This is a genomic window from Pontibacter chinhatensis (assembly GCF_900113285.1).
GTDB lineage: Bacteria > Bacteroidota > Bacteroidia > Cytophagales > Hymenobacteraceae > Pontibacter > Pontibacter chinhatensis.
This window is the reverse complement of the sequence record NZ_FOOT01000002.1, coordinates 57,672-115,342: the sequence shown is the minus strand read 5'-3', so window position 1 is coordinate 115,342 and position 57,671 is coordinate 57,672. Positions and strand designations below refer to the sequence as shown.

At 50.0% G+C, this 57,671-nt stretch carries 50 protein-coding genes and 1 tRNA gene (1 of these 51 only partly in view); 18 read left to right on the top strand and 33 right to left on the bottom strand.

Translation table 11 applies throughout. The features are described from left to right. Together BM040_RS05835 and pfkA are read right to left on the bottom strand one after the other, a co-directional pair. On the bottom strand, positions 1-5,056 hold the 5' portion of the coding sequence (locus BM040_RS05835) for a translocation/assembly module TamB domain-containing protein (RefSeq protein ID WP_262502448.1). Its footprint begins 11 nt before the window's first position; the window shows 5,056 of its 5,067 coding nt (coding positions 1-5,056); it begins with the start codon at positions 5,054-5,056; its stop codon lies beyond the left edge, outside the window. 231 nt (positions 5,057-5,287) lie between these two features. Next, positions 5,288-6,259, bottom strand: a complete 972-nt coding sequence (gene pfkA, locus BM040_RS05830; protein ID WP_092099577.1) for a 6-phosphofructokinase — start codon at positions 6,257-6,259, stop codon at positions 5,288-5,290. A 343-nt stretch (positions 6,260-6,602) separates the two neighbouring features. Between pfkA and BM040_RS05825 the strand changes: the two genes are divergently transcribed. Then, entirely contained in the window at positions 6,603-6,992 is a 390-nt protein-coding gene (locus tag BM040_RS05825) for a TerB family tellurite resistance protein (RefSeq protein WP_245756115.1), read from the top strand. Positions 6,993-7,090: 98 nt separating this feature from the next. Beyond that, entirely contained in the window at positions 7,091-7,402 is a 312-nt protein-coding gene (locus BM040_RS05820) for a hypothetical protein (RefSeq protein WP_139217773.1), read from the top strand. A 668-nt stretch (positions 7,403-8,070) separates the two neighbouring features. Here the strand turns inward: BM040_RS05820 and BM040_RS05815 are convergent. After that, positions 8,071-9,828 (bottom strand): SLC13 family permease, encoded by a 1,758-nt coding sequence (locus BM040_RS05815; RefSeq protein ID WP_092099574.1) that lies wholly within the window; start codon positions 9,826-9,828, stop codon positions 8,071-8,073. 225 nt (positions 9,829-10,053) lie between these two features. Next, the gene (locus tag BM040_RS05810) at positions 10,054-11,247 is read right to left on the bottom strand and encodes an aspartate aminotransferase family protein (protein WP_175490990.1); all 1,194 of its coding nucleotides are present in this window, start codon (positions 11,245-11,247) and stop codon (positions 10,054-10,056) included. Between the two features lie 264 nt (positions 11,248-11,511). Between BM040_RS05810 and BM040_RS05805 the strand changes: the two genes are divergently transcribed. Both BM040_RS05805 and BM040_RS05800 read left to right on the top strand, forming a co-directional pair. After that, entirely contained in the window at positions 11,512-13,041 is a 1,530-nt protein-coding gene (locus tag BM040_RS05805; protein ID WP_092099573.1) for a PAS domain-containing sensor histidine kinase, read from the top strand. 299 nt (positions 13,042-13,340) lie between these two features. Beyond that, positions 13,341-13,529 (top strand): hypothetical protein, encoded by a 189-nt coding sequence (locus tag BM040_RS05800; protein ID WP_092099572.1) that lies wholly within the window; start codon positions 13,341-13,343, stop codon positions 13,527-13,529. Positions 13,530-13,590: 61 nt separating this feature from the next. On the opposite strand, the gene BM040_RS05795 is transcribed toward BM040_RS05800, so the two are convergent. Next, the gene (locus BM040_RS05795) at positions 13,591-14,685 is read right to left on the bottom strand and encodes an MBL fold metallo-hydrolase (RefSeq protein ID WP_092100277.1); all 1,095 of its coding nucleotides are present in this window, start codon (positions 14,683-14,685) and stop codon (positions 13,591-13,593) included. 242 nt (positions 14,686-14,927) lie between these two features. Here BM040_RS05795 and BM040_RS05790 point away from each other — a divergent pair, with 242 nt between their 5' ends. The 3 genes from BM040_RS05790 to pepE all read left to right on the top strand — a co-directional run bounded on the left by BM040_RS05790 (position 14,928) and on the right by pepE (position 16,524). Then, positions 14,928-15,158, top strand: a complete 231-nt coding sequence (locus BM040_RS05790) for a hypothetical protein (protein WP_245756114.1) — start codon at positions 14,928-14,930, stop codon at positions 15,156-15,158. Positions 15,159-15,259: 101 nt separating this feature from the next. Next, positions 15,260-15,523, top strand: coding sequence for a hypothetical protein (locus BM040_RS05785; protein ID WP_092099570.1), 264 nt, complete (start codon positions 15,260-15,262; stop codon positions 15,521-15,523). Positions 15,524-15,804: 281 nt separating this feature from the next. Further along, positions 15,805-16,524 (top strand): dipeptidase PepE, encoded by a 720-nt coding sequence (pepE, locus tag BM040_RS05780; RefSeq protein ID WP_092099569.1) that lies wholly within the window; start codon positions 15,805-15,807, stop codon positions 16,522-16,524. 114 nt (positions 16,525-16,638) lie between these two features. On the opposite strand, the gene BM040_RS05775 is transcribed toward pepE, so the two are convergent. The 9 genes from BM040_RS05775 to BM040_RS05735 all read right to left on the bottom strand — a co-directional run bounded on the left by BM040_RS05775 (position 16,639) and on the right by BM040_RS05735 (position 24,817). Further along, positions 16,639-17,091 carry a hypothetical protein gene (locus BM040_RS05775; protein WP_245756113.1) on the bottom strand — a complete coding sequence of 151 codons (453 nt, stop codon included), beginning with the start codon at positions 17,089-17,091 and terminating at the stop codon, positions 16,639-16,641. Between the two features lie 7 nt (positions 17,092-17,098). Then, positions 17,099-17,533: a hypothetical protein gene (locus tag BM040_RS05770; RefSeq protein ID WP_245756112.1), complete on the bottom strand. Its 435-nt coding sequence runs from the start codon at positions 17,531-17,533 to the stop codon at positions 17,099-17,101. 40 nt (positions 17,534-17,573) lie between these two features. Next, positions 17,574-18,113 carry an RNA polymerase sigma factor gene (locus BM040_RS05765; protein WP_092100270.1) on the bottom strand — a complete coding sequence of 180 codons (540 nt, stop codon included), beginning with the start codon at positions 18,111-18,113 and terminating at the stop codon, positions 17,574-17,576. Positions 18,114-18,246: 133 nt separating this feature from the next. Continuing rightward, positions 18,247-19,200: a transketolase family protein gene (locus BM040_RS05760; RefSeq protein WP_092099568.1), complete on the bottom strand. Its 954-nt coding sequence runs from the start codon at positions 19,198-19,200 to the stop codon at positions 18,247-18,249. A gap of 60 nt (positions 19,201-19,260) precedes the next feature. After that, positions 19,261-20,652, bottom strand: coding sequence for a vWA domain-containing protein (locus BM040_RS05755; RefSeq protein WP_092099567.1), 1,392 nt, complete (start codon positions 20,650-20,652; stop codon positions 19,261-19,263). Positions 20,653-20,700: 48 nt separating this feature from the next. Next, positions 20,701-21,558, bottom strand: a complete 858-nt coding sequence (locus BM040_RS05750) for a transketolase (RefSeq protein ID WP_092099566.1) — start codon at positions 21,556-21,558, stop codon at positions 20,701-20,703. A 196-nt stretch (positions 21,559-21,754) separates the two neighbouring features. Next, positions 21,755-22,204, bottom strand: coding sequence for a thioredoxin-dependent thiol peroxidase (gene bcp, locus BM040_RS05745; protein WP_092099565.1), 450 nt, complete (start codon positions 22,202-22,204; stop codon positions 21,755-21,757). Positions 22,205-22,302: 98 nt separating this feature from the next. Beyond that, the gene (locus BM040_RS05740; RefSeq protein WP_245756111.1) at positions 22,303-24,219 is read right to left on the bottom strand and encodes a M23 family metallopeptidase; all 1,917 of its coding nucleotides are present in this window, start codon (positions 24,217-24,219) and stop codon (positions 22,303-22,305) included. Further along, positions 24,206-24,817 carry a fumarylacetoacetate hydrolase family protein gene (locus tag BM040_RS05735; RefSeq protein WP_092100266.1) on the bottom strand — a complete coding sequence of 204 codons (612 nt, stop codon included), beginning with the start codon at positions 24,815-24,817 and terminating at the stop codon, positions 24,206-24,208. Before BM040_RS05735 ends, BM040_RS05740 begins: the two co-directional genes overlap by 14 nt. Before the next feature lie 357 nt (positions 24,818-25,174). Between BM040_RS05735 and BM040_RS05730 the strand changes: the two genes are divergently transcribed. Together BM040_RS05730 and BM040_RS05725 are read left to right on the top strand one after the other, a co-directional pair. Next, a complete protein-coding gene (locus BM040_RS05730; RefSeq protein WP_092099564.1) occupies positions 25,175-25,969 on the top strand; it encodes a M48 family metallopeptidase in 795 nt (264 codons plus the stop codon). Between the two features lie 13 nt (positions 25,970-25,982). After that, the gene (locus BM040_RS05725) at positions 25,983-26,603 is read left to right on the top strand and encodes a hypothetical protein (protein ID WP_092099563.1); all 621 of its coding nucleotides are present in this window, start codon (positions 25,983-25,985) and stop codon (positions 26,601-26,603) included. A 70-nt stretch (positions 26,604-26,673) separates the two neighbouring features. Here BM040_RS05725 and BM040_RS05720 read toward each other — a convergent pair whose 3' ends face one another. After that, positions 26,674-27,480 carry a 3'-5' exonuclease gene (locus BM040_RS05720; protein ID WP_092099562.1) on the bottom strand — a complete coding sequence of 269 codons (807 nt, stop codon included), beginning with the start codon at positions 27,478-27,480 and terminating at the stop codon, positions 26,674-26,676. Positions 27,481-27,485: 5 nt separating this feature from the next. Further along, positions 27,486-28,871, bottom strand: a complete 1,386-nt coding sequence (locus tag BM040_RS05715) for a UDP-N-acetylmuramate--L-alanine ligase (RefSeq protein ID WP_092099561.1) — start codon at positions 28,869-28,871, stop codon at positions 27,486-27,488. 209 nt (positions 28,872-29,080) lie between these two features. On the opposite strand from BM040_RS05715, the gene dnaB reads away from it, so the two are divergent. The 5 genes from dnaB (at position 29,081) to BM040_RS05685 (ending at position 37,476) form a co-directional block, all read left to right on the top strand. After that, a complete protein-coding gene (gene dnaB / locus BM040_RS05710; protein ID WP_092099560.1) occupies positions 29,081-30,649 on the top strand; it encodes a replicative DNA helicase in 1,569 nt (522 codons plus the stop codon). An 861-nt stretch (positions 30,650-31,510) separates the two neighbouring features. Further along, a complete protein-coding gene (locus BM040_RS05700; protein ID WP_092099558.1) occupies positions 31,511-34,213 on the top strand; it encodes a D-alanine--D-alanine ligase family protein in 2,703 nt (900 codons plus the stop codon). A 120-nt stretch (positions 34,214-34,333) separates the two neighbouring features. After that, positions 34,334-35,077, top strand: a complete 744-nt coding sequence (locus BM040_RS05695; protein WP_245756110.1) for a PASTA domain-containing protein — start codon at positions 34,334-34,336, stop codon at positions 35,075-35,077. A gap of 263 nt (positions 35,078-35,340) precedes the next feature. Next, the gene (locus BM040_RS05690; protein WP_092099556.1) at positions 35,341-37,167 is read left to right on the top strand and encodes a T9SS type A sorting domain-containing protein; all 1,827 of its coding nucleotides are present in this window, start codon (positions 35,341-35,343) and stop codon (positions 37,165-37,167) included. A 3-nt stretch (positions 37,168-37,170) separates the two neighbouring features. Next, entirely contained in the window at positions 37,171-37,476 is a 306-nt protein-coding gene (locus BM040_RS05685; protein WP_092099555.1) for a rhodanese-like domain-containing protein, read from the top strand. Between the two features lie 155 nt (positions 37,477-37,631). On the opposite strand, the gene BM040_RS05680 is transcribed toward BM040_RS05685, so the two are convergent. Both BM040_RS05680 and BM040_RS05675 read right to left on the bottom strand, forming a co-directional pair. Continuing rightward, complete coding sequence (locus tag BM040_RS05680; RefSeq protein WP_092099554.1) at positions 37,632-38,918, bottom strand: site-2 protease family protein; 1,287 nt, start codon at positions 38,916-38,918, stop codon at positions 37,632-37,634. Then, positions 38,905-39,537, bottom strand: a complete 633-nt coding sequence (locus tag BM040_RS05675) for an HAD family hydrolase (RefSeq protein ID WP_092099553.1) — start codon at positions 39,535-39,537, stop codon at positions 38,905-38,907. The genes BM040_RS05680 and BM040_RS05675 overlap by 14 nt, the downstream gene beginning before the upstream one ends. A 92-nt stretch (positions 39,538-39,629) precedes the next feature. Between BM040_RS05675 and BM040_RS05670 the strand changes: the two genes are divergently transcribed. The 3 genes from BM040_RS05670 (at position 39,630) to BM040_RS05660 (ending at position 44,242) form a co-directional block, all read left to right on the top strand. Next, positions 39,630-39,703 (top strand) — tRNA-Ile (locus BM040_RS05670). 1,133 nt (positions 39,704-40,836) lie between these two features. Then, positions 40,837-42,327, top strand: a complete 1,491-nt coding sequence (locus BM040_RS05665; protein ID WP_217646711.1) for a DUF262 domain-containing protein — start codon at positions 40,837-40,839, stop codon at positions 42,325-42,327. Then, complete coding sequence (locus BM040_RS05660) at positions 42,317-44,242, top strand: DUF262 domain-containing protein (RefSeq protein ID WP_092099552.1); 1,926 nt, start codon at positions 42,317-42,319, stop codon at positions 44,240-44,242. The genes BM040_RS05665 and BM040_RS05660 overlap by 11 nt, the downstream gene beginning before the upstream one ends. Here BM040_RS05660 and BM040_RS22150 read toward each other — a convergent pair. Next, positions 44,229-44,483, bottom strand: coding sequence for a transposase (locus BM040_RS22150; protein WP_394333077.1), 255 nt, complete (start codon positions 44,481-44,483; stop codon positions 44,229-44,231). The two genes, BM040_RS05660 and BM040_RS22150, sit on opposite strands and share 14 nt — an antisense overlap. 320 nt (positions 44,484-44,803) lie before the next feature. Between BM040_RS22150 and BM040_RS05650 the strand changes: the two genes are divergently transcribed. Next, positions 44,804-45,427, top strand: a complete 624-nt coding sequence (locus BM040_RS05650; RefSeq protein WP_092099550.1) for a hypothetical protein — start codon at positions 44,804-44,806, stop codon at positions 45,425-45,427. A 103-nt stretch (positions 45,428-45,530) separates the two neighbouring features. Here BM040_RS05650 and BM040_RS05645 read toward each other — a convergent pair whose 3' ends face one another. The 14 genes from BM040_RS05645 to BM040_RS05585 form a co-directional block, all read right to left on the bottom strand. Then, the gene (locus tag BM040_RS05645; RefSeq protein WP_092099549.1) at positions 45,531-46,388 is read right to left on the bottom strand and encodes an agmatine deiminase family protein; all 858 of its coding nucleotides are present in this window, start codon (positions 46,386-46,388) and stop codon (positions 45,531-45,533) included. A 4-nt stretch (positions 46,389-46,392) separates the two neighbouring features. Further along, positions 46,393-47,052 carry a hypothetical protein gene (locus tag BM040_RS05640; RefSeq protein ID WP_092099548.1) on the bottom strand — a complete coding sequence of 220 codons (660 nt, stop codon included), beginning with the start codon at positions 47,050-47,052 and terminating at the stop codon, positions 46,393-46,395. Next, entirely contained in the window at positions 47,049-47,747 is a 699-nt protein-coding gene (locus tag BM040_RS05635) for a hypothetical protein (RefSeq protein ID WP_092099547.1), read from the bottom strand. Before BM040_RS05635 ends, BM040_RS05640 begins: the two co-directional genes overlap by 4 nt. A gap of 13 nt (positions 47,748-47,760) precedes the next feature. Continuing rightward, positions 47,761-48,075, bottom strand: coding sequence for a hypothetical protein (locus BM040_RS05630; RefSeq protein WP_092099546.1), 315 nt, complete (start codon positions 48,073-48,075; stop codon positions 47,761-47,763). 59 nt (positions 48,076-48,134) lie between these two features. Next, on the bottom strand, positions 48,135-48,500 hold the full coding sequence (locus BM040_RS05625; RefSeq protein ID WP_092099545.1) for a hypothetical protein: 366 nt from the start codon (positions 48,498-48,500) through the stop codon (positions 48,135-48,137). A gap of 54 nt (positions 48,501-48,554) precedes the next feature. After that, the gene (locus BM040_RS05620; protein WP_092099544.1) at positions 48,555-49,196 is read right to left on the bottom strand and encodes a vWA domain-containing protein; all 642 of its coding nucleotides are present in this window, start codon (positions 49,194-49,196) and stop codon (positions 48,555-48,557) included. A 77-nt stretch (positions 49,197-49,273) separates the two neighbouring features. After that, positions 49,274-50,542, bottom strand: coding sequence for a DUF2130 domain-containing protein (locus tag BM040_RS05615; RefSeq protein WP_092099543.1), 1,269 nt, complete (start codon positions 50,540-50,542; stop codon positions 49,274-49,276). Between the two features lie 883 nt (positions 50,543-51,425). Then, positions 51,426-51,830 carry a hypothetical protein gene (locus tag BM040_RS21570; RefSeq protein ID WP_139217772.1) on the bottom strand — a complete coding sequence of 135 codons (405 nt, stop codon included), beginning with the start codon at positions 51,828-51,830 and terminating at the stop codon, positions 51,426-51,428. Positions 51,831-51,894: 64 nt separating this feature from the next. Continuing rightward, entirely contained in the window at positions 51,895-52,500 is a 606-nt protein-coding gene (locus tag BM040_RS05610; RefSeq protein WP_092099542.1) for a 3'-5' exonuclease, read from the bottom strand. A 9-nt stretch (positions 52,501-52,509) separates the two neighbouring features. Next, positions 52,510-53,013, bottom strand: coding sequence for a hypothetical protein (locus BM040_RS05605; protein ID WP_092099541.1), 504 nt, complete (start codon positions 53,011-53,013; stop codon positions 52,510-52,512). Between the two features lies 1 nt (position 53,014). After that, complete coding sequence (locus tag BM040_RS05600; RefSeq protein ID WP_092099540.1) at positions 53,015-54,745, bottom strand: UbiA prenyltransferase family protein; 1,731 nt, start codon at positions 54,743-54,745, stop codon at positions 53,015-53,017. Further along, complete coding sequence (locus tag BM040_RS05595) at positions 54,738-55,712, bottom strand: DUF4407 domain-containing protein (RefSeq protein ID WP_092099539.1); 975 nt, start codon at positions 55,710-55,712, stop codon at positions 54,738-54,740. Before BM040_RS05595 ends, BM040_RS05600 begins: the two co-directional genes overlap by 8 nt. 12 nt (positions 55,713-55,724) lie before the next feature. Beyond that, the gene (locus BM040_RS05590) at positions 55,725-57,002 is read right to left on the bottom strand and encodes a DUF4407 domain-containing protein (protein WP_092099538.1); all 1,278 of its coding nucleotides are present in this window, start codon (positions 57,000-57,002) and stop codon (positions 55,725-55,727) included. Between the two features lie 5 nt (positions 57,003-57,007). Further along, the gene (locus BM040_RS05585) at positions 57,008-57,613 is read right to left on the bottom strand and encodes a hypothetical protein (RefSeq protein ID WP_092099537.1); all 606 of its coding nucleotides are present in this window, start codon (positions 57,611-57,613) and stop codon (positions 57,008-57,010) included. Between the last annotated feature and the right edge of the window lie 58 nt (positions 57,614-57,671).

The window sequence follows — 57,671 nt, the reverse complement described above, 5'->3', positions numbered from 1 at the left end:
CTTCTTCTTTAAGTTCTTTTTCTACCTCGGGTTTCTCCTCGCGTATTTTCTGCACCGCTTCCTGCCTGCGCTCCTCATCCCGTCTGCGGCGGCTCTCCAGGTCGCGGAAGAGGTCGGAGAAGTTGTTGTACTCGCGCACAAAGATGAGGGCCATTCCTGTCGCCCGCACGTCGCCACCCTCAATCACGCCTTCGTACTGGTTACGTTGAAAGCCCCGCACCCGCAGCCTGCCATCCTCGGTCAGGGAGTATTCTACGGAGATGTCGCCGCCAAAGCCACTCATGGTCTGGTTGGTCTGGCTGCCTCCTTCCAGGCCGATATCGGTGCCTACGCGCACGGTCAGCCTGTCGTTGAGGAACTGCTGGCGCATGGCCACGTTCAGGTCGGTGCGGCCCTCTGCCGAGCCGGAAGAGTAGTCCTGGTAAGAGTCTACGCCCAGCTCCAGCCCCAAACCTCCGGCGTAGCGGTTGGTGAGCTGGTTGAGTTGGTCGGTCATCACCTGGCCCAAGCTATTGCGTGCCGTGGACTCCAGGCCACCCCCGGAACTGGTAAATGGATCCGGGGCCATGAAGCGGTTGAGCACCAGCAGCGAGAATACCTGCTTATTCATCTCCGACTCATCCTGGCGCAGGTTCGCCAGGCTGTTGGTTACAGTACCCGGCACGCTGCCGCGCTCCTCCTCCGGCAGCTGAATGTCAAATTCAATCTCTGGTCGCAGCAGCTCGCCCCGCACATACACGAACACCTGGAACGGCACCTGGTTGCGCAGGGCGGGGTCATCAGAATTGGCTATCTGCGTTGCCACCAACTCCTGGGGAGCGGCCTCCACGTTGTAAATCGCTGTGATGTCCATGATGGCCTGCAGCGGATCGCCGGTCCAGTTAATGTAGCTGCCCTGGGCAATGTCCAGTTCACGGGAGGCCAGGTCGTAAAAGTCCATGCTATACTTGCCCTCCGTCACGGTAAAGCGGCCCGACATATTTATCTCGCCGGTTGGCCGCATGCCAATGAACAATGGATCTGCCGCGCCCCGCACTGTGAGGTTATCGCCTGTGGTGGGGTCTATGATGATGGTTAGGTTAGAGGCGTCCGTAATAGTGATTTGAGCCTCCACATCGGCCCCTACAAAACCAGTTACGCTAACCGTGTCTTCCTGCTGCTCCCGGATGATGCGCGTCATCTCCGGGTTCAGATTCACGAACTCCACAATGCCCTCCCGTTCCGCAGCACCCACCTCATCGGCAGGAATCACAGTGGTAAAATCGGAGCCATCCAGCACACGGGCATTTACCTTAATAACAGGTTCCATGGCATTGCCTCTGATGGTGGCATCGGCGCCAACAAACACGGTGCCGTAGAAAAGGCTGTTATCCTGCGCTGTGGAATTAAGCGCCAGGAAACGCGGTGTCTTCACGTCCAGCGCCAGGTCAAAGTCGGTGTAGGTTTGCGTCAGGATGTTCCCGTTAACCACCATGTCGTTGCCCAGAGAGTCGGTGATGGTGAAGTTGGGGAAGCGGATGCCCTGCTGGTTAAACTCCAGCCGCTCGTTCTCCAGCGTAAACAGGGAGCCCAGCATCACGAGGTTAAACTGTGCCCGGTTAAAGTTTAGCTGACCCTGTATATCCGGTTGGGCTACGGTGCCGGTGATGCGCAGGTAGCCGGTGGCATTGCCGTCGAGTTGGTTCACCATCCCGGCCATGAAACCTTCGAGTGCGTGCATGTTCAGCCGGTCTATACTGGCAGTCATGTTCAGCAGGGTAGCCTCGGTCTGGGGTTCCATATAACCCTCCACACGCACCTGGTTGTCGTTGCCGGTCAGGCTGGCGGTGATGTTGTAGCGGTTGTTGTCGCCGCTGCTCGCATTCAGAGCCAGGTTACCCACCGGTATGCCTTCATAGGCAAAGTCGGTAACCGTAAGGTCGGAGGTGAAGGCTAGGTTATCGCCCATGATGTTGCGCACGGTAGCCGTACCATTGATGATACCGGCCATCAGGCTGTCTTCCGGTGCCTGGAAAGTACGCATGATGTAGGCGATGTCCAGGTTCTCGAAGCGCGCTTCCAGTGGTGCCTGTGGCGCTACCGGGCCGGTGCTGTTTAAAAGTATAGCCTGGTTGTCATGCTGCAGCCGGATGTTGCTGGCGTAGAGCAGGTCGGTATCGAACTGCAGGTAGTTGTCCTGCGCCACATCCCACTTGTCTCCGTTTATCACCAGCTGGTCGGGGTTAAAGGCGAAGCGGTAGCCGCGGCCCAGGCTGTTCAGAATCCCGCCTATTACAAAGCGTTCGTTCTTTTCCTGCAGGCTGTCCCCGGCAATGGCCACGCGCACGGCCAGTTCGTTGTCGCGGGCGGCCCCGTCCAGGCTGATGTTATCCATGGTGAGCGAAGGGGAGAGCAGGCGCTTCAGGTCCAGGTCGTATGCCAGCTGATCGCGGTCGCCGCGCACCGAGAGGTTCAGGTTCTGCAAGGTATAATCCGTGTAAACAATTCTGCTGATGCGGCCGTCCAGCTCCAGTTGTTGGTTATCGCCGTTATAGGTGGCTACAAAGGGAGTAGCAGGCTGCAGTTGCTCCAGCCCCGGCACAAAGGAGGTGATAAGACCCGTTTGCTTCAGGTTGATAGTAGCGGTAAAGTCGCCCAGGTTCAGGTTGGCAGGGTAAGGCGGGTCGGGCTGCAGGTCGAAGTAGTTGGAGAAATGCTTGAGCATGGCCGTTGGCAGAGTAGCCAGCGTGTTCTCAAAGTGCATCTCAGCATCCACTATCTCAGACTGCAGCGTGATGTCGGCTGCTTCGCCGGTTTGCGCCAAGGTCATGGCCAGGGTATCTAACGGGAAGGTGCTGCCGTTGTGGTCTATGCGCAGTGCCTGCCCCTCCAACTTGCCGCTCAGGGTGCTGGCGTCGGCTCCTGTAAAACTGCCCTGCAGTTGTCCCCGCACTGCCAGAGGCTCGGGGTATAGGTTTAGTGCCTGCAGGTTGGCCTGGGCCAGGTCGAGGTTAAACGTATAAGCCGGTTTTTGAGCGTCGCGCAAATTAAATTTGCCGTCCAGGTCAAAGGCCAGGTTCTCATCATTGGCGGTAGCCTGTACGGTGTAGAGGTTGCGGTCTATGTTGGCGACCACGTCCACATCCTTATAGCTGTAGTTGCTGTAATCGAATACCCTGATATCGGCTTTTACATCGGCGCGCATCGTTTCCGGCGTCAGGCCGGTGCCACGCGCCTGGGCATCCAGGGCAATGTTTCCCAAACCCAGGCTGTCAGTCATGAGCTGGTTTAGGGCAAAGCCGCCGCTGCGCACGGTAGCCGTGAAAGTCTCGTTTGCGCCCATGTCCACTCTGGCCACGACATTGCCAAAAGAGGTGCGCAGGTCGGCGTTGGCATCGAAGTTGGTGAGGCTGCCTTTATAGTTGCCGGTCATACTTAGCTGCGGCGGCACCCGGAAATTGGCAGGTATCGTGCCGGCAGGAACCAGCGCCAGCACATCGGTGCGGGTGGTGGCAAAGCGGTCGATGTCCAGGTCCAGGTATAGGTTTTCCGGGTCCATGGCATTGCGGACCGTTCCTTTCACATCCACGCGGGTGTTGTTCAGGCCAGCCAGCTGCAGCGTCTGGACGCGCAGGTTCTCCAGGGTGCCTGTGGCCCGGGCGGTCAGGCGTACGTTATCCTTAGCTATACTTCTAAACGAAGGGTTTTGGGCCATATCCGGCATAAAGTACAGTACATCCTGCATGCCGATGTAGCTGTTCCGGATGTCGATGTCCAGTCCGATCTTCTCCGGCGTCTCGGCCATTGCCTCCAGCGAGGGGTACGACATGGCGAGTTGGTTTTGCAGGTGGCTGTGGCCGGTTTTCAGGTCGAGGTTGGTGAGGCTGGTATGGGTGGTATCGAAAACGATGTTCGCCGTGAAGTTCTCCAGCCTGAAGCCGCTCTGCTCCTGCAGGGTGAACTGGTTCAGCGTAGCCTCAGTGCGGCTGAGGCTGTAGCTGATGTCCTGGGCGTCGAGCAGCACGTTTGCAAAGCGAAGGTGGTCGTAGTCCATGCCTTGAGGCTGCTTGGGAGCGTTAAAATTGTCGAAGGCCACATTCAGGCCCGACACGTCCAGATCGCCCAGGGTTACGACCCAGTTCACCGGCTCGCCCTGCAGGTGCTCCACCTTCTTGTCCAGCTCCTTCACGGTCCGCTCCGGGTTCACGGCCAGCGAGTCGGCAGGTTTATACTTTTCCTGCACGTACTTCACATCGGTGTTGTGCAAGTCAAAGCTTTTCAGGTTTACCTTGGCGTTTTTCAGGTCTATCTCATCCGACACCACTTCCGACTCGCCCAGTTTCAGCTCAATGCGCTGCTCTGCCGGGCGGCTCCAGTAACTCAGGCGCAGGTTCTCCAACTCCACGCGGTTCAGTCCAAAATCCATCTCCAGTGGTTCGTAGGCCGAGGTATCGGGCGGTGGCAATTTGGTTTGCTCGTAGGCTACCCAGGTATTGGCCAGGCGTACCTCGTCCACCAGGTAGCGCTGCTCCTCCAGGTTCAGCTCATCCATAGTGGTGGTCAGCTCGCCCACGCGCGTGCGGATGTAGTTGCCCCCGGCATCATCCCGGAACGATACATACACATTATCCAGGTTGATGGTGCCGAGCGTAATCTGCATGGCCGAGGCAGTGGTGTCGGCAGGCTGGGCTGCGGCAGTGTCCGTGGCAAAGGCCTCGGTGATGAAATCAAAGTTGGTGGTGCTGTCCTCACGGATGTGCAGCTTGAGGGTAGCGTTGTCGAGGTCTAGTTTGCTGATGTTCACCTCCCCGCTGATGAGCGAAAGTATGGCCATGTCTACGCCAAGGCGTTCGGCGTACCAGAGCGTGTCCTGCTGCTGATCCTCCAGGTACATGTCTTTCAGCACCAAAGCGTTCCGCCAGTCGGTGGTCAAGCCGCCTATCCTGACCTCAGTGCCCAGGGTTTTCTGCAGGTAGTTTTCACCTTGCTTGGCAAGAAAGTTCTGCACGCCCTGAAACTGCAGGGCGATGATAATAAGTATGAGTAGCCCTACGATAATGGCTAGCGGCCAAAGGATTACCTTCAGGGCGATTTTGGCGATATGTTTGGCAGATGCGATATTTTTCCGTGGTTTCTGAGTTCGTGTATGCTTTTACGGAAAAGTATGCGCAGGGATAGGTTTTTTACTGTTTGGCTTTACATAGTGTATGCCGGCAGCGGGCAGGGCAGGGGCAGGAAACAAAAAAGCCCCGGATAAGGCGTTTGCGCTTCATCCGGGGCGATAAGGTATACTCTATACTTTGGGTGTTTACACAGAAAGTATGTTCACCATCTTCAGGTAGTTCGGGTTGATGAGCTTGTCCTTGGTAATGGTGTCGATGAACGGCGTGTAAACGATTTCGCCATTGATGATACCGGCCATCTCGCACTTGCGGCCTTCCAGCAGTCCCTCCACGCAGGCTATGCCCAGTTGGCTGGCCAGCATTCGGTCGGCGGCAGTGGGGGCGCCACCGCGCTGCACGTGGCCAAGTATGGTTACGCGGGCATCCATGTGCGGCAGCTCCTGCTGCACTTTGGCCGCCACTTCGGTGGCATTTCCGGCGTCGTCGCCTTCTGCCACAATCACGATAAAGGAAGTTTTGGAGCGGTTCCAGCCAGTGCGCAGCGTGTCTACCACCTCGTCTATTGTTGTCTCCGTTTCCGGGATCATCACGATCTCGGCACCGCCGCCCACGGCGCAAGGCATGGCAATGTAGCCCGAGTCGCGGCCCATCACCTCGATAAAGAACACGCGGTCGTGGCTGTCTGCCGTGTCGCGTATTTTGTCGATGGCGTCCAGGGCGGTGTTTACGGCCGTGTCGTAGCCGATGGTATAGTCAGTTCCGTACAGGTCGTTGTCGATGGTGCCGGGGGCGCCGACGGTAGGGATGCCGAACTCCTCGAAAAAGATGTTAGCCCCGGTAAAGGTGCCGTCTCCTCCGATGCACACCAGCCCCTCGATGCCAAACTTCTGCAGCTGGTCGTAGGCCATCTTTCTGCCTTCTGGTGTTACGAACTCTTTACTGCGCGCGGAGCGAAGTATGGTTCCGCCTTTCTGTATGATATTGCTCACAGAGTGAGAGTCCATTTTGTAGATCTCACCTTTTATCATGCCTTTGAAGCCACGGTGAATGCCATATACTTCCACTCCATGATAGACGGCGGCTCTCACGATTGCTCTGATACATGCGTTCATGCCCGGCGCGTCCCCGCCCGAAGTAAATACTCCAATTCTCTTCATGGTAGATTAGTGTCTGTTAAATGTGGTAATGATACTCAAATTTCGCAAATCGCAAGTTAATTAAAGTTTAAATTATGCGGAACGGAAGAGTTGTTCGTTTGTAAAAAAAAGGCCTGCACAAAAACTGCCGATATAGCACGACTTTTAGATAGTAAAAAACGTATGTTATATCGGCATAGTATACGCTTGCCCTATGGCGGGGTCCGTTTATGGGAGGAAAGAGCGTACTAATTGAATAATTTGTTGCAGGGCCGTGCCAGCATAAACCGGAGTACAAGTAAACTAATTTAACCTACAGAGGCAACGTATGTTTGGTTTTTTTGAAAGTGAGGAAACAAAAAGGATGAAAAGCCATATTGCCAACCTTGGGGCTTTGGCTAAGGTGGATGGCCACCTGGATCCTGCGGAGATGAAGTTTATCATCAATATTGGACAGCGGCATGGCATTAAGCCCGAGCAGGTGCGCCACCTGATCACCGAGGCTGGTACGAAAAAGGCGCAGCTCCCCTCCAACGACTCCGAGCGCTTCGACCAGATTTATGACCTGGTGGAGATGATGCTGGCCGACGGCATTGTGGATGAGAGCGAAATGGACTTCTGCATCAGCATGGCCGTAAAACTGGGCTTCAAGAAATCTATCGTGGGGGTACTAGTGGGCAAAATAACAATGGGCGTAAAGGATGGCCTTAGCCGCGATAATATCAAGCATGAGGCGCAGGCGTTCTTAAGTTAGCGATAAAGTCCTATTTATACTTTATACTTTAAGCGATAGGGAGCGGGGTTTGGTGCGTATACACGTAGTAAGTAACTACCCAAACGGCGCTGTGCTGCATGAGGCAAAACCCTAATTCCTTTCTGTTTCTGATATTATCGCTATACGGCAGCCTGCTGATGGCGGTGGCTGCCCTTTACCTCTCCGATGAGTACCAGCCGCTGGTTTTTCTACTGCGTTTCAGTACCTTCTGGTTTTGCAGCTTTCTGCTGGCCATGCTGGTATTTCTATACTATACCCGGCGGCAGATTTATACTTTATCCAAGGCCGAGCGCAGCCGCGTGATGCGTTTAAGCACGTACCTGGTAAGTGGGGGAGTGGTAATGGCAATTGCGCTGGCTTCTACGCTTTTTTGGATGGGGGCTGTTTAGCGGAAGTAGCTTACTTTTATACTTGCTAGGCTATTTTTTTGCTGTCGCTGGCACGAGCTTGTAGCTTGTGCCTTTTTATACTTTATACTTGCTAGCTTATACTTCCATAGTTACCGCTGCCTTTAACTTGAACCAGGCTATTCTTACTGGCTACCGTTCATCCTCCAGGCTTACATACCTATCGTTTCATCTACACTTTCTGCCCTCCCAGGCCGGGGGGCCTCGCCTTCGGGCATCGCGCGGTGTTCCCTCCTTGCCTCGCTTCGCTCAGCATGCCCTTAGCGGGCACCGGATCTCACAAGGCGCTCAACCCAAAGGCTGGGAACAGAATCGACAGCCACTGCCTTTGCTAAGGAACAAGTATAAACTGTCTCCTTGAGGACAAGTGAGAACGGGAGTTCGAAGCTTGCGAGCAAAGCTCAACAGGGGTGTAATCGCCTGCTGAACAATTCCTCTCCTCGGAGGGGCTAGGGGTGGGTTTATACTCTGTAGGGACAAGTTGCGACCTGTACCAGTGAGAACAGCAACTATAAAACTAATACTTCAGCAGCAGTAGCAACAGAGCTCCCCTCCTTGGCTAAGGAGGGGCAGGGGTGGTTGGACCAGGCACTGCTGAAAGCAATTTATTTTTGGACAGTGTACTTTAGCACTTATCCCCCAGCTCCTATCTACAAAGGCCAGAAAAGCGGCACCATGACTACTATCACGACAATAAGCAGCAGCGTGAGTGGCGAACCTACTCTGATAAAATCCCAGAAGCGGTACTTACCGGGACCGTACACCAGGATGCAGGAAGGCTCGAAAGGCGTGATGAGCGAGACAGAGGCAGCCAGCATAATAGCGATGGCGAACGCCCGAGGGTCCGAGCCCATGGTTTCTGCCGCGCGCAGGGCAACCGGCACTATCACCAGGGCCGCCGCTGCATTAGACATAGGTTGAGTAAGTATAACGGTGAGTATCACAAAGCCGGTGAGCACAGCTATAGTGCCCAGGGAGCCCAGTGAGTTAACAATGCCATTTGCCAGGAAATCTGCTGCACCCGAATTTTCCATCGCCGTACCAAAAGCCGTCATACCCCCAATCAGGATGAGCAGTTTGAAGTCGATGGCGGCGTAGGCTTTTTCGGAGCTGATGCAGCGGAGCAGAATGGCGCATAGGGCAGCCAGCAAAAAGGCGACCGATAACGGAAGAACGTTGGTGGTGCCCAGGATGATGGCCAGCAGGAAACAGGAAATAGCGATAATGCCCTTACGCTTCTTAAAGAGCAGTGGCTCAAATTCGTCGAGCAGGGCCAGGTTATTGTTGTTGCGCAGCTGCTCGAACCGCTCAGGCGAGCCCTGTACCAGCAGCATGTCGCCGAGCTGCAGCTGTATGCTGCCAATCTTAGTGCGGAGGGTTTCACCGTGCCGGGAAATGGCCAGCACCACCAGTCCGTAGCGCTGCAGAAAATTAACTTCTTTTACTGTATACCCGATCAGGTTAGACTGCCGCACCACCAGCATTTCTGCCAGCCGTATGTTGTCTGTTTGCAGGTCCTTCTCCGATATCACATCGGCCATAATATCGATACCCTTTGTTTCCTTTACCTTAATCAGATTGTCCAGGTCGCCCTCTACCAGCAGCATGTCGTTCTCCTGGATGCGGGTACGGAAGTCAGGCAGGAAATTGTCCTTGCCCCGGATAACGTTGAGGATGCGGAACTGGAGCGTGGAAAGTTCAGAGGCAAACACAAGCTGCCCCACCAGCGGGGAGTCGGCTCGCACCACAATCTCGGTGAGGTATTTTTGCAGTTTATACTCTTCAGTAAGCTGCTGGTCTTCGTGGTTTGGGAGCATGCGCTGCCCGATGGTCATCATATAAAGCAACCCGACGGCAAAGATGATAAGCCCGATGCCGGTGATTTCGAAGATGCTGATAGGGGGAAGCCCGGCATGAGCGATGTAGCCGCTCACGGCAACGTTGGTAGAGGTGCCAATCAGGGTGCAGGTACCGCCAAGTATGGCCGCAAAGGCCAGCGGCATCAGAAGTTTGGAGGAGCTCGTGTTAATTTGCCGGGAGAGGCCGACGAGCGGGGTAACGAACATGGCCGTCACCGTGGTATTGTTCATGAAGGCAGATACAGTTCCGGTGATGGCCATCACCGCGAATAGCATCAGGTTGGTGCTGCGGTGGGCCAGCTTTACCAGCCGCACAACGGCAAAGTCAAATATACCGGTCTCCTGCAGGGCGGCACTAAGTATAAATATGGAGGCGATGATGATGATAAAGTCGCTGCTGAAGCCTTCAAAAGCTTCCTCGGGGGTAATGATACGGGTGCTGGCCAGGATAACGAGCATGGTCAGTGTTACAAGCTCGATGGAGAGTTTCTCCGTGGCAAACAGCACCATTGCAATCACCAGCAGTGTCAGCACAAGGGCTATTTCCATATCGTTTTTGCTTAGGCTACCTTCAGGGGCAAAGTATAGCCACGGTTTTTACGTGCAATCATAGTTGCGGTTACCGCATCGCGTTTGGCGTTGTGCGCTTACCCGGCAAGGGTGGTGCAGAACCTGAAGCAAGCTGCAGCAAGCAGGCCATAGTTACCGGTCTGCTTGCTACAGCGTGAGCTAATATAGAAATAAGGCGAATACCTGGCTTTCTTTTGCCTGTTTTTAATTGTTCAGCACCTCACCAATAGACCGTAAAATTAGGGAGCACGCCTCGCGTATTTCATCTTCTGAAATAACCAGGGGCGGGGCAATGCGCATTGAGTTGTCGCAGAACAAAAACCAGTCGGTGAGCACGCCATTCTGTATGGCCTGGTCAATCACGGCCTTCAGTACCTCGAAGCTCTCAAACTCGGCAGCCATCATCAGGCCGCAGCCGCGCACCTCTTTTATACTTGGGTGTACCAGCAACTCCCTGAACAAGGTGGCTTTTGCAGCCACGCCGTCCAGCAGCTTTTCCTCCTGAATTGTCTGCAGGGTAGCCAGAGAAGCCGCGCAGCTCACCGGGTGACCGCCAAAGGTAGAGCAGTGGCCCAGTATGGGATTGGTTTTAAAAGCGGCCATAATCTCCTGCGGCGCTATAAAAGCCCCAATGGGCATGCCGCCACCCATGCCTTTTGCGCACAGCAGGATGTCCGGCTCTATGCCGAATTGCTCAAAGGCCCAGAACGTGCCGGTGCGTCCGAAGCCACACTGTATCTCATCCAGTATAAGCAGGGCGCCCACCTCGGTGCAGCGCTGTCGCAGGTGCTGCAGGTAATTGTTTTGGGGTACCCGAACGCCAGCCTCGCCTTGCACTGTTTCGACAATAACAGCGGCTGTCCGGGTGGTTATACTTTGCAGGTCGGGCAGGTGGTTGTACTGTATGTGGCGCACATCGGGCAGCAGCGGCCGGAAGGCGTTCTTAAAGCTCTCGCTGCCGTTTACCGACAGCGCCCCCTGGGTGGAGCCGTGGTAGGCGTTGCGGCAGGAGATTAGCTCGGTGCGACCCGTGTAGCGCTTGGCCAGCTTCAGGGCACCCTCCACAGCCTCGGCACCCGAGTTGAGGAAGTACACATTGTTCAGGCGTTTTGGCAGCGTACTGGTAAGGGCCTGCGCCAGTTTTGCCTGCGGCGCCTGCACAAACTCCCCGTAAACCATCAGGTGCATGTACTTGTCCAGCTGCTCGTGTATGGCTTTCAGCACGCGCGGGTGACGGTGCCCTACATTGCTTACCCCGATACCCGATATCAGGTCCAGGAAGCGCTCGCCCTGTGTGCCGTACATGTATACTCCCTCTGCCTTCTCCACCTCAATCATCAGCGGGAAATCCGATGTTTGCGCTACATTCTGCAGAAATAATTGTCTCATTGAAATCATGTTGCAAATTTACGGAAATAAGCGCAGAAGCAAGAACCTGTTGCTCTGAGGAAAATCAGGGGGTATTGGGCGGGAACAAAAGCCGGTTTCCTGAAACTAAATTTGCACTGAAAAGTGTAGTATTAACGCCGTATTTGCATCAACGGTGGTAAAAGCAGTTTTTATAAAAATTTTATCCAACATTCTTTCCTATCTTTAGTATTAGTAGGATTGTCATATAGCTATTACAATATAAAGTCTATCGGTAACAGAGGACTTATCTAGATGAGTATCGAAAACCATATTTTAAAAGGTACTTCCGAACTTCTTTCTGAAACCCAGGATCTTTACAGGCTGCTTGTGCAGGGAGTGCGCGACTATGCTATCTTTTTGCTGAGCCCGACCGGGTATGTACAAACCTGGAACGCAGGGGCAGAGGCCATAAAGGGATACAAGGCAGAGGAGATTATCGGGAAGCATTTTTCTCAGTTTTACCCGGAGGAGGCCAAAGCCATCAAGCATCCTGAGATGGAGCTGGAGCATGCTACACAGCATGGCAGCTTTGAGGAAGAGGGGTGGCGCGTGAAGAAGGACGGTAGCTTATTCTGGGCAAATGTGTTGATTACGGCTATCCGGAGCGCTAAAACCGGCGAGCTGCTTGGCTTCTCGAAGGTAACGCGCGACCTGACGGATAAGAAACGGCTGGAAGACAGACTCACGCAAACCTTGGAGGAACTCCGGCGGAGCGAGGAGCGGGCCAGGCTACTGACGGAGGGTATAAGTGACTACGCTATCTTCATGCTCAACCCGCAGGGTATTGTCATCTCCTGGAACCAGGGCGCCGAAAATATAAAAGGGTATAAAGCCGAGGAGATCATCGGCAAGCACTTCTCTGCTTTTTACCCCGAGGAGGCGAATCAGAGAAACTACACGGAGTATGAGCTTAGCCGGGCGCTGCAGGATGGGCGGTTTGAAGATGAGGGCCTGCGGGTGCGCAAGGACGGCAGCACCTTCTGGGCCAATGTACTGATCACGCCGGTATACAACTCGGAAAAGCAACTTATCGGTTTCTCGAAGATCACCCGGGACCTGTCGGAGAAGAAGAAAAACGAGGACCTGATGCGCAAAAACAAGGAGTTGCACCGGATCAACACCGACTTGGATAACTTCGTGTACACGGCCTCCCACGACCTGAAAGCCCCGATATCTAACCTGGAAGGCCTCTTCTCGCTGCTAAAGTATGACCTTGGCTCTGACCTGGATAAGCACCAGGAGGTACTGAGCCGCATCGAGAACTCTATGGCTAGGTTAAACAGCATTATACTTGACCTGACCGATCTAACGCGGATACAGCATGAGGAAAACAAGGTGGAGCAGGTAAACCTGACCGAAATGCTGGATGAAGTGGAAGGAAGCCTGGAGAACCTGATTTACTCCTGCAACGCGGTGGTTGATAGGGATTTATCCGGTTTCGACCAGCTCAACTACTCACGAAAGAACCTCAGAAGTATACTTTTCAACCTGGTATCCAATGCTATCAAGTACTCCTCTCCGGAGCGAAGGCCAATTGTCAAAATAAAAACAGAGATGCAGGGGGGGAGGTATGTACTGCAGGTGTCCGACAACGGCCTTGGTATAGATGAGAAGTATAAGCAGAAGATCTTCTCGATGTTCAGGAGGCTGCACACGCATGTGGAGGGCACCGGAATGGGGCTATACCTGGTAAAGCGCATCCTCGATAACTCCGGAGACCGCATCGAGCTTGACAGCGAGCCAGATAAAGGCTCTACCTTTAGGTTATACTTCCAACAGTAGTGACAACACCTGCCCATGTATAAACTTTATACTTGGGCAGGTTGTAAACCTTATGCCTATGCTTGGATGCGCTGCATAGATTGGTAAAGTCTCCAGCTGCATCTCTAAAACTCCCTATCAAAGTATAGGCTTCTTCTAGCTACGGTTAAGCCATTTTTATACTTACCCCGTGTGCCACCACACTGTCTTAAACTAATGCTAGCGGGCTGCCTTTTACCATTTTTAGTGATACACTCGTAAAAAGGTATGAGCCGGAGAATACGGTATCAGTTTGTATAACTTAACCGAAAGGAGATATTATGCCAAGAGGAGATAAATCAGCCTATACTGACAAGCAGAAGCGTAAGGCCGAGCATATAGAAGAGGGCTACCAGAAGAAAGGCGTGAGCCAGGAAGAGGCTGAAAAGCGCGCCTGGGCCACTGTGAACAAGCAGGACGGCGGAGGCAAAAAAAGCGGGTCGGGCAGAAAGAACCACCCGAGTAGCTAAGCCAAAGTATAAAGTATAAAAAAAGAGAGGGCCAGGATGATACTTCCTGGCCCTCTCTCTTTTACGGGTAATTGTTAGTGTGATCTGTTGGATTAGTGTAATCAGGGTCTATCGCGGCCGGTGTGTCGCGCAGCACGCGGTTGTGGGAGTAGGGCCGCTGCCCCGCACTATGCCTTGACCTTTTGTTGTAACTATAGCCCTTCTTGTGGTTGCGCTTGCTCATGGCAGCCCAGGCTACGCCTGCCAATGCCACGGCTCCGGCCACGGCCAGCACAGTTGGTACCGGGTTGCTGACAGGCGGCGGCACCGACACCACGCCATACTCATCCACTACAGCAGGCTCATGCACGTAGCGGCCATGCTTAGGTACAGCCACCAGCCAGAAATCCTGCACCAGGCGCTTGAGCTGCTGGCGCAGTTCCTCGCCGGTCATAGGCAAGCCATGACCGGTAGCGGCTATTTCCGGATCCAGGTCGCAGAGGGCCTCCACGGAATGGTGCGCTGAGCCCCAGTCCGGGGTAAAGTAAGCCGGCGGGCCATGTACCTCACGTTTCTGCGTAATCACGGCCAGGCCCGACTCTCCATGGCGGGTTACAAAAGCATCTCCGGCAAGCAAGAGGCGATCCTCCTCCCGGAAAAGCGACACATGCCCTGGTGTGTGTCCCGGTGTGTAAATCCAGTGCCATCCCTCCAGCCCCGGCACACTGCCATCTTTGGGCAGAAGCTCCAGGTGGCTTTTAATATCTATCGGCTTTTTAGGGTAAGCAAACGAGAGGTAGGCCACCGCGCCGCCACCCACGCTTGGGTCTGGTGGCGGGTAGCTGCTCTGGCCGGTCAGGTACGGAAACTCCATAGGATGAGCATATACCGGAACAGCCCATAGCTCGGCAAGCTCCTTTACAGCCCCAACATGGTCGAAGTGGCCATGGGTGAGCACAATGGCACTGGGCCTGCTGTCAGGGCCAAAAATCTGGGCGGCGGCTTCCTTAATTTTGTTGGCGCTGCCCGGTATGCCCGCATCCACCAGCACCCACGAGCCATCGGGGTTCGCCACAAAGTATAAGTTAACTATTACAGTCTTGAGGCCCCAAACACGTGGGGCAACAGGGAAGGTGTGTCTTTTAGGAGTAGCGTGTTGCGCTGATGTTGCTGCCATAAGTTTGTTTCTTTTTTTGAGAATGAACCTGAACCTGTACTTACGAAACATCTGTCCCGAAAGCTGCCAAAATTGGTGCATTACCTATTTTTGTGAGTCTGGGTCATGGGGGCACGTTTTTTGTACCCGTAAATTGGGCGCCTGTTAAATTTGCTTTGCTATTTGCGGGTTTGCAGGAATTATTTAATTTAAGGAAAAGTTTACTTACTGATATGGTTAATTTATTCGTACCCCCAAGCTATATGGCCGTATACGCAAAGTGCGTGGATGCGTCGTTGCCAGCCTTTGAGCCGGAGGAGTGGATTGAGGAAGGGAAGGTTTACCCGGTGAAGCACTTCACGGAGCCCCTTAACACGGGCGACGGATTTGCAGTAACGATCATGGACGAGGATGGGGTAGAAATTCATCCTTCGACATCGCACTGGAGTTTTGCTTCCTCTCGCTTTGAGCTCTTTACTCTTCACCTGAACTAGACCAAAATCCTGAAACTTACGTTTAACTATAAAGGCTGCCTCGCGCAGCCTTTTTTTTAACTTAATTTAGTTGGATAGTGTAGCAGAGGAGACTTTTACCCATGAGTGCCGAAGAATTTAACGAGTTGCCGCCGCACCTGCAGGCAACCCTGGCCCTTGACCATGGCCACTACATACATCACCGTATTAAAGGCTGGTGCAAAATAGACCTCTACTGGCTTTATGATTTTTATGTGGAGCTCTGGTTTCTCTACGACATGAAGAGCATTGGCTTGGTGCGTGCCCTCACCAGCAACCGTCAGCTGGAGCCTTACCTGGAAACCATCAAGCTAAAGCTCAAGACCCAGAAGAAAGACAGGGACTGAAAGGGCTGCAGGTGATGCATTTCAGGATACTTTTTCCGAGAACCTACCCTCATACTTTATGAGGGAGTGCATGCGCCTGAGCTTTTGCCCCAGGTTTATACTTTACAATTGGCCAAAGTGCCATACTTCCAATCTCTTTAGTGGCCACCCTCCGCCACTGTTGGCACGCATGGGCCAGACTGGCAGGTATTTATACTTTAAAGCCGACCGCATAACCTCGCGTTTCCTCCGTTACACCTTTTCCTCCCTTCACCAAAGCTGCAAAATCCCTATCTTTGGGTATGAGCAGAAACCTACTTTTAATAAGCACCTCTACCACGTATGGCACCGGTTACCTGGAGCATGCGCAGGAGGAGATAAAAGCCCTGCTACAGGGTAAGAGCAGCATTTTATTTATACCTTATGCCCGCCCGGGCGGCATCTCGCACCAGGACTATACGGCCAAGGCGCGTGAGGCTTTCGAGAAATGGGGCATCAGCCTGAGCGGCGTGCATGAGTACGATGACCCAGTGAAAGCGGTAAAAGAGGCCGAGGCCGTGTTTATCGGCGGGGGCAACACGTTTGTGCTGCTGCGCCAGCTGTACCAGAACAAGCTGGTAGACGCACTTCAGGAGCGTGCTGCGAAGGGGATGCCGTACATCGGTACCAGCGCCGGAACTAACGTGGCAGGCAGAACCATCGGTACCACCAACGATATGCCCATCGTGCATGTGAAGACCTTTGATGCACTGCAGCTCGTGCCGTTCAACATCAACCCGCACTTCCTGGATCCGGACCCCAACTCCACGCACATGGGCGAAACCCGGGACACCCGCATTGCCGAGTTTCACCACCACAACCGCCAGCCAGTGGTGGGCCTGCGTGAGGGAAGCATGCTGCGCGTGCAGGGGGATAAAATGCAGTTGCTCGGGCCACACTCAGCGCGTGTGTTTTTGCAAAGCGAGAAGCCGATGGAGTTTAAGCCAACGGACGATCTGAACTTCCTGCTGGACGTGTACTAAAAGTATAAAGCCCGGAAGCAAAGTTGCTCCAGGCTTTATACGTTCATTTGAAATGGAAAAAGGCGCACCTTGCGGTAGCGCCCTCTTCGTTCTCAACTTTAGCCAAATTTATACTTAGTTGCTCGCGCGCTTCTCGTCTAGGCGTTTGAGCAGCATTTTCGTAAAGTCCCGCTCGCCACGGTATAACTTTATGAGTTGCTTGTTGGAAATGATTTTGAGGTACTTGTTGGCGTACTCTCTCTCCAGTTCCAGTTCTTTCTCCTTGGTCAGGAACATGTTATCGATACGGGCCTTGGCCTCCTGCTCGCTCAGCGCGTCCACATCCTGGCGGTAACCGCTGCGGTAGCCCTTTATCAGCGTACGGCGCTTCTGCTCATACTCGTTATAGAGCGGCCAGAACTTTTGGGCTTGCTCGGATGTCAGTCCCATCTTGTCGGTAAGGAAAGCCGTCTTGGCAGCATCAACGTTTTCTGTGCGATCCTGGGTGCGGCTGTCCTGCGCATTGGCGGCAGTGCCGCTCAGCATCAGCAGGCAGCTGAAGAAAAAGAATAAGGTATAACGCTTCATGGGTGAATTAGTAATCAAGGGTATTCAGGTGATAGTACTCCAGCTCCTCCTCGGCAGTCTGGGCACTTATGTTTAATACCTCTGCCGGCAGCTCCTGCTCCCGCAGGGTGTTCAGCTCGGCAAAGTCCGTTGTCTCCAGCGTAGCGTAGGTGCTCAGGTAATTCATAATCTCGGTGTCCGGAACGGCGGCCAGGTTTACAAGCACCTTATCCTGCTCGGTAAAGGCGCTGTAGTAATACACACCCACAAACACCAGCAGTAACAGCAGCAACGGGGCCATGGCCAGGCGCAGCGGTTGCCAAAGGTTGGGCAGCCAGCCTGCTTGTTCCCGGGCGGAGGTGCGCTCCATCACCTGCATGGGCAGCCGGTCAAAATAGCCTTCCGGTACCTGGTAGGGGTTGCGCTTAGGAATGTCGCTGAGCTTAAAATCTTTCTTCATCATATTCAACTCTAAACGTTAGATGGGGTACACTGCCAATAGTTTAATCCTGCTTCAGAAATTCTTCAATCTTTTTTACCGCGATGTGGTACGAGGCCTTTAAGGCGCCCACCGAAGTACCCAGTATCTCCGACATTTCCTCGTACTTCAGCTCATCAAAGTACTTCATGTTAAATACCAGGCGCTGTTTCTCGGGCAGGCGCAGAATAGCCTTCTGCAGTTTTTTCTGCACCTCGTCGCCGGCCAGCTCTGGGCTGGACTCTACTTTCTCCATCAGTTCAGCGGTAACGTCGTTGAGGGGCAGAAAGAATTTCCTTTTTTTACTCGACAGGAAAGAAAGGCACTCGTTGGTGGCAATACGGTAGATCCAGGTATAAAGCTGTGCATCCTGGCGGAAGTTGTCCAGGTTCTTCCATACTTTCACAAACACTTCCTGTGTTAAGTCATCGGCATCGTCGTGGTCAATTACCATCTTGCGGATGTGCCAGTACACTTTTTCCTGGTACTTGCGCACAAGCTGGTTAAAGGCCATGTTACGGCTCTCGGGCCGGGCGAATTTCTCGAGTAACTCTTTGTCTTCCAAAGGAACGTCTAGGTAATCAGGGGTAGCGGGCTCAGGGAAATACTCAGCCTGAGGAAAGAGCAAGTATACAAAAAAGAGCGGGAGATACCGCCGTACCTCCCGCTCTAATTATGCACTTTTGTGTAGGAACTGTTTACTTTCTGCTGATAGCGCGCTCGGCGGCGGCCACGATGTTCTCTTCCGTCAAACCATACTTTTCCATCAGCTCCTCCGGGGTACCAGACTCGCCAAAAGTATCGTTTACGGCTACGTACTCCTGCGGGGCAGGGTGCGCCGTTGCCAGCACCTGGGCAATGCTGTCGCCGAGGCCGCCGAGGCGGTTGTGCTCCTCTGCCGTTACCACGCAGCGGGTCTTGGCCACGGAGGCCAGTACCGCCTCCACGTCGAGCGGCTTGATAGTATGGATGTTGATGATCTCAGCAGAAATGCCTTTCTCGGCCAGGGTTTTGCCTGCAAGGATAGCCTTCCAAACCAGGTGGCCGGTGGCGAAGATGCTCACGTCGGTGCCCTCGTTGAGCATCACGGCCTTGCCAATTTCAAACTTCTGGTCGGCAGGGGTGAAGATAGGCACCACAGGGCGGCCAAAGCGCAGGTATACCGGTCCGTCGTGCTCGGCAATGGCCATGGTAGCGGCCTTGGTTTGGTTGTAATCACAAGGGTTAATCACGGTCATGCCAGGCAGCATTTTCATCATCCCGATGTCTTCCAGGATCTGGTGCGTGGCACCGTCCTCGCCCAGCGTCAGGCCGGCGTGGGAGGCGCATATTTTTACGTTCTTGCCCGAGTAGGCCACAGACTGGCGGATCTGGTCGTATACGCGGCCGGTGGCAAAGTTGGCAAACGTGGCAGCGAAAGGAATTTTACCGCCGATGGTCATACCTGCGGCCAGGCCGATCATGTTCGCCTCGGCGATGCCTACCTGGAAAAAGCGCTCCGGAAACTCTTTCTGGAAGGCGTTCATCTTCAGCGAGCCAGTCAGGTCAGCGCACAGGCCCACCACGTTCGGGTTCTGGCGGCCCAATTCCAACAGGCCATCGCCGAAGCCGGAACGCGTGTCTTTTTTCTCTGTATAAGTATACTCTTTCATTTGTGTGTTTTTTCTTATAGCTGATCAGGAGGCGGCTTTATACTTCCAGCCAGCCCCGCTTTATCGGTTAAAAATTCTTACTGTCGTCGTTGCCCCGGACCGGATGGTAAAGTCCTGCACAAAGGTAAACTTGCTCGACTGGGCCGATTTCATCCGGTACACCAGTTTATACTTGCCCGGCTGCAGGGGCAGGGTTACTTTGCTGTTGTCCTCCGGCAGGTTGCACACCCAGCGCTGGGCCCCGCTCTCGTGCAACTCGTACACGCTGCCATAGCCCTGCACCTGCGAGGGGATGGCCAGCTGCCCCGGCGGCGGGATGGTGATCGTGTTCGTCTCTCCCTGCTTCACCTCCACGTTGCGGAGCATGATGCGCGGCACGGTCAGGATCTCCAAATCATACTTGCCGGTCAGGTACCTGTGGCGCTCGCCGAAGCTTTGCACATGCAGCGTTTTGTCTGTTCCGGCCTGCCGCACAATGGTATTGAGCAACCTGTAGGGCGATGGACCATCCTGGCGCAAGTATAACTCACCCTGCGGCGCTTTTACCCGGATAACGTTGTTCTTGCCCGGCTGCATCTTCAGGTTCGACTCTACCACAGGCGGCGTGGTGTACACCACCAGGTGATAGGGCAGGAGGGCATCCACATCCAGCACGTCCGTTTTGCCATTGGCGTCCAGGTAGTGCACGTAGTCATACTCTGCTTCGCCGGTCATGGCGTTCACAAAAGTCATGTTCACGCCGGTCTCACGGGGGCGGTTCTGTTCGTCGAGCAGCTCCACACTCACCGTGGTCTGGCTCAGCGTCTGCGTCACGATTTCACTCAGCACCCGCTCAAAGGTCTTGATGTCGGCAGCGTTAAAGTACTGCCCGATGCAGTCGAGCTGTTGCTCCTGCTGCGGCTCGATGCCGATGCCGATCACGAAGGGGCGCAGGAAAATGCGTTTTTTCTGCAGTGCCTCCGAGGTAGCGCAAGGGTCGCCGCCGCAGGACTCCAATCCGTCCGTGATCAGGATGACCACGTTGCGTGAGCGGTCCTCCGGAAAATCGCCCGCCGCCTGCTGCAGCGAGTAAGTAATAGGGGTGTTGCCCCGCGGTACGATCGCGTCCAGCTTCTTTTTAATAGCTGTGGCGTTATCCTCCCCGAAAGGCACCTCCAGTTTCGTGTCCTTGCAGTCGTTGCGCTCACGGCCGAACTGGTGACCGTAGGCCCGCAGCGCCACCTCTACGTTATCGTACTGGTCGAGCGAGTCGACCAGATGGCTGAGCAGGTTTTTGGCTACCGTCATGCGGTCGCTGTTTTCCCACTTGGCCATCATACTGCCCGAGGCATCGAGCAAAAAGAGGATGCGCGTTTTCGGCTGCGGCTTTTTCTCCTGGGCAAAAGCGCCTCCCGTTGCTGAAAGCATCAGCAAGAACAGGAGAGTGGCGATACTTTTGCTCCAGCGTAGCATGCGCGTATGACCAGTTGAGGGGCGGCGAACCAGGCGCTAACGTCTAGATTAGTAGTCGGAAGCTTGCTCTACGGCCAGTTGCTGCAGGGCTATCTCCAGCTGCTCGTCGTTAGGGGCCACGCCATGCCATTTGTGTGAACCCATCATGAAGTCCACGCCAAAGCCCATCTCCGTGTTCATCAGGATGAGCACCGGTTTGCCTTTGCCGGTAGCGGCCTTGGCCTCGTCCAGGGCAGGCAGCAGCAGCTCAAAGTTATTACCGTCAGCCTCCAGTACGTGCCAGCCGAAAGCCTCGAACTTGGCGCGCAAATCACCCAGGCTCATCACCTCGTCGGTAGAGCCGTCGATCTGCTGGCCGTTCTTATCCACGGTGGCGATGATGTTGTCAACTTTGTGGTGGGCGGCATACATAGCAGCTTCCCAAATCTGGCCTTCCTCCAGTTCGCCGTCCCCCATTAGCACGTACACCAGGCTGTCGTCGTTATTTAGTTTCTTAGCCTGTGCGGCACCGAGGGCCGCCGATAGGCCCTGGCCCAGGGAGCCGGAGGCAATTCGGATGCCCGGAAGTCCTTCGTGCGTGGTGGGGTGGCCCTGGAGCCTGGAGTTCAGTTTACGGAAGGTGGCAAGCTCTTTCACGTCGAAGAAGCCGGCGCGGGCCAGCACGCTATACCATACCGGCGAAATGTGGCCGTTAGACAGGAAAAACAGGTCCTCATTTTTACCTTCCATGGTAAAATCGGTGCTGTAGTTCATCACCTTAAAGTATAGCGACACAAAATAGTCGGTGCAGCCGAGCGAGCCGCCGGGGTGACCGGAGTTAACGGCATGTACCATGCGCACTATGTCGCGGCGCACCTGTGCGGCCGTTTGCTTCAGCTCTTCGATGCTTTGGTTATGTGGATTCACGTTGTTCTAAATGTTGGTTCTTAAATGATTTTTGGTGGCCTTGCCAGAGGACAAATCGGGTAAAGTATACTTTTATACTTTACAGAATGTGCCGGATACAGCCTTCGTTTATACTTTGCAGAAGCCATACTTCTACAAGTGGTCAAATATAACAAAAAAACGCAGCTGCGAAAGGGAGCGGCTGCGTTTTCTGTTTTTACTTTACTATCTGGGCGGCGTGCTCTTTGGTTTTTACTTTGGTGATGATGTCCTGGATGGTGCCATTTTCATCTATCACGAAGGTATACCGCATGGTGCCCATGTACTTGCGCCCGTACATCGACTTCTCCTGCCACACGCCGTATTGCTCCACAATTTTCTTATCGGTGTCGGCGATGAGCGTGAAAGGCAATTCATACTTGCTGATGAAGTTCTGGTGCGATTTTTCGCTGTCTATACTTACCCCGATGACCTCGTAGCCTTTTTGCTGCAGGTCGCTGTAATTGTCGCGCAGGTTGCATGCCTGGGCGGTGCAGCCGCTGGTATTATCTTTGGGGTAGAAGTATAAAATTACCTTTTTGCCGCGGTAGTCGCTCAGCTTTACGGTGTTGCCGTTCTGGTCTTTCCCTTCGAATTCAGGAGCCTTGTCTCCGATGTTTAGCGTCATAGTTTCTTTGGATTATTAATAACTTGATAAGTGACAAAGGACACTTAATGTTTTTCAAGCGGTCTTTTGTCCTTTGTCAAATCGTCCATTGTCAAAATTTAAATAGTCGTCTTATACACCGCCTCGTTGCCGGCGTTATCCTTTACCTTCAGCACTACCTCCCCGGACAAAGGTACATTTTTATCCAGCTTCTCAGACCAGATGGTGGCTTGCTTGTGCTCATACTTCATCAGGAGCCACTGGCCATTAACCCAGGCATTATAAGAGTTTAGGCCCGACAGATCGTCTGAGATCTTAAAGCTGATACCCTTGCTGCTTTTGCTCAGGAGCCGGATGGTCGGAGCCTTGGTGTCCTGCAGCACTTTAAACTTGCCCATGTTGCGGGTCGTGAAAGTGATCGTGTTGCCTTCCCACTTGCCGCCGGTGTACCCACGGCCCCGGCCGGTGCCCAGGAAGTATACAGCTGCCTTGCTCTTGTCCAACCCGGTGGTATCGGCTTTCAGCGTTACCTTAATGGCCTTGTGCAGCGGCGTGAAATAGTCGCCGATAGTATAGACGCCGTTCTCCAGGCTGGTTTGCAAGTATAGCGTGTCGTAAAGCGACTGCTTGTCGAAACTCAGCTGCAGGTAATCGTTGCGGTGCTGGAAATCCTGCGCCGGAGGCACCATCTGCTCCAGGCCGAAGCTGGTCTTCAGCCCGCAGAAACGCATGGAGTCGGGCAGGCCGGCGCGCAGGTCGTAAAGGCTCACCGACACAGAGTTGCGCACATAGCTTGGCACCAGCATCAGTTCCTGGCCTCCCACAAACAGCTCGATGTTCTGCGGGGTGCTGCTCGTGTCGGCTGCGCTTATCTTCAGTACATTGCCGATGATCTCGTAGCCGCTGATGGCTGGTTTCTTCACGGTGGCAGATTTCGTCTGCGTGAAGGTCGGCTTCTGTCCCTTCAGTACAAAACTCAGGGTGGAGGCGTTGTTATACGAGTCGCGGGCCACCAGCTTTACTTGGTATACCTGATCGGGCTGCACCCGCAGGCGGCCGTCCTGGTCGTTGGTCTGGTAGAGCGGCAGGTCGTTGCCGTGGTCCACAAAGGCTTTCTGGAAAGTGCTGCCTCTTTTGCGGTACTGGTTGTAGTTGATGTGCTGCGACACCTGCCGCGACAGCTCAAACGGTACCCGGTCGATGTAGTGCGTGTAAACTTGCTCCCCGTTCACAAACAGCGTTACCTCCTGCGTGCCGTTCTTGTTCGTGGCGCCGTCCAAGCGGTCGATGGTCTGCAGCTCCAGCCCCACCAGGCCATGGGCATACACCGTATCTGGCAACGTATAATTGCTGCCCACCTTCGTGGTGGGCATCTCAGCCCTGCCAAATTCGTTGTTCACGCGGGCGTGGATGTTGAGCGGCGAGATGCCTATACTATAAATATCAGGCGGGGTGGTGTCGATCACCTCCTTAAAAGTATAGCGTAGCGGGTTGTAGAGACGGTCCTCCTTGTCGCGGATCTCAAAGTGCAGGTGCGGGCCACCCGAGCCCCCAGTGTTACCGGAAAGGCCAATCACATCGCCGCGCTTTACCGGGAACTGCCCTGGCTCGGGGAAAAGCTCCAGCTCAAAGGTCTGCCGCTCATACTGTTTCTGCAGCATGTGGTCGGCCAATGGCTTGTAAAACGACTGCAGGTGGGCGTAGGTAGTCACCAGCCCGTTGGGGTGCGTCACGTAAATGATGTTGCCATACCCATAGGTCGATTGCTTCACCCGCGAGATGTACCCGTCGGCAGCGGCATACACGTTCAGCCCTTCCCGCTGGTCGGTCTTGATATCGAGGCCGCCGTGGAAGTGGTTGGAGCGTATCTCGCCCATCGTGCCCGACAGGTAATTGCGCTCTCCCGGCTTTATCGGGAAGAGGAAATAATCCGCCGGGGCAGGCATCGGGGCCTCTGCCGGCATCTGCGCCATCGCGCCACAGGTGGTAAAGAGGGCAAGTAGGGCTGTGGCGAATTGCTTTTTACTTAACTTCAAAATCAAGGAGTTTCTTGTCTTCAACATATCCTTCCAGCCTGTCTCCAATTTTAACCGGGCCTACGCCCTCTGGTGTTCCTGTAAATATAACGTCGCCCTTTTTCAGGGTAATGAATTTTGAAATGTAAGCGATAATGTCGTCAAAGGAGTTCATCATCATTTTTGAGTTGCCCTGCTGCCGGGTTTCTCCGTTCACATCCAACCGGAAGTTGATGTTCTGCAGGTCCGGAAACTCGGACAGCGGCATAAACTCAGAGATAGGGGCAGAGCCGTTAAAGCCTTTGGCCAGTGTCCACGGCAAACCCTTGGCCTTGGCTTTGGCCTGCAGGTCGCGGGCCGTGAAGTCTATACCCAGGCCGATGGCATCATAGTACTTGTGGGCAAACTTCGGGTCGATGTTCTTGCCCTCGCGGCTGATGCGCAGGATTAGCTCTACCTCGTGGTGCACATCGTTGGTATACTCCGGGTAATAGAAGGGCTCATTGTTGCGAAGCACGGCCGTGTCCGGCTTAAAAAAAATCACGGGCTCGTCGGGTACTTCGTTTTTGAGCTCGGCAATATGATCGGCGTAGTTTCTGCCGATGGCTACTATCTTCATGTAAAGGGTGTTTTCGGTTCTCTTCTCAAAAATAGGACTTAAAACGGAGAGCCCCAGCAAAAGCGGTAAAATAATTCTGCTACCTGCAACACTGCAATTGAGCTGTTTATACTTGCTCCAGCCTGTGTTTGATATAAACTATAGAAGCTTGTAGTGGTACAACTCTTGTGTGCAGCGCCGTCGTATAACCGTCTGTAAACTGTGCTCTAAAACCCTGGCTATGCAGGTTTAGAACGGTTGTAGCGGTGTTTTAAGTATAGATTTATGCTAATAAGTTCATATAATTGCGTGGAATTTCCGGAAATTTGGTTCAAAATTTGACACCGGTTTCTGAAAGCCATTAAAACATTAAAGACGATGTATAAGAAAATTATTGCATTTACAATGGCAGTGACCATGCTTGTTGCATGTACCACGGTGCCAATTACGGGTCGCCGGCAGTTCAGCCTGGTGTCGGATGCGGCCATGCAGCAGCAGAGCTATGCTGCCTACAAGCAGGTGATTAGTGAAAGCAAGCTCTCTCGCGACGCCCAGGCAACGGCCATGGTGAAACGCGTGGGGCAGCGCGTGCAGCGGGCGGTGGAGCAGTACATGGCAGCCAACGGCCTGCAGAATGAGCTGGCAGGCTTTGAGTGGGAGTTTAACCTGATTGAGGATGACCAGATAAATGCCTGGGCGATGCCGGGCGGAAAGACCGCTGTTTATACCGGAATCCTTCCGGTGGCCAAGAACGAGACCGGCCTGGCCGTCGTGATGGGCCACGAGATTGCCCACGCCATTGCCAAGCACGGCAACGAGCGCATGAGCCAGCAACTGGCCCAGCAATTCGGTGGCCAGACGCTCTCTGCCCTGGCAGGCTCGCAGCCAGGCGTGGCGCAAAACCTGGTCCTCTCGCTCTATGGCGTGGGCTCACAACTGGGGCTGCTCAAGTATGGCCGTACACAGGAGTCCGAGGCCGACCGACTGGGCTTAATTTTTATGGCCATGGCTGGATATAATCCAGAAGAAGCTGTATCTTTCTGGCAAAGGATGGAAGCTGCAAGCGGCGGACAAGCCCCACCGGAGTTCTTATCCACACACCCGAGCGCCGGAACCAGGCAGGCAGACCTGAAAAAGTACATGCCGGAGGCGCTCCAGTACTACAAGCGCTAACAAACCTTACTCCATGACCACAGCCAAAAGAAACCTCACCCTAAGCAAAGGCGGGTTATTATACCTGCTGTTATTTCTGCTGTTGGCCTCCTCGGCCTGCTCCACACGTGAGTTTATTCAGGAGGAGAACCCGGAGGGCGAAGCGGAGGTAGAGGCGGAAATTCCGTACGATGGGGTGCTTTTGGCGCAGGTGGTTTTTGATACGGTGGATTACATTGTTCCCTCTGAGCAGCTCATGCAGCCCTTCATCAAAGAGTTTGGTGACGGAACGGTGGTGGACAGGGTGATGATCCGGAAGGTGCAGGAGACCAAAGAGGATGAGCCTGCTTATTATCTGGTGGGCCTGGGCATGCAGAACGGCGCTTACAGAAGTATGGCCCTGCAGCTGGACCTCGCCGCTGATAACAGTTTATACTTAAGCAGCAAGGGATCCCGCCACATCTGCAGATCCTCTATCGGATGCGGGTTTTGCTACTTCACCTTCTCAGGCAACCAGATTACCGGCTGCGAGTGTTCCTCACGGGCACCCGGCAATAACTGCGAGCATCGCTATTCTGAAAACAACACCTTGCTGAAGGACAATCCAAGACTCCGCTCCAACCGCGAGCAGGAGGACAAAAAGAGACGGAACTAACACGTATTAAAAAGAAAGAGGCGGCCGCTAAAGTATAGCGGCCGCCTCTTTCTTTTTTAAAGGTATCTAATCAGTTTACCTGCATGCCGCGCAGCCGGATGCGCGTGAGGATCTTCTTGGTGTACAGCGGGAATTCGCTCTTCATCATCCAGTCGTAGTAGCTGGGCTCTTTTTGCAGCACTTCCTCCACCGGCACATTCTTATACTTGCCGAAGTTAAAGACCTCCTGCCCGGCGTTGTTGTACACAATGCGGCCCGAGAGGTCAGCGGTTTTCTGAAAGGTGAACTTGTGCAGCGCGGCCATGTCGTTCTGCACCGGGTACTCCGTCACGCCCTCATCCGTCTCATAGGGCTCGTTCTCATAGCGCTCCAGCTGTGCCTTTAAAATTTCATAGGTAGCCACCGTGTCGGCCTCGGCGCTGTGGGCGTTGTCGAGCGACTTGTTGCAGTAGAATTTATAGGCTGCTGACAGGGTACGTTGCTCCATTTGGTGGAAAATGCGGCAGGCGTCCACGATGTTGCGGTTCTCTATGTCGAAGTCGATGTCGCAGCGCAGAAACTCCTCGGCCAGCAGCGGAATGTCGAAGCGCAGGATGTTGTAGCCGCCCAGGTCGCAGCCCTCCAGAAACTTATCCAGGTCGCGGGCAATCTGCTTAAAGGTAGGGCAGTCGGCCACATCCTCGTCGTAGATCTTGTGGATCAGGCTCGACTCCAGCGGAATCGGGATGGTGGGGTTGATGCGGCGTGTTTTAAGGAATTCCTCGCCGTTGGGCGTCACTTTCAGGACACTCAGTTCCACGATGCGGTCCTTGCCGATGTCGGTGCCGGTGGTTTCCAGGTCGAAGAAAACGATCGGGCGCTTCAGGTGTAGTTTCATACTTTTTAGGCTTTCAGAACCGCCTGTGTCAGCGCCTCCAGGTTGATGTTGTTATAGGTGCCCGAGCTCATGAGCAGCAGGTTGGCGTTCTGCCAGTTTTGCGCCAGCAGGTGCTGCTCCAGTGCCTCAGAGTCGGTGTATACTTTCAGGTTCGGGTTCTGGAAAGCCTCTTTCAACTCCTGCTCGCTGAGCATTTCCATGCGCTTGTGCTCAATGGTTTTCGGGCTGAAGTACACAATAGGCTCGTCGGCCAGATTCAGCGCACCGGCATACTGCGGGATGAATTTCTTGTTCAGGCTGCTGAACGTGTGGAGCTCCAGCACTGCCACCAGCTTGCGCTGTGGGAACTGCTTTTTCACCGCCTCTGTGCTGGCCTTCACCTTAGAAGGGGCATGGGCAAAGTCGCGGTAAATGTTGGAAGTGGCCGTTTCCCCCAGTTTCTGCATACGCTTGGCGGCTCCTTTAAAAGTTCTCATGGCAGCGTAGAAATCCTGCGCTTTCACGCCAATCTTCTTGCACACCTCCTTAGCAGCGTTCAGGTTTCGCAGGTTGTGCTCCCCGAAAAGCTGTACTTCCACGTCGCCCTCTTTCTTGGTATGCAGGATAGTTTTGCCGTTGCGGATGCTATGCTCGTGCGCGCCATAGCCGATGTAGGAGATATCGGCCGGGTTGCGCGGCACACTTACCAGTTGCACCTGCTCGTCGTCCTGGTTGTAGATCAGCGTTCCGGCTTTCGGTGTCATCTCGGCAAAGATGCGGAACTGGTCGCGGTAAAGCTCCGGATCCGGGAACACGTTAATGTGGTCCCAGCTGATGCCCGTGATAACGGCGATGTGGTGGTGGTACAGATGGAACTTGGGCACCCGTTTGATCGGATCCGACAGGTACTCATCCCCCTCGATGATGATCACAGGAGCATCGTCGGAGAGTTTTACCATGCGGTCGAAGCCCTCCAACTGCGCGCCCACGGCATAATCGAACTTGCGCCCGATGTGCTGCAGCACGTGCATGATCATGGAGGTGGTGGTGGTTTTGCCGTGGCTGCCGCCAATCACCACGCGCTGTTTGTCGCGGCTCTGCTCGTAGATAAACTCCGGAAAGGAGTAGATGGGAAGGTTCAGTTCCTGCGCCCGCTTTAGCTCGGGGTTATCGGCCCGGGCGTGCATGCCCAGTATCACGGCGTCTGGTCGGGTGTCCAGTTTCTCCGGAAACCAGCCTTCCTGCTCCGGCAGCAGGCCTGCTGCGGCCAGCCGGCTTTTGGCCGGTTCATAGATTTCGTCGTCCGAACCCGTCACTTTCAGGCCCTTATCGTGCAGGGCCAGGGCCAGGTTGTGCATAATGCTACCGCCAACGGCGATAAGGTGTATGTGCTGAAAATCCTTCTTCTCCATGTGCAACAAAGTTTACTCAATCAGACAAAGTTAGAAGTACTCCTTAGAAATAAAATAGCTATACGTTAATATGTGGATACTTTGTGGATATGTGTATATTCATGTGGATAACCTGTGTACATACGCTTTTGACGCTGTTGAAAGCCGGGTGGGCAACTTTTACGAACATTTTTCGGGTGCAGCTTATATAAGGATATATCTTTGTGCTTATGGAGGAGATGAAAATGAATGTGCGGCCTGCGGGCAACCGCAACGGATGGCAGAAAAAAGCCCCGCTTGTAACCGAGCTGGGTAAGAAGCCGCCCCAGGCCCTTGACTTGGAGGAGGCCGTACTAGGCGCTCTGATGCTGGAGAAAGATGCCCTAACAAACGTAATTGATATTCTGCGACCGCAGAGCTTTTACAAGGAATCGCACCAGCGGATTTTTAAGGCCATCCTTTCTCTTTTCGATAAGTCGGAGCCGATCGACATTCTAACAGTGACGCAGGAGCTGCGGGAGCACGGCGAGCTGGAACTGGCCGGCGGCGCCTACTACATTGCGCAGCTGACCACCCGTGTCAACTCCGCAGCGAATATCGAATACCACGCCCGTATCATCACGGAAAACTCTATCAAGCGTGACCTGATCTCGATTTCCTCGGAGGTGCTCACCAATGCCTATGAGGATACCACGGACGTGTTTGAGCTGCTCGATAAGACCGAGGCCAAGCTCTACGAGGTATCGGAATCCAACATCCGCAAGAACTTTGACGACATGCGCTCGCTCATGCACCAGGCCATTAAGGAACTGGAGGAGAAGCGCAAGCAAACCGACGGCCTGACCGGTGTGCCGAGTGGCTTGACGGCGCTGGACCGTGTAACGTCAGGCTGGCAGAAGTCTGACCTGGTTATCCTAGCGGCCCGCCCGGCGATGGGTAAAACGGCCTTCGTGCTTTCCTGTATGCGTAACGCTGCCGTGGACTTTGGCAAGGGCGTAGCCATCTTTTCGCTGGAGATGTCGTCCCTGCAGCTGGTGAATCGTCTCATTTCTTCGGAGGCGGAGCTGGAGTCGGAGAAGATTAAGAAGGGTAGCCTGGAAGAGTATGAATGGGCGCAGCTTAACCATAAAATTGCCAAGCTTACCGAGGCACCAATTTATATTGACGATACGCCGGGCCTTTCTATCCGGGAGCTGCGTACCAAGTGCCGCCGTCTCAAGGCCCAGTACGACATCCAGATGATCATCATCGACTACCTGCAGCTGATGAGCGGCAACGCCGATGGCAAGGGTGGTGGTAACCGTGAGCAGGAGATTGCCTCCATCTCACGTGCCCTGAAGATGCTGGCCAAGGAGCTCAACGTGCCCGTGATTGCGCTCTCGCAGCTAAGCCGTGCCGTGGAAACGCGTGGGGGCGACAAGCGCCCGCAGCTCTCTGACCTTCGTGAATCCGGTTCGATAGAGCAGGACGCCGACATGGTGTGCTTCCTCTACCGTCCGGAATACTACGGAATCACCGAGGACGAGATGGGCAACCCGACTGCCGGCGTGGGAGAGGTGATCATTGCCAAGCACCGTAACGGCTCGCTGGAGAACGTGCAGTTGAAATTTATCGGGAAGTATACTAAGTTTACCAACCTCGACAGCGACTTCGGGGGAGATAGTATGGGCGGGTTCAACGCCCTGCCCAACAGCACCTTCGATACCGAGACGCCAGGCGCTATCCGTTTGGGTAGTCGTATGAACGAGGGTGGTGGTGGCTTCCCTGCCTCCAACTTTGACGAGGAACCACCGTTTTAAGCAGATAAGTATACTTTTGTAACGTATGTGAAAGCGACTAGCAGAAGTATAAAAAGTATAGCCAAAGGAAGATTAGCCGCTGCGCCGAAAGCCAGTGGCTTTTCTGTTTTTAAGCTTGATTTTTCTTTAAACTTCATAGCGGCTGCTTGTGCCATTGCTGCTCTATTGCTGGCGCGGGTTTCGCCGAAATGCTTCGGGACAGGGCAACCTGTGCCTTTCTATCTTTTCGGATTTGCAATCCGAGTGGCTCGCAGAGCCATACTTATACTTGCGGTTATACTTTTGCCAGGCTTTTAAACTTGCTGGTTTATACTTTCCTTGGCGCTAGCATGTAGCTCGTGTCCGTTTATACCTGCTCTTTCGGATTTGCAATCCGAAAGTATGGAACAGCGGATTTGTAATCTGCAAAGGCAGTGGCTACTGGCAGAAAAGCGAATTTTAAATCCGTATAGTAGGTGGTTCCGGATTGCAAATCCGGAACAGCAGGTAGGCTGGGAAGCAGTTCGATAGCTGCTGCCCTTGCTATGCAACAAGTATAAACTGTCCCCTTGAGGGGACTATAGGGGTGTTCCTCCAATATCTTCTCCTACAGCGCTTATACTATGCAAGGTGGTAGTCACAGACTCCCCGCCTTAGCCAAGGAGGGGTTAGGGGTGGTTGGACCCGGTACCACAACCCGACTGCCTCAAATCACATCCTCATTAATCAGCTGCCTCTCGCTTACCCAAAGTATAAATCCTCCCGCTGCAGCAGCCCTTTTGGAATGGCGTTTGTGCAGTTGTTAAAAGTATAAACCAAGGCATTTTTTTAACATCCTAAATTCTACTTAACTTAAGCCCCTCATTTGTTACCTTTGCAAGAATGAAAGTAGGTATAATCTTCGGTGGTCCGTCGCGCGAGCGTGAAATTTCGTTTGCGGGTGGCCGTACAGTGTACGACAATTTAGACAAGTCTCTGTTTGAGACCGTTCCGGTGTTTGTAGACAGCCTGGGCAACTTCATTCTGCTCGACTGGCAGTTTATCTACAAGGGCACTATCCGCGACTTCTACCCGCCGGTGGAGGCCCTGCCGGAAAGCGAGCACGGGCTGCAGATCTACCTCGAGTCGCTGGGCGAGCTAAGCATAGAAGAGCAGGACCGGATTATCGCCAAAGCAGGCAAGCGTTTGCAGCCGAATGAGTTCAAGGACCATTTCGACTTTGCATTTCTGACACTGCACGGCCCTTACGGAGAGGATGGCAGTATCCAGGGTCTGCTGGAGTGGTACCATATTCCTTACTCGGGCTCAGGCATACTTCCGTCAGCTATCGGGATTGACAAGATAGCGCAGAAGGAAATGCTCAAGCAGCACGGTTTCCCGACCCCGGATTACAGGATTATCAAGTATGCCGATTGGAGCAAGAAGCAGAACCGTCGCCAGATTTTTGAGGAGGTAAAATCGGCGCTGCACCTGCCGCTGGTGCTCAAGGCGCCGCATCAGGGCTCTTCCATCGGGGTATCCATCATCAAAGAAGATAATTTTGATGCCTTTGAGAAAAGTGTAGAGCGCAGCTTCTTTACCAAGACCATTTACAAGAGCCAGTGGCTGGCCCTGGGCGAGGAGAAGCAGCTGATGAGCATGAAGCAGCTGGTGGATATCCGCGAGGGCATCGGCATGCCGGTGGTGCTGGAGGATGGCCAGATTATCTATCATCCCGAGGAGCTTTTCAACCACATCAACCATACGTTCCATACTACTGCCACCGACAGCATCACGCTGACGAACATAGAGCACGAGCAGCAGATTCTGGTAGAGGCCTTTATCCAGGGCAAGGAATTCTCCTGCATTGTGGTGCAAGACGAGCAGGGCGAGCCGATTGCTTTGCCGCCAACCGAGATTGTGAAAGGCAGCGAGGTATTCGACTACCGTTCAAAATACCTGCCGGGCCTAAGTCGCAAAATTACGCCGATTAACCTGCCAACCGAGCAGATCCAAAGTATACGCAGGGCCACGAGCAAGCTCTTTAAAGACTTTGGCTTTAACGTGTATGCCCGCCTGGATGGCTTTATTACCGAGGAAGGCAATATTTTCCTCAACGACCCGAATACTACGTCGGGCATGCTGCCTTCGTCCTTCTTCTTCCACCAGGCAGCGGAAATCGGCCTGAACCCGTCGCAGTTCCTGACCTATATTATCCGCACCTCGCTGGCCGAGCGTCTGAAAACGGGTAAAGACACCGTAAGGCTATCGCGCCTCTTGCAGCAGCTGGATAAAAGTATAAAAGACGAGCAGGCGCACCGCCAGGAGAAAATTCGCGTGGGTGTGATCATGGGCGGTTACTCTTCGGAGCGCCATATTTCGGTGGAGAGCGGACGCAATATTTACGAGAAGCTGTCGTCTTCTGTGAAGTATGAGCCGCTGCCCATCTTCCTGACCGGAAGCAACGAGGCGCACCGCCTGTATTCGATTCCGATCAACATCATGCTCAAGGACAACGCTGACGACATCAAAGAGAAGGTGCTATACTTTGAGCAGGGCGGAAAGCCGCATCCGGTGCTGGCCCAGATCATTGAGGAGGCATCCAGCATCACGAAAAAGTATACAGGGCGCAGCCTGCAGGAGCCGCAGCGCATTACGTACGAGCAACTCAAAAACCTGGTGGATGTGGTGTTTATCGCCCTGCACGGTCGTCCGGGTGAGGATGGGGCGCTGCAGCAGGAACTGGAGAAGCTGTATATCCCATACAACGGCTCCGGAATCCGCTCTTCGCAGATCACCATCAACAAGTATGAAACGAATGAGATCCTAGGCAGGCACGGGGTACCGGTAGCCAAGCACGCCATGGCCTGGAAAGAGGACTGGCTGCAGGATAAGGAGGCTTTCTACCAAAGTATAGAAGCGCAGTTCCCGTACCCGTTCATAGCCAAGCCGGCCGACGATGGCTGTAGCTCTGCCGTAAAAAAGATCAAGAACCGCCAGGAGCTGGAGGCGTTCACGACGCTGATTTTCCGGGAGATGGAGGAGCTGGATACCGAATGCGCCCGCACGCTGTCGCTGGGCTTTAAGGAGGAATTCCCGAACAAGGTGGGCTTCCTGGTGGAAACGCTCATCAGCCGAAACGGCGCCAAGCACTTCCTGGAGATCACCGGTGGTTTGCTGACCAAGTATAACCCGGACGGTACAGTTAGCTACGAGGTGTTTGAGGCGTCGGAGGCCCTGGCCGAAGGGGAGGTGCTATCGCTGGAGGAGAAGTTTTTGGCCGGAGAGGGGCAGAACATTACACCCGCCCGTTACGCTGCTGACCCTGAGCGCCGTCAGAAGATTTCCGACAAGGTGAAAGAAGACCTCAGGCGTGTGGCCCAGATACTGAACATCGAAGGCTACGCCCGTATCGACGCCTTTGTGCGCGTGCTGGAGAACGACGAGGTGGAGACAATCATCATCGAGGTGAACTCCCTGCCAGGCATGACGCCGGCCACCTGTATCTTCCACCAGACCGCTATCAACGGCTACAAGCCTTACGATTTCATCGACCGCATCCTGCAGTACGGCATGGAGCGAACCAAAATGAAAGCGGAAATTTAGAAGTTAGAAAATTAGAACGTTAAAAAGTTAGAAAGTTGAGTTAAAAAGGTAATCAGCCATTTAACAATTCAACAATCACCATACCGCATGTTTAAAGCGAAGTCATTTCTGGGTGTTATAATGCATCTACTTATTATGGGCGTTATTGTGGCGGCCCTGATTTTAGGTTTCTTTTACTTTTACTTACCCTCCACCACTAACCATGGCGAGAGCATTTCGGTGCCTAAGATAACCGGTTTGCAGCTGGCCGATGCGGAGGCGGTGCTGGAGGAGCAGAGTCTGCGCTACTTCATCAACGACTCCACGTACCGGCCTGACCAGAAGCCTTTCGAGGTGCTGACGCAGGACCCGGCGCCGGGGCAGAAGGTGAAGGAAAACCGCAAGATCTACATCTCGGTGAACATGAAAAACCCGCCGATGATCAAGATGCCGAAGCTCATTGACGGCTCCGTGAAGAACGCCGAGCTCATCCTGAAAAGCTACGATTTGCGCAAAGGCAAGATTACGTTTGTGCCGGACCTGCAGCAGAATGCCGTGCTAAAACAGTTTGTGGATGGCAAGGAGGTGAAGCCCGGGGAGATGATCCCGAAAGGCTCCGTGGTGGACCTGCATGTGGGTGATGGCCTGGGCGAGACAGAGTTTGAGATGCCAAAGGTAGTGGGTATGCCAGTGGATGAAGCCTCCGTGCTCTTAGTGGGGCAGGGGCTGCAGATTGGCAACATTTTCTACGTACAGGGCTCAGGCGAGCCCGACGGTACTGTCGTGAAGCAGCGTCCGTACGCCGAGGTGGGTGCCAGAATCCGCGTAGGAGAGCTGGTGGATCTTTGGGTAGCTAGCCAGGAACCGGTGCAGGGAATCGATTAAACCCAAGCAAAGTATAAAATCAAGGTATAAACAGGAACGCCTGCCAGCAATGGCGGGCGTTTTTTGTTGCGCGACTAATGATGGGTTTGCTTCTCTTTTCCCTGGCCTCTGCTGATGAAATTGGCGGCATTTCGAAAGTATAAATACGGGTGCAGGATGCCTAAAATTTCAACCCGGTTACAGTCGTTCTAGCTTGCGGGCAACCTTTCGGTTTGCATGGAAGTAGCGGAAATGCTACCTTTTGCTTTAAATTTATACTTCGGATGAAAAAACAGCTGGCACTTATACTTCTTTCCTTCGGAATGGCCGCTACAGGCGCCTCTGCGCAGGTGGTACTGCAGCCTTTGCAGCAGGAAGCCCGCCAGCCGCAGAAGTATAAACCTACGCCAGCGCAGCACCAACTACGCCGGGCAGCAGAGCAGAACTTGCCCTTTTTCGACGACTTTGCCCGCTACGACAGCCTGGATACATCGAGGTGGAGCAGTGGCGGCGTTTTCATCAACAACCGCTATGCGCTGCGCCCCATCACCAAAAACGTAGCTTCTCTGGATGGCCTGGATGCACGTGGGCAAGCCTATGCTCCCAACACCCTGGCGGCGGGCGCCTCCGACACCCTGGCTTCTGCGCCCATTCTTTTAGGCAACCTCACGCCAGCCGACTCGGTGTACCTGAGCTTTTACTGGCAGTCGGGTGGCTTGGGTGATGTGCCGGACCGCACCGAGGACAACCAGCGCTACCTGGTGCTGGAGTTTCTGGATAACACGGAAGTATGGCAGGAAGTATGGCGCCAGCCGGCGGTGGGCGAGGTGACCGATTTTGCGCAGGTGTTTGTAGAGCTGCGGGAGGCACGCTTTTTTCACAGCGGCTTCCGGTTCCGGTTCCGCAACGTGGGGCTGCGCAATGGCCTGGCCGATGTCTGGAACCTGGATTACGTGGAGCTGGACCGAAACCGGCGCAAAGGCCAGAACACCACCCGCGACATAGCCATCAGCGAAAGTGTAAGCAGGTTGCTGAAAAACTATACGACCATGCCCGCCCGCCAATTTCTCGCAAACCCGGAGGGAGAGCTGGCCGACACGGTATGGGCGACGCTCAATAACCTCGGCGATTTTCCGGGGGCTATCAGCTGGCGGGGCTATATCAAAAGTATAAATGCCACCGCTGCCGATACTTTTTTACGGGAGCAGGCACTGGTGCCGGGCCTGGCCCGGCAATACCAGGTGAGCGGCAACCCGCGGCTGGAGAACGTTGCGCTGCCGCAAACTGACAGCTTCACGCTGGTCCACGGCATCTGGCTCGACACGAAAGAGCAAAACGCACAGCAGCGCGCCAACGACATCACCGAGCGCCGCACCACCTTCTCCGATTACTATGCCTATGACGACGGCACGGCAGAGGCCGGCTTCAGTTTTCTGGGCACCGCCAACACGCAGGTGGCCCAGCGCTTCGACGTGAACCAGGTAGATCAGGTGCGGGCCTTTCGGGTATACTTCCCGCGGGTGGGGCAGGACATCTCAGGCACTGCCATCACCTTCCGGATTTGGAGCGATGACAACGGACTGCCCGGCGAGTCTATTTACCAGCAAAGCTTCCAGGTGCAGTACTCCGATTCCCTGAACGGGTTTTACGAGGTGGCGCTGACGCAGCCAGTGCGGGTGCAGGGCAGCTTCTACATCGGCTGGACGCAGCCCGGTAGCCGCTACATCAATATTGGTTTCGACAGGAATGAGGATGCCACAGGCCGAAGGTTTACCTATACCGCTTCCGGTGGCTGGGCCGAGGAAACAACCTTTAAAGGCGCCATCATGATGCGTCCTGTGATGGTGGGAGAGGTGCCGCTGGGGCTGGAGGAGGACCGCTATAATGCTGTTATGCGCGTGTTCCCGAACCCAAGCCGGGGCGAGGTGTACCTGAGCGAGCCTTATGAGCAGGTGCAGGTATTCGACGTGCTGGGGCGGCAGGTGCATCAGCAAAAGTATAAAAACAGGCAGGAGCCGCTCACCTTAGGGCAGCTGCCACCGGGGGTTTATACTTTGCGTATTCAGAATAGAAAAGCTATTATCACGAGAAAAATCATACTAACACATTAAACCATGATTGCATCAGCAGATATTACCGTTGAAGAATTGAAGGAGCGCCTGGCCAAAGGCGAAACCCCTGTTATTATAGATGTACGCGAAGACTGGGAATATCAGGAAACGAATATACCTGGAGCACAGAACATTCCGCTGGGCACGCTGCCACAGCGCCTGGATGATCTGGAGGACCTGAAGGGGGAGGAAGTGATTGTGCAATGCCGCTCCGGTGCCCGTTCCGCCTCTGCCAGAGCGTTCCTGCAGCAGCAGGGCTTCAGCAATGTGCGCAACCTGGTAGGCGGTATTTTGGCCTATAACGGCTAAGTATAACCTATAAATCAAAGTATAAAGGGAGCAGCTGTAAGGGCTGCTCCCTTTTTTATTTCGGGTAAAAGTATAGCTCCAAGGGGCTATACTTTGTTGGGGGAGGTCACTCCAAAGTATAAAACCGGGTCTTCTTTATCCCTAAATTCCTTTTCTTATTCTATGATAAAAGGCGTAGGGGTGAAGCAGAGCAGGAAGATGATGAAAGCAAGTATACCCAAGGCCTTCCGGAGGGGCGTCAGCGGCCGCTCGTCGGGACAGGAGGGATGGAAAATGCCCATCACGCGGGAAAGCAGCAGGCCAAACACCAGCCAACCGCTGTACCCATCCGCCGCTGGAAATAAAAATGAGATAAACACCTGTGCCACCAGTATCACGCCGGCCAGGTACAGGCTATACTTCAAACGGGGCGTGGCAGGCTGCATCACAAAAATCAGGTACAGCAGGTAAAAGGGCCATATCCAAAAGTAGGACTCCAGTTCCGGGAAGAAATCTGACAGGCTGTACTGTAGCAGCAGCATGGCCAGGGTGGCGCCCAGACCGTAGTTGCGGTTACCGAGCAGCTTGGTAAAAGCCCAGTAGGCAAACGGCGCAAACACCACCAGCAATTCTTCGTCCCACAGGGGCTCTGTGTGAGGCGATATCACTCCCAGGCCTGCGTAAAGTATAAACAGCGCAAAAAAGATAGGGGATATCTGGTTAAAGCGACGGTACCCGATAAGGCCGTAGAGCACGTGCCCCCCATCCAGCTGGCCGATAGGGAGCAGGTTCAGGGCCGTAAAGAACAGTGCCAGGTAACCGGCAAACAGGTAAGGGTAGTGTATAATTTCGTACTGGTTCGGCAGGCGCGCCGGGTCTGCCACATACTCCTCAAAAAGTATAAACAGCAGATTTTTGCCCAGGGAGAAATTGCCGAAGCCCTGCTGGTACACATGCTGGGCGTAATCCAGCCCAAACTGCTCGTACTCCGGGTGGATGCTGAAAATATACTCCGGCTCCGGCAGGTGCGTGAAGCCGTAAATTAGCAAAGGGATAGCTACCACAAAACCTGCCAACGGACCCGCAATGCCCACATCGAAAAACTGGCGACGCGAGAAAATGCGCTCTTTTATCCGGATAAAAGCCCCCATAGTGCCGATAGAGGAGGTAATGCCAAACCAGAGCGGGATGTAGTAGGGCAACGTGACGGCAATGCGGTAGTAGCGGGCCATGAAATAATGCCCGAACTCATGCACCGTCAGCACTCCCAGAAAGGGCAGCGAAAAGTATAAGCCGCCCACAAACTCTGCCCACGAAAGCGTACCCGTCCAGCTGAACCCCTGAGGCCCCAGGAAGAACAGTTTGCCATACCGCCACTCTGCCCCCGCAATGGTGGTGGTAACCAGCGTGAGGCAGAACAGCAGCAGGTGTAGCCCGTATTGCCGCCGGTTAGACTGCCACATCGGCAAAGAACTCGTTGATGGTAAGTGGTGGCTGCAGGTGCAGCGTGTGCAGGCCCAGTTTGTTGGCGCTCTCAATATGCTGGATGCTGTCGTCGATGAACAGAGTGTCTGACTTCTGCAGGTTGTTTTCGGCCAGGATCTGCTCAAAAATGGCGGCATCCGGCTTGCGTTTGCCTACCAGGTGTGAGTAGTATGTTTTCTCAAATAATGAGTCCAGGCTCGGGATGGTGAAGCTATGCGCCACGATTTGGTTGAAACGCTGCAGGTGGATGTCGTTGGTGTTGCTCAGCAGGAAAATGCGGTACTTCTTGCCCAGTTCCAGCAGCAAATCGATGCGCTCCTGCGGGATGTCGAGCAGCATGGCGTTCCAGGCTTCGTCAATTTCCTCGTCAGTGGCGTCTATGTGGTATGCCTCGCGCAGGCCGTTGCGGAACTCCTCGTTAGAGCAATTGCCTGTCTCCAGCAAATCGAACAGGTGTGACTGCTCTTTCTGGCTGTAGGCAATGTCGCAGTTGGCTTTGCACAGCTTCTGCAGCTCCTCTATGCTTTTGTTGTAGTCCAGGTTGATGATGACACCACCCAGGTCGAAAATGATATTATTGATTTGTGTCAGGTCCACGAAAAAAATAGTTGGTAGTATTTGAAATATTGAATGCAAATATGTAAAATTGCACTCCCAAATCAAAGGAAGCAATTCTATAGATGCGGAACGGGCCTATAGCTCATTCGGTTAGAGCAACTGACTCATAATCAGTAGGTGGCTGGTTCGATTCCAGCTGGGCCCACTGAAAATCAAGCACTTACGAGGTAAAACTTGTAAGTGCTTTTTTTATTTGCATACAATTTGCATACAAATTCCTTTTAGCTTGTAAGGCACTGTTTAATGCAGTTTACCTTCTCAGTATATTTCATCCGCCGAGACGTTTGCTTTTAGCTGAATAGGTAAGTTGACACTGTGTCCTCTAGGTTGTAGAAGTCCTTTAGAAGTAATGATATAAGGAAGAGATCCTAGTAGCGGTAAGATTTGGTGTTGAATCTGTTCTTGTCATCATGACCGGGTCATGTTACTATTGCGATAGTATGAACATATTCAAGAATGAAGCTGATCAGGCGATTATGGCCATGCCTATCAAAGGTAAGCTTATTGGCAATAAAGTACCCCTTAAAATGCTGATCTAAATTTTGGAGAGCATCATTTAAAATTGAAGGCCCTCGACAAGGACTCATCAAAAAGCAATTGAAAGCAGGCACTGTTTTGTTCGGGCTGTCTTTGGCCAAATGACGGACAACACCTATGCCTACTACATAGATAATTAGCATACTTGAAGCTTCTGATTTCCTCTGTGAAATTGGGAGCATTTACATCTGGTCTGCCCTTAAATTCCTGCAGTAGTAACCATTTATAAAACTTTTTCTCCAGATTGTGCTGGCGTAAGTTCTCCTTGTATTTTGATACAAGCTCCTGAAGAACTTTGTTTGTCTTTTGCTTTTTATTAACAATGAACTGTTACAACGACAAATAGATTCAATATTATCTATTTAAAATTATATAATCAAATTTAGGATTTTTTAAATTTTATATTTGATCAATGATTTAGCTTATTTGCTTAAATCTCTTCCTCAGTATATTATATTACTTATGTTGAAGAGGGGGATTCGATGGTATAAACAGTGTATCAATTAGTTAGGATGTAGTGTGTTAGATCATCAAAGACAGAAGCTGTTTCGTATATTATAATGTAGTTATATTTACATGTATTGTAAATTATTTTGTTTATATGCTTGATGGTAAGAAGTCAACTCTTAACATGATGACATGTAAACTATCTCATCCAAACAAAAGTGTTCGAGACTCGAAAGGAGTATAACGAGAGCGTAATCAAGAGTGCGTTAACGGGTAAAAATAAAATGTGCAAATATGGAAGGGTTTAACTTATTAGACAATCCGGGGGGGATGCAGGCCCTTGGCTTCTTTCAAGAAGATAAAACTGTTAGTGAAGAAGTTAAACTGCAACCAACTGATAAGGTACCGGTAGAGCTAGAACCAAAAATCATAAGTGTAAAACAGCTGTTATCTGAAAACCGACTGGTTGTTCCATATTATCAGAGACCATACAAATGGTCTCTGAAAAATGTCAATCAACTTATTGATGATATACTTCTTCACAAAAGGCAGTCTGCCTACCGGTTAGGTACCCTCGTTATTCATAAGGAACAGGAAGCGGACCAACCTGAGGTATATAATGTTGTAGACGGTCAGCAACGTACAATTACTCTAACGCTAATTGCACAGGCAATCTACAGCTATAAAGGATCAGAATTAGAAAAACTTAGCAATAAGGAAAGTACAAATAAGTATAAGCCAAGTCTCGAAAATCTGAAGTTTAAGAGCAGTCTCTCAAAGAATAATATCCGGGGAAACTATAAAGAGATAGTAAGAAGAATACGGGAGTTTGACGAAGAGGCTATTCATTTCTTCTACTATAAATGCCAACTAGTGCAGGTTGTTCTGGAGGATATTTCTGAGGCTTTCCAATTTTTTGATTCCCAAAACTCCAGAGGTAAAGATTTGGCTCCCCATGACTTGCTTAAGGCATTTCACCTGCGAGAAATGACAAGTAGTACTACGGAGTCTGAAAGAATAAAAAGTGTTACAGAATGGGAGGCCATGGATTCAAGTAAACTGGCAGTCCTATTCAGAAACTATTTGTTCAGGATCAGAAATTGGTCTAAAGGCTATTCAGCTCGGTATTTCACAAAAGATGAAGTCGATGTATTTAAAGGAGTAAGTCCTGTAGTTAAGGAGAGTTTCCCTTTTGCAGATTTATACCGGATCAGCCATTTTTATGTGGAAGGTTATAACAACGAGTTTCACAGAAACATCGACAGAAACTCTATGTCTTACCCTTTCCAGCTAGACCAAGTTATTATTAACGGCAAGCGGTTTTTCGAGATGATTAACCATTACAATGAATTGGTTAACTCGATTAAATCGATGGCCGAAACAAAGAAGTTTCTTTCCCCATCAGATAAAAACGCTATAGAGATATTAGAAACTATCCAAAACTACGATGGCAAAGATAGAGTGGGTGATAAATACGTTCGTAATTTATTCAACTGTTGCCTTGTCTACTATATTGACAAATTCGGAACTGCAGAAATCTCCAGAGCAGTTGAGAAATTCTATATCTGGTCTTATAGCTTAAGATTAGAACTCTATGCTATACATCTAGCTTCAATTGATAATCATGCTTTAGCGAATCCGCCCATTTTCAAGATAATCAAAGAAGCAATACATCCTTCAACAATCCTCAATGTACCTCTATCAAGTGTAGGGAAAAATAACTCTACAAGAACAGATGCCATCCTAAACCTATTTAAGAAAATGAACTACTATCATGGACAATAATATTACTCCGCTTAACATTCGAAGCCTGTTTAGCCAAGGCAAATATGCAATTCCGATATACCAACGAAACTATGCTTGGGGTAATAAGGAGATTATTCAATTGATCCAAGATATAGTTGACTATGCTTCAAAGGATAATGTTGATGAGAAGGCTGTACCATATTACATAGGCTCTCTTATTGTCTATGAAAGAAAGGAAGATAGAGTCACTATCTTTGAAACCATTGATGGGCAACAGCGACTGACAACACTCAACATTCTCCTAAGTGTACTCAAAAGAGAATACAGCCAAAAATTTGATCTAAAAGACTGGTTCGAGTTGAACCTGGAGTTTGATAGCAGGCAAGTTTCTACAGATACTTTGCAGGCGATTTTCTCAGATACCAAGGTAATACCTTATCAAGATTTCAGAAGCTACAACACAGCCATTCAGCAAGCTTATGCAGATGCACATAAGGCTCTGAAAAAGATCATCGGAGAGAATAAGATTACTATAGAGAAGTTCTATAGCTACCTGATAAATAACGTCTACATACTTAGAGTACCAGTCCCACATGATACAGATCTCAATCACTACTTTGAGATCATGAACAGCCGTGGTGAGCAGCTCGAGAAGCATGAAGTGCTTAAAGCATACATGCTTAAGGAGATAAAAGATGATAGGGAGTTAAGCTACGCATTTCATTTAATTTGGGAAGCTTGTGCTGACATGGAGCGGTATGTACAATACGGTTTTTCAGTCGAACAAAGGAGTGCTCTATTTAAGGAAAGGGATTGGAATACTCTGCAGTATGATAATTTAGAATCTATCTCTAAGATGTTTTCTTCATTGAAGATAACAGATGAGGATGTCGAGGGGGAAGAACTATCAATTGATGCAATTATCGAATATAAAGGAGCTTTCGAACAACCAAAGCGTCAAAAGGAAGACGCTCCGGATCGATTCAATACCGTAATTAATTTTTCAAACTTTCTACTGCACGTCCTTCGCGTTCAGACTGAATCTGATGTCAGTCTGGATGACAAGCGATTACTTGAAATTTTCGACCCCTATCTGAAGGGAGACAAAGTAAAAGTGCAAGAGTTTGTAAAGACTTTTGGTTACAATCTTCTTAAATGCAAGTTCCTGTTTGATAAGTATATTATCAAAAGAGAATTTCTAAAAGACAAAGACCAATGGAGCCTGAAGCGACTGAAATGGTATGATGGCAACAACGTCAGTTATATAAATACATTTGGTGACGAAAATGAATCAGATGGTGAGAATAAAAAGATCTTGATGATCCTCTCAATGTTTCATGTATCTGCCCCAACTCTTGTATACAAACACTGGTTAAATGCTGCACTGAAGTATGTTTTTGAAAGGGAGCAAGTTAGTGCAAGTTACTACTTGACACATTTAGAGAGTTTAGCGAAGGCATACCTATTTGATAGATTCTTAGCAAAAACACCACAAGATTATTTTGACATCATTTACAAAAACAATGGCTCACCTACAGGTGTGAATATATGTGAAGAAGCTCTAGATGATGGGGTTAATGTAGAAAACTTCATTTTTAATTACCTAGATTATCTACTCTGGAAAAAGGAACCAATCAAGTATAATGACTTCGAATTTACATTCAGTAGCTCAGTTGAGCATTACTATCCACAGAATCCACTCCCTGGTATCAAGCCTATGCACCCAGATCTTCTACACAGTTTTGGAAATCTGTGTCTTATCAGTGGTAGTAAGAATTCTAAGCTTAATAACCACTTACCAAAAGCCAAGAAGGATTACTATTTAGAAGCCGGAACTGATAGTATTAAGCAGAGGCTTATGATGGAAAAGGAGAACTGGTGGGATGATGAGGTTATTGAGCACAGTAAGGCCATGAAGCAAATCCTACTTTCTGAAAGCATCAACTTAAACTAGGGTGTGTTTGAAAAAAAGTTTTGAGGCAGGCTCTCATAAAGGCCAGCTGCACGAAAGCCTGGTAAGTGTCAGCGAGTTTATCAAAGTGGCGGGCAAACCGCCTCATTTCCTTGAGCCTGCCAAAGAGCCTTTCGGTGATGTTTCTCCGGCGGTACAACTCTTTGCTCACTTTAGGTGGCCTTCCCTTTTTTCTGCGACTATTTCCCGCAGCCAAGCCCCTTCCGGGTAACTGGGCTCTAATCAGCTTCTCCCGCAGAGCCTTCCGGTTGACTTGGCTGTTCGTATCCTTTGTCAGCTACCACTGCTTTAGGCTTTTCCCCTCAAACTCCAGGAGCCTGAGCAGCTGTGGGGCCTCACCGGCCTGCTCACCGGCCAAGAGCACCTGCAACGGAAAGCCCCTACCACAGCAGAGCAGTTACACTTTCGTGGAGAAGCCTCCCCTGGACCTATACCGGCTGATCGCTAAAGACGACGCCTTTCGGATTGCTATGCAGGATACGCTGAAGCGGATTTTGGGTGCTGCGTAAGAACTATACAGTATATATCAATTGACCATCTAACATGAGTGAAATTCAAAACTTAGTAAAAGAGGTGACAATCGCTACGAACCAAAGTTTAAAGAATGAAGTAGCGATAGTACCATTGGATCTCTGGAATGAAAGTGTTTATCGATACCAGTGGATCAAGCAACTTCTTAAAGTTGCTCCCAAGGCCAGATGCCAAATCGAATGGAATTACAACGATCTGTTCTTTCAGTTGGGAGATGATAATGTTATTGTTGAGTTCAAATTCTACATCACACAATTCAATGTAGATATTCATGGCAATAAAAGAGATACTCCAAAAGGCCATCCAAGTAATAAGAATTTTGAGGAGTTCTGTGTACAGATTGGTAAACTGGATAAAATGAACGAAATGGTGTGGTTTAAGGGAGGTGAAAAATCAATCACACATAAACTATTGATTTTAGTTTATACTGACAATGCTAATTATAGAAAAAAACAATTTAAACACTGGTATGATAGTATTAAGCTTCTCGATGAAGTGAAAAAACCAGGTAAGAAACCTCTTAAGTATGATTTAAGAAATGTAAAGTTCGACACCTTCTATGAAGCAGTAGATAACACGCTGTACTGTGAAAGCTCTTCCAACTATATTTACTGTAAACTTTTTGAGGTTAAATAAATCCCTTTCATAAAGATAGTTTAAGAAAATTTATAGCTGATTATTTTCAGGTCAACACTTAATGAATCATCAAATCGCCACTAGCTGAGTGGCGGTTTTTATTTCATACCCGCACATTCCAAGTCGCACAATTCAGCACCCCGCCATCTATGGCTAGCTCTGACGACGGCACAGGTATAACTTTATAATCTCTGAAAATGAGCTTTGCCTCTTTCAGAGCTTCTTTGTCTTCCGACAGGTCGAATTGCGGGAACAGGATCACATTGCCGATCCAGGCGAAATTGATGTAGCAGCCGATAGCGGTATAGTCGCCTTGGGTATTTTTGACGTAGGTGTTCACAGCTGGGAGGTCGATTAAACGAAGGCCGGTCTTTTGCAGAGCATTCCTATACGTTGTTTTCCAATAATCTAGCTCTCTGCTAAAATCAGCTACCAGTAAAGTATGGTCGTCCATAAAACGAACCATGCCATCGGAGTGGCCGGTCATGTCATAGGGCTGGGATGGAATAAAGTATAGGTGCTCGACCTTCAACGCCTGCGTTAGCCGGGCTGTAACAGTTTCTTTCATGAGAGCCTTGTTTTCTTTAAAGACCCGCTCCGTCATCACCACGGCATTGCCCGAGCGCACCACATTACCACCGTCTATCACCAAAGTGTTATGTAGGGGGGTGACTGCCAAAGGAGTGCTGAGCTGCACCCGTGTTGTGTCGGTTATCAGGTGACGGTACTTATTGGTGTTGCAGTAGGAGGGGGAGTAGGTAAATTGCACAAACTGCTTCGGCGCTACCTGCACCGGCATATAGTCACGGCACCAGATGTCCCTGGTGTTCTCGATAAAGCCGTACCCTATACCGGCACGCCTAAGTATTTTCTCTAGGTACAGCCAAAAGCTTTTCAGCTCCGGCCGCTCACTGATCAGGCTGCTGAAAAAGACGAAGTTGGTGTCACGGTCTGTAACCATGTACTTAGGCAGAGGCAAGGTCTAACTGCTGAGGTTCTTTCCTAGTTGCGACTTCCTTTTTCAGCAGCTTGCCCGCGGACCAGAAGATAAAGTCCAGCCGCTTCATCTCCGGGAGGCTGTGGCCTTGGAACCTATTATTAAAGAGCTCTATGGTAGGCTTGAGCAGGTTTTCAGCAAGTATCTTATCATAGGCCTCCCTGATATGCTGGAACTGCAGCAGGTACTTGTCTACCTTCTTGTCGAAGTCTTTGTCAAGAGGCCTGGAGTAGCCAAACACCCTGGCCACCTCGCTGTCGTAGATCGGGTAGCTGTTGTTAATGGTATTTGCCAGTTTCGTGGCAAAAGAAAACTGCACATTCTCCTGACCTTTCTTGTTTTTGAAGTTTCTCAGCTTTTGAAGAATAGCTTTGATATTAGGATGCTGATTAGCTCTTTCTTCTTCGAATATATTAAAATAAGCTGTCTTGAACTCAGCCGTAAGGCCAGCGTTGTCGAGCCTATAAAAACTCCTGTACAGGAACTGGAAGAGGAGATCCTCTGCCGCATTCGTGCGGCTGAACTTCTGCATCAGGTACTTGTGCACCTCTATGCTCTCATGCGCAAGGTTTTCTGTGATGGCTGCCGCGTTGGCGTTTATATGGTTCGTTATGTTTTCTAGTGTCATACTGTCTGGCAATTTTCTTCTTTCAAGAATCTGGAACCCAGCTCCCTGTTTATCTCATCTATTGTCATTTCTGGGAACTGCTCCCGCATGTCCAGGGCTATCTGGGTTTTGTTCTTCAGCTTTAAGTGCGGGAAGATGACATAGCGGTACTTGCCCTTGTAGAAGCTTTGGTCTGCGGTATCATTATCTTTGTTCAAGCCGATACGGCTGGTTTTGATAACATACCGGTTATCTACCATATTGGCTCCCATGGGGTCCAAGCTCACATCTTCGAGGTATAAAAAGGAGGCTTTCCGCTCAAAGGCGCTGCCTATGTTAGACAAGATCTCTGTCTTTACGTTTAACGGGCCGTGTACTTCCCTGTAGATGCCGTCTAGGCAGGCAAAGCCTTCTCCCGTTACTTTGGCTATGGCCCGGATCAGAATACCGCCGTAGCATTCTCCGTCCCCGAAGGTGATGTCAATACCAGAACCGTGGAAGTACCATTTGCCCACCTGGAGTTGCGCCTCATGTTTGTGGGCGTACACGTCCTCAAACATGCCAGGGGCGTAGTAGTAGAACTCGATGTCCACCAGCCGGTATCGTTGTTCGTTTACAACAAGCTGGTAATCGCGCATCAGCTTGCTGGCAATGCTGAAAAAGCTCTCCTCCACGCTTGCCCTGGAGGAGGTATTGATGTGTAAGAGTGGGTGCATGAGTTTTTAAGAGCTAGGTAAGCTTAAGATTTTTATGTTGTCTGAAAGCTTCAAGCAAAAATGGAAAGCCCTTCCGGAGCCAAAAGTCGCAGCAGACAAAGCCGCTTGACGTGCCACCATGGCTGAACTTCTCTACAAATATTTCTTTACCCGTAGCAGGAGATGCTCCAGTAAATATTTCAAACCCCTTTATCAGGACTGCTTCAAGCTCTGCTTCGGTTTCGGGCTCACTTTCATGCTTAAGGTAGTTCCGCAACTCCTGCCATAAGTACGGATCGCCTCGCAGGTCCCAATTGTTAGGTTCTTTAGAAAGCAGGTAATCTAGCATAAAATAATATGATTTTAAACTGAGCTATATGTAATAAGTTACTCTCTTAGCTGCACTTGCTACTTTTCTGTGGGCATATGATAAGAAAACTCAAAAGGAGTAAATAAAAGCTTCCCGTGCTTGGCCAACTCTTTCAAGATGTCATCCGGCTTTATCTGCGGATTTTCAAACATGCAGGTAGGTATATTCTCTAAATAGCCCAACTCTCCAATGCTTAATTCAACTATGCCATGCCCGATGGCGGCATGCCCAATAGAACCGCTAATATCACTCCAGTCGTCGGCCTTTTTTCCTTCTGGAGCGAAGTCGCAGTATTCCATGGCTTCGTAAAGGTTCACATCCAGGTTCGGGAACTCTTGGCGGAGTTTAGCTTCATCTGTTAAGGTAAGCTGTAGGCCTTCGGGTACTTCAATAAATTTGAACATAGTAGGTGGTTATAGATAGGTTTTATTAAGAGAGGTTAGGTATTGAGAACTGACCTAGTTATTTTGTGGGTCTTCTCTGAAGTAGTTGTCTTGTGCGTCCTCGTTTAGGCTCAGCTTGCGGAGGTAGTTCATCCTGGAAGATCGCTCTTTTGCCCACATGCTATTGGTGCCCGAATCATTAGACTCGAACTTCAACACGTTGGTGATGGAAATCGACATGGCTACCTGCTCCACATCATGATTGGCCCCAATATAGGTAAATGTCCAACCTTTACTCTTCAACTCTTCTACTAGCTTTTTTACTTCACTACCTGTGAATTCTTTCGATGCGTTTTCGTAACCGTCTGTGAGAATTGTAACGAGCACATTGTAATCTTTCACTTCCGTCAGGTTATACTTTAGTTTGTTTACACTGATTCCGATGGCATCGAACAGGGGCGTCATGGAATTAGGCTGATAGATATTTCCATCGATTTCTTCCAATGCCGCAATGGGTACCATGAAAAGCTTTGGCTTGATGCCATCGCCATTAAAAGTAAAAAGAGAGATGAAATGCTCCTGCTCCGGATATTTTTCTTTGGCTCCTTTTACAGTTTGCACAACTTCGTTAAAGCCTGTAATGGTAGGTGTTTTAATAGACTGCATTGAACCGCTTTCGTCGAGGATGATCAAGTTATGGATTTTCTTTGTACTCATGGTATAAGTTTTAGTGGGTAGTGAACAAGATGTTGGGTAAAGGGAGGGGCGGCACCCGCTCGGGTGCCGCCGGGAATTTAGTTTAGTTGGGGCTGAGAGACTGGCGGTAACGCCTGCGTTTCGCTCTGCTCGAGTAAGTTGATCTCCTGAACAGCGCCACCGGCAATACCTCGCACTGAGCCATACATGCCGCAGATGTTTAACAGTGATTTCTCCAGCTGCTTCTCGCGCTCCTTCCAGATCTTCTCCATCTGGGCGCGCTCCTTTACGATACCGCTCTTCAGGCTGGAGATGCCCTCTGCTACGGCCGCAAACTGATGGCTGAACTCGGTGCTGGTCAGGTAATTGTAGAGCATCTGCATTTTGCTGCCCTTGTTCTCCTGGCTTGCGGTTGCGGCAGCTACTTTAAGTAGGCAGTCGCGCAGGAGCACCACCATCGGCACGAACTCCTGGTAGGTGCAGACCCACACCCCCTCATACTGCCCGAAGTGCTGCATACCCTTCGGCAAGACCTCCGTTACGAGTACCATTATATCAGCTTTGGCGGTGCGGGCATCAGCTTTTAGTTTTTCTACCCAGTCGTTGCCAAAGGCCTTGGTGCGCTTGCTCTCGTAGATGATGGTGCCGCAGTCCTCGCCCATGGTGCCGCGTACCGTTTGGAGGGCATCTGCGCCGCGCACCCCTTTACCAACTTCTGCTATCAGGTCAAAAGGGAAGGTCTGCTGTAGCTTCTCCTCCAGGGCCAGCTCCTGCACTTCTCCCTGCAGCTGCATAGAGCCCTGCTCGCTCTTGCGCTTCATTTCCTCCACCAGCTTTTTCATGTCCTCAATCTGCTTATCCTTTTCCTTCAGCTTTAGTTCGGTCTGCTCACTTTCGGTCTGGCGTATCTTCTGCTCCAGTTCCGTACGCATGCTCAGGATACGGCGCTCGGTCTTCAGCTCCAGTTCGCGCTCTTTATCCTCAAGTTCACGCTGGCGACGCAACAGCTGCAGTTCGTTCTGCTGTTTCTCCTTCAGCTTTTGCTCCATCAGGGCTTTCTCTTCCTTCAGCAAAGCCAGGTCATTCCCCATGCTTTGGTTAAGTTCTGTCCTCAGTTTGTTTTCGAGTACGCCACGCTCGCGGGCTACCTGTTCCTGCACCAGCTGTTCCTGCTGCAGTCGCATTTCTTCCAGTTGTTTTTTCTCTTTTTCGACTTCCAGTCGTTTTGCTTCGTGCTGACGATGCAGCAGACTTGCCTGCTCAGCAAACTTGTTTTTAAGCTCTTGCTCTATGCGAGATGCAATGGCCGCCTCTGGGTTAAATTCGTGTGAGCATTGTGGGCAGGAAATAGTGGTAGCGTTTTTCATATCCTATATAGCGTTTTGGTGATGCACAGGATATTACAAAGCTGGTGCCAGTGCTGGGAGTGCCTTAAAGCGGTGTATTTAAGTAGTGTTAGGTGTCAGTCTCTAGAATAGAGTATCAGAATGTGATAGGGGTAGAGGAAAAGAGTGATCTTATATTAAAGGTCTGGCAGGTACTTAAGTGTAGTAGAACCTAACCTGCCAGACATGTACTTGACTGTAAATTGAAGTTAAGACCTCAGGCGGGCTTAGCTGACAAAACCAGAAGTGGCTTGCGTTTCCTTCCGGACCTTGTGGATTCAGTAGGTGAACTGGGAAACCTTCAGGCCCTGGTCCCGACAGAAGGCCCGCTAGCTATGCACGCTCTGTTCATACACCTCCACTAAGTGGAGCATTTTCTCTTGATGGGTCATCTTACTCTTTTTGCCAGCAAAACTAAGCCCTGTGACTCAGGCCAGAAAGATGCACTTGGTCGAACGGATACGCTCAAGCTCAATAATTAATTAACTTATTCTTTCAAAGGTGTGGTTGGCCGCATGCTTACTCCGCAGTCACCTTTTCTACAATGTTGGTTGGTTCGATAGTGCCTGTTTCGCTAAGTAAGCCTTCTCCTTCTGGTTTAGGGCTTAGCAGGTTGTCAAACTTGGTCAGATAAGAATATTTCCCGCAGAATGCGGTGTTGCAGGTTATAGTACAGGCGATGCAGTTGCTCCAGGCTAGCCTGCTTAAAAGCGTTGGTTTCCATAATTAGTTCTGTAGGGATGTTAGGTATAAAAACAGCGGGCAATTTGAAGCCCGCTGCCATTTATCATGTATATAGTGTATCGAGATAGGAGTAAAAATAAGATCACAGGAGAAATTTGTGTAATTAGGTTAAAGCAGCCCCCTAATTCTGATCAAACTCCTGGCGGGAGATTTGCTGACCACCAGTAACTTGTGGTACAGTAGACTCTGTAATAGAAAATGTGAGGGTCATAACAGAGTAGCCAGTGTCATCATTTACTACCTTAAATGGTTTTCCTTTTTGATAAACAGGATCTCTACCACTTAGGACAGCTTTAGTTTTAGTGAAATAATAGCCGGTTTCTGAAAAATAAACGGTTCCAGAACTATGTTTTCCAATAGAAACTGTCTTATGTAGAGTACCTTTTCCAGTTGATCCACTCATAACTTTGACCGTCATTGTCCGCATCGAATTGTTTTCGATAGTAAGTCTCGCTTGTGCACTAGAAGTTAATGAACAGGTAAGGGTTATAATTGTGACCAACCCTGCTAAGTAAATTTGTTTCATATAATTTGATTGTATTTTGGGTGATATGCGTTTTAGTGTATTACCGGTTCGTTCAGTGATTTCTTCAAAACATTTCGGGTTCTTTTGCAGCAAATAGGTTGCCGAAGAAGTTTTGCTTCTCCAGTTCCCAGAAACACTTTGTTGTAGCGCTTACGTCCACAAAACCATCGTGGGCTTCATCAAAGTATTCGTTAAACAGCTTATAATGTAACTCCGATAAAGTAGGCCATTTATAGCCATAGTTGCCCGGTATGGCACAGAAATCAGTAGTACGCTGCATGGTGCATATGTGCTGCCTGTTAAACAGGGGGCGGTTAATACCAGCCCTTATAAATTCTGCACCTACAATGTTCTTGTCGAAGTTAATATTGTGCGCTACAACATGCGAGCAGGTACTCAACGCCTGTGCGAACTGCGACATTACTTCTTCTAAGGCTACTCCTTCACGTAGAGCACGTTCAGTAGTAATGCGATGAATTTTACTTGTTTCGGCAGGTATAGTAAAACCATCGGGCCTTATGATATAGTTGCCACCGGAAAGGTACTGCCCTTGTGGTGTAAATGCCTGCCAGGCCAGCTGCACCATACGTGGCCAGTTGTTCGTGTCGGTATGCGGCGCCTTCCAGTTGCGGGGCAGACCAGCTGTTTCTGTGTCGAAGAAGAGGATCATGGGGCGGGGTTATCTAATTGTAGGTATTGTTTGATAAGGAATGAAATAATCTAACAGAATAGGGATATAGCCTTTGATGCTAAAAGTTATTATTAAGACAATACCGATAAAGATGATTACTCTTTCTACTACATTGTTAGCAACTTCAATTTTGAAAGAGTTCTTTGGGGAAACTAAGCGAAAAAGAGCTGTTGATACAAAATAGATGAAAATCAATACTAACAGAATAATACCTATAAAAAAGCTTACATTCTGAAAAGTAAGTTTGTATAATTCCACATAAGCATATTGGTTTCGCAGAGTATCTGATAAAGTGTTTATAACTGCTGGGATTTCTGATAATAATAAGCCGCCAGCGACCAGGAATGTAAGCTTCACTAAAGCTAATGATAAATTAACTTCATTAGACTTCATAAATTTCCTGAGTTGCAGATTTATAAAGGCGTTTAAAAGATAGGCTACCAGTAATGCGTAAAGAGTTATTATTCCTAAAGTGATTAGATTTTGTAGCATATTATTGTGAAATAAGATTTACTGTCCAGTTTTGCATGTTTGAGATTTCTCTTGGTAGTTCGCCTGGTTTCATATTAGCAGCAGTAGTTTCCCAAACTGCATAGCGTTTACCCCTTACCGTTTTGTAGGTACCTTGGTAAGGCAGGTTAATACCTAATATAGAATGGCTATAGACATTGCTGCCCAAGATTGCCACATCATAATTAAAATGGTTTAAAATGGTGAAAGCTAGTAAGGTTCTAGTATCACAATCACCTTTCAGAGTTGCAATAAATTCCGCAGGGGTTCTAATTCCATACTTAATGTTCCCATCACATTTGCCACCATTCCTTAAGTAATTTGCCACAAAGCTGTCATTGTATAAATTTGCGTTGCACTGATTATCAAGTAGCAGCACATAAGGTATATCCTGAATGCAACTCACTACCATTTCAGCAAACTCATACTGATTTAATCTATTGGCTAGTCTAATAGAGTCAAATGCAGAAAAAATAAGTGGAATCTTCCCTCTATCTGCTTGATATAAATCAGTTATAATTTGATCGTAGGCATCAAGGGAAGTAAAGGACAATTCGTGGTTGTTTCTAAATGAAGCTGATTGCTTATAATCAGCAACAGCCACTTTTAAATAAGTATCAAATTGGTTATTCCTGTAATCTGACCAAATCCTGCGATGTGAAATAATTGAATCCGTAGGTGCAACCGGGTTGGGTTCAACTACAGTAACTTCATCAGCATTATCAACAATAGGGTCAACTACTGAGGGAACAGGTTTTAATAAACTGTTTATAAAAGCTATAAAGCCTATTAAAAAAGCCAGCGCAAACCCTACTGACAAAATGCGGAATAACCATTTGCCGATATAACTTAAAATTGAGCCTAAGACAGAAAATAAACCGAAAAAAAGATAAATGCCAACAACGATAAGTATCTGTTGCCATCCAAAAATTAAAGCAGGTATTAAAAGCGCTAAGCCAAAAAGTATAAGTATGGCATTAAACAGAAACCTCCAGAATGAGAACTTCTTTTCAGGTTCTAAAAATGAACTATCGTACTTTCTCTTCCAGGAGCCCCAATAAGTTGAATAATCAGAGTAGTAATACTCATGTCTTTCATAGTCTCCATCGGTTTTGTATCTGCCAGTGAGTTGACTGGTTTTATACTTCCGGTTGTTATTAGAATAATGTGATTGATGTGACTCTGTATCTATGAAAGTTGATAAACCTCCTGATGATGACTGTAAAGGTATTGAGCCGGTTGGATTACTGTAGCCGTAGTTGCTTTCCCTAGTTTCAACTAAAATCTCCCTTTCTACCTCATCATAATGCACAACATACCCTGAAATGGTACCCTCTATAGTACCAAATGCCTGATCATCATCTTTTAACTTATTGCCAAGCTGATAGTCTATAAGTTTAGCTTCAAACACATCTGCCTTGAACTTTCTGATGCTGCCAGTATCATCAGCAACATAGAGGGTTAGCTGCCGTGGTAATTCAGGATCAAAAACTTTAACTCCTTTAAAACCTTTGACAGAGCTTCCCTGATGCCATTTCTTGAAGTCTGACTTATGGGCATAAACTTCTCCTTCATATACTTTTATGGAGTAGAAGTTTTCGTGGGTGCCATCCGAAATATCGTATGCTGGGTCAGCCCAGTACTTACCCACAAATCGACCTTTAAAGTAGGTCCGCCTTTCAACGAGTTCTTTAACAAATTCTGTTCTAACCATGATATAAGAAATTTTTGAGGCTAGACTCAGACTCTGCAGGACTCTCTGATTTGCGTATAGTGTTGAAGGGAGGATCTATGTAGGGCTCACTAAAAGCAAAATAATTACCTCCATTAAATTCTGTAAGCGGACTTAAAGCATAGCTATATTCTTTTTTGAAGGCACTAAAATGATCAGTTACAATCTTCATCTGAACACCTTTATTTAGAATGTAGTATTCGTTATTCTCCGGAATAAAACTTTTCAGAATAAAAGGTAAAAGAAATAAGGCCACTACGATTATAGTTGCAACCCAAGTAGCAGGAAACTCGCTGTTTAAGATCTGCAGGCTTTTAATGTAAAACTTTGATCTGCTAATCTTCTTTTCCATTTCAGCAATCAGGCGATCACGCTCGCTCAATCTATAAGCGATTAGTTTCTTATAGTATTGGATTTGATCTATATAAATTGAATCAGGGTTATTCAGCGCTTTTTTGATTTCAATCTCATACTTCACTATTTCAGCTTGGTAATGCTCATCTGTTAAGGCAGTATATTTAGCTAATTTCTCAGCTTTGTAAGCAGCAATCTCAGGCAAAACTTTCTGGTATAAAACCACCAGTTCAATAGGTTTTGCCACAATTACCGCTATAAATATTACGAACCCTAACCTGATGCCTTTAGAGAACAAGCGACCGCCTGTACTCGGTTTATGGGGCAGCACATCTTTTGATAAGGTATATAAAATGAGCAGGTATATATTAGTGATCATCCAGGCGAAGAAAACCCCTAACATAATACCCAGAATAACCGAACTGAAAACCTTATAGAAGGTGTAATAAGAGCCAATAAAACACAGCAATGCAATAACAGCCACTACAGCACCTATACCAGCAAAAGTATGTTGTACAGATTTCTTACACTTTCTGATTATCCGGTAATCATCACCCGAAAGCACCCACAAATATTCGTTAAGAGTCAGACGCATGCTGGTTAAGGATTAAGCATTTTCTACATCAAGTGCTTCGGCTTTTTTGGCAGTTGTAAAAGAATCTCCTGCGTCTATTTTAATAAAGCTTTCCGGAGAGTCGTCAATCTTTCGCTTTATTTGCTCTTCGTATTTATTAATAGCGTATTCTGTTAACCGCTTCTGAGTTTCAAGTAGCTTTTCCTGTTGCAGGATTTCTTTTTCTACATTTAAAAAGCGTACTAAATCTCTCTCAAGACCTTGCTTGTCTTTGTAGTAGTTGTACTGTATGTAAATACCCTGCTTGGCTTTCATCAACTCCTTTGTATTTTCTTCTAAATAGTCGTATGGACTCTTAATAAGCATTAACTTAAAGAAGATTGGCGTAAGCTCAATCGCCATGAAAAGAAGCGTTATGAATAGGGAGATCCAAGGGCCAGAAATTTCATGAGCTAATTTAATTCTCATTAGAAGACCATCTAAACCAGCAGCAACTTTTTCATTTTTCCCTAACTCAGTATCCATTTCTGCAAGTAAGGCTTTCTTTTGAGTGGTAAGCTCAGCTATACGATCTGCATTCCTTGTGTCTAAGCTATTAAGCTGTTTCTCTAAATCAGTTTGAATATTTTCTAAGGCTTTTGCTAAAGGACCATTACCTGCTCCTGCTCCTGCACGTCCTTGAAGTTGGTCTGTACGCTCTTGTTCTGCCTTTTTGATTCGACTTAATAAATCATGCCGTTCAGCTTCAAACCCATCTAATTCAGTATCAATTAATTTGATACGGTCCGCATAACCCTCTCTTGTTCGCGTTTCATAATCCTTTCTAAGTAATAGTTGTTCTTCATGTAGTTTTGCATCAATTTCTGTCTTAAACATTCTAATTTCCACTGGCTTGGAAATAGTAAGAGCGATGATGGCACCCATAACAATTCTAGGTAAAGCGCTTTTAAATTCACCCCAAGTGATAGCTTCAGTGCCATCTCCTTTACCTGTGCTGGTTACTATAAAGCGGTCAATATTGAAAATGATCAAACCCCAAACTGCTCCAAATACTATAGCTAATAAGGTTGTTGGGATGTCAAAACTCCTTTCAAGAGCGGATCCACGAGGCTCAAAAATGGTATGGAAGGCATAACCACCAGCCAGAGCAGCCATTGCTCCTGTAGCCACCACTATACCTCCAAGGCACATGTATTTAATCTGATCAGAATAAGTAGCCCGGTCAAGAATGTACCTGTCACCACCGGCTGCTTTCCAGAAAAAGCGCATTAAAGGAGTTGATTTAGGAGTTCTGTAAAAATCTGATTCCATATAAATTAATTATTAGTTTGAGAAGTATATTCGGGTAACACTACAGAAAAATCCATGTTTGCTATTTTAAAATCTGTGTTTATGACTTTAGCATCCATGTTTTTAAGGTTGAGCTTAGGTGGTTGTATTGTTACATCAGCTATCAGATTGTTGACCTTCAGAGGTTCTGAAAACTCAGCACATAATCGTTCTCTAAAGAAAGAGCTGTGTAATTGCGCAGGCTGGCTAAACAGGTCAGTTTCAACAACTGGAGTCTGAATACTCAGTTTAAAGGCGTTAATCGTAAATTCTTTTACAATAGTATTACGCACGCCATAAAACTTAAATTCAAGTCTGTCTGAAACCTTATCTATAAAAATAATTTGTTTGTTTTTTGACCCAGGTAGGATGATAGCTTCAGTCCCTGCATTGATAACTATCTTGTAAATACCTTTACTCTTCCAGTATGCATAGGTGAAGTTACCTGTAAACAATACTGGATCCAGTTGATTTATGTATTCAACTTCTGCCTTGGTTCTAAGAATGATGTGTTTGCCATAAAGCAGTGCAGAGTGGATCCGACACTTTATAGTATTACAAAATGAGGTTATACTTCTCAAGAATGTTTTCATAGCACTCTATTATGAGTGGTTAGTTACAAAATTCTATACCAGTTTTTACAGGGCACAC

Excerpts from the sequence above, each read along its gene's own strand:
- BM040_RS05775 (WP_245756113.1), bottom strand. The coding sequence starts at position 17,091 with ATGAAGCGTTATACCTTATTCTTTTTCTTCAGCTGCCTGCTGATGCTG.
- pepE (WP_092099569.1), top strand. The coding sequence starts at position 15,805 with ATGAGCAGAAACCTACTTTTAATAAGCACCTCTACCACGTATGGCACC.
- BM040_RS05635 (WP_092099547.1), bottom strand. The coding sequence starts at position 47,747 with ATGCACCCACTCTTACACATCAATACCTCCTCCAGGGCAAGCGTGGAG.
- BM040_RS05825 (WP_245756115.1), top strand. The coding sequence starts at position 6,603 with ATGAAAAGCCATATTGCCAACCTTGGGGCTTTGGCTAAGGTGGATGGC.
- BM040_RS05720 (WP_092099562.1), bottom strand. The coding sequence starts at position 27,480 with ATGAAACTACACCTGAAGCGCCCGATCGTTTTCTTCGACCTGGAAACC.
- BM040_RS05790 (WP_245756114.1), top strand. The coding sequence starts at position 14,928 with ATGGCCGTATACGCAAAGTGCGTGGATGCGTCGTTGCCAGCCTTTGAG.
- pfkA (WP_092099577.1), bottom strand. The coding sequence starts at position 6,259 with ATGAAGAGAATTGGAGTATTTACTTCGGGCGGGGACGCGCCGGGCATG.
- BM040_RS05605 (WP_092099541.1), bottom strand. The coding sequence starts at position 53,013 with ATGCTACAAAATCTAATCACTTTAGGAATAATAACTCTTTACGCATTA.
- BM040_RS05715 (WP_092099561.1), bottom strand. The coding sequence starts at position 28,871 with ATGGAGAAGAAGGATTTTCAGCACATACACCTTATCGCCGTTGGCGGT.
- BM040_RS05755 (WP_092099567.1), bottom strand. The coding sequence starts at position 20,652 with ATGCTACGCTGGAGCAAAAGTATCGCCACTCTCCTGTTCTTGCTGATG.
- BM040_RS05695 (WP_245756110.1), top strand. The coding sequence starts at position 34,334 with ATGCATCTACTTATTATGGGCGTTATTGTGGCGGCCCTGATTTTAGGT.
- BM040_RS05805 (WP_092099573.1), top strand. The coding sequence starts at position 11,512 with ATGAGTATCGAAAACCATATTTTAAAAGGTACTTCCGAACTTCTTTCT.
- BM040_RS05585 (WP_092099537.1), bottom strand. The coding sequence starts at position 57,613 with ATGAAAACATTCTTGAGAAGTATAACCTCATTTTGTAATACTATAAAG.
- BM040_RS05815 (WP_092099574.1), bottom strand. The coding sequence starts at position 9,828 with ATGGAAATAGCCCTTGTGCTGACACTGCTGGTGATTGCAATGGTGCTG.
- BM040_RS05660 (WP_092099552.1), top strand. The coding sequence starts at position 42,317 with ATGGACAATAATATTACTCCGCTTAACATTCGAAGCCTGTTTAGCCAA.
- bcp (WP_092099565.1), bottom strand. The coding sequence starts at position 22,204 with ATGACGCTAAACATCGGAGACAAGGCTCCTGAATTCGAAGGGAAAGAC.
- BM040_RS05595 (WP_092099539.1), bottom strand. The coding sequence starts at position 55,712 with ATGCGTCTGACTCTTAACGAATATTTGTGGGTGCTTTCGGGTGATGAT.
- BM040_RS05785 (WP_092099570.1), top strand. The coding sequence starts at position 15,260 with ATGAGTGCCGAAGAATTTAACGAGTTGCCGCCGCACCTGCAGGCAACC.
- BM040_RS05795 (WP_092100277.1), bottom strand. The coding sequence starts at position 14,685 with ATGGCAGCAACATCAGCGCAACACGCTACTCCTAAAAGACACACCTTC.
- BM040_RS05700 (WP_092099558.1), top strand. The coding sequence starts at position 31,511 with ATGAAAGTAGGTATAATCTTCGGTGGTCCGTCGCGCGAGCGTGAAATT.
- BM040_RS05630 (WP_092099546.1), bottom strand. The coding sequence starts at position 48,075 with ATGCTAGATTACCTGCTTTCTAAAGAACCTAACAATTGGGACCTGCGA.
- BM040_RS05730 (WP_092099564.1), top strand. The coding sequence starts at position 25,175 with ATGTATAAGAAAATTATTGCATTTACAATGGCAGTGACCATGCTTGTT.
- BM040_RS05665 (WP_217646711.1), top strand. The coding sequence starts at position 40,837 with ATGGAAGGGTTTAACTTATTAGACAATCCGGGGGGGATGCAGGCCCTT.
- BM040_RS21570 (WP_139217772.1), bottom strand. The coding sequence starts at position 51,830 with ATGAAACAAATTTACTTAGCAGGGTTGGTCACAATTATAACCCTTACC.
- BM040_RS05620 (WP_092099544.1), bottom strand. The coding sequence starts at position 49,196 with ATGAGTACAAAGAAAATCCATAACTTGATCATCCTCGACGAAAGCGGT.
- BM040_RS05690 (WP_092099556.1), top strand. The coding sequence starts at position 35,341 with ATGAAAAAACAGCTGGCACTTATACTTCTTTCCTTCGGAATGGCCGCT.
- BM040_RS05625 (WP_092099545.1), bottom strand. The coding sequence starts at position 48,500 with ATGTTCAAATTTATTGAAGTACCCGAAGGCCTACAGCTTACCTTAACA.
- dnaB (WP_092099560.1), top strand. The coding sequence starts at position 29,081 with ATGGAGGAGATGAAAATGAATGTGCGGCCTGCGGGCAACCGCAACGGA.
- BM040_RS05615 (WP_092099543.1), bottom strand. The coding sequence starts at position 50,542 with ATGAAAAACGCTACCACTATTTCCTGCCCACAATGCTCACACGAATTT.
- BM040_RS05640 (WP_092099548.1), bottom strand. The coding sequence starts at position 47,052 with ATGACACTAGAAAACATAACGAACCATATAAACGCCAACGCGGCAGCC.
- BM040_RS05770 (WP_245756112.1), bottom strand. The coding sequence starts at position 17,533 with ATGATGAAGAAAGATTTTAAGCTCAGCGACATTCCTAAGCGCAACCCC.
- BM040_RS05600 (WP_092099540.1), bottom strand. The coding sequence starts at position 54,745 with ATGGTTAGAACAGAATTTGTTAAAGAACTCGTTGAAAGGCGGACCTAC.
- BM040_RS05645 (WP_092099549.1), bottom strand. The coding sequence starts at position 46,388 with ATGGTTACAGACCGTGACACCAACTTCGTCTTTTTCAGCAGCCTGATC.
- BM040_RS05800 (WP_092099572.1), top strand. The coding sequence starts at position 13,341 with ATGCCAAGAGGAGATAAATCAGCCTATACTGACAAGCAGAAGCGTAAG.
- BM040_RS05680 (WP_092099554.1), bottom strand. The coding sequence starts at position 38,918 with ATGTGGCAGTCTAACCGGCGGCAATACGGGCTACACCTGCTGCTGTTC.
- BM040_RS05685 (WP_092099555.1), top strand. The coding sequence starts at position 37,171 with ATGATTGCATCAGCAGATATTACCGTTGAAGAATTGAAGGAGCGCCTG.
- BM040_RS05590 (WP_092099538.1), bottom strand. The coding sequence starts at position 57,002 with ATGGAATCAGATTTTTACAGAACTCCTAAATCAACTCCTTTAATGCGC.
- BM040_RS05725 (WP_092099563.1), top strand. The coding sequence starts at position 25,983 with ATGACCACAGCCAAAAGAAACCTCACCCTAAGCAAAGGCGGGTTATTA.
- BM040_RS05610 (WP_092099542.1), bottom strand. The coding sequence starts at position 52,500 with ATGATCCTCTTCTTCGACACAGAAACAGCTGGTCTGCCCCGCAACTGG.
- BM040_RS05760 (WP_092099568.1), bottom strand. The coding sequence starts at position 19,200 with ATGAAAGAGTATACTTATACAGAGAAAAAAGACACGCGTTCCGGCTTC.
- BM040_RS05810 (WP_175490990.1), bottom strand. The coding sequence starts at position 11,247 with ATGATTTCAATGAGACAATTATTTCTGCAGAATGTAGCGCAAACATCG.
- BM040_RS05650 (WP_092099550.1), top strand. The coding sequence starts at position 44,804 with ATGAGTGAAATTCAAAACTTAGTAAAAGAGGTGACAATCGCTACGAAC.
- BM040_RS05735 (WP_092100266.1), bottom strand. The coding sequence starts at position 24,817 with ATGAAGATAGTAGCCATCGGCAGAAACTACGCCGATCATATTGCCGAG.
- BM040_RS05820 (WP_139217773.1), top strand. The coding sequence starts at position 7,091 with ATGAGGCAAAACCCTAATTCCTTTCTGTTTCTGATATTATCGCTATAC.